We start from the raw sequence: 57671 nt of genomic DNA, 5'->3' as shown, positions 1-57671 counted from the left end.
ACTGAGGGTGATATGGTTCATGCCAGCAGGTCATGCCCCTGCGGGGATTGGAAGGGTATTGGCGCAGCAATCAAGGAAAGAATGGGGAAGGCGGTAAAGCCGCCAGGCAAGAAATTCATGGCAGGAAATTCATGGCGGGGCATGCATGGCTGGGAATGCACATTCATGATCTGTGTCAGGCGCAGCATGAAGATTGATGCAGTGTCTTGCGACGCAGTGCATCGGTGTTCAGAGTCCGGGGTATGATGCAATGCAAGAGCGAATATCGAGCACAGGAATCCACTTCATGGGGCTCGCAACAAGGAGAGAACAATGGCACTGAAGATTCTGGTCTTTCTGGGGTCGGTGCGGACCAGCACCCCCCCCGCACCTGCACGTCTTGGGGAAAGGGTCGCCAGGTGCTGCGTCGCACAGCTCGAGGAAAGTGGCCATGAGGCGGTATTGATCGATCCACTCGATTACGATCTGGCAGACCCCTTCAAGCCGCTGTTCTCCTATGCGCAGCGCAATGCCCCCCAGGACTTGCTCAACCTCGCCCAGCAGATCGAAGCGGCGGATGGGTACGTGATGGTCAGCCCCGAGTACAACCACTCCATGAGTCCGGCGCTGGCCAATCTCCTGAATCACTTCGGCAGCTCGCTTTACTCCTACAAGCCCTCGGTGATCGCGACCTATTCCGCAGGGCAGTGGGGTGGAGTGCGAGCAGCGGTCAACATGCGCACCTTCCTCTCGGAGCTGGGCTGCTTGCCGGTCTCGGCGATGATTCACGTGCCTCGAGCGCAGGAAGTGCTCAATGAAGATGGCGGCTACGCCGAGAATCAGGATACCCGGGAATGGGGCGGCTATCTCGAGCGCGCCTTCGAACAACTTGCCTGGTGGGCGAATGCCGCCAGGCGTTATCACGAGAGCGAAGACGGTGAGAAGCGCCCCGGCGCCTTCACGCGTAATCCCTCGCAGCGCAACGCGCCTTGAAGGAGTGATAGCGTCCCTTGTCTCGAAAAAATGGGTAATACAGCAAAAAGGGACTGCCTGAGCAGTCCCTTTTTGCATTGATAGTCAGTCACGTTTCGTCATGTGACTGCCGGCTCACTCGAAGTAGCCACGCACCTTGTCCATGTCATCGGTCTCCGTAAGCGCCAGCGAGAGCAGAATGCGCGCCTTCTGAGGATTGAGGGCGCCACTGCCGATGCCTTCTTCCTTGGCACTGACGATACCGTTACCGGTACGGGTGCTGCGCACGACCGGGATGCCATCCGCCATGGCCTGCTTGACCAGCGGCTTGACGGTCTCCGGAATCGAGCCATTGCCGCTGCCGGCGATCACGATGCCTTTGGCACCGTTGTCGAGGGCGGCGGTGAACAGCGCCGGGTCCATATCCTGGTGGGCGTAGATGATATCGACCTTCGGCAGGCCATCGAGGGATGTCACGTCAAAGTGAGGCTTGTCAGTCGGTGTCGCCGGTGTGTAATAGAAGTGCGGCTTGCCGCTGATGAAGGCACCGAGGTAACCCTGCTCGGTCGCCTTGAAGGTGTCCATCATGATGGCATTGGTCTTGGTGGTGTAATACGCCGAGCCGATGCGGTCATTGAGCACGATCATCGCCCCACGACCCTCCGCGCCTTCATCGGCTGCCAGGGTGACCGCCTCCAGCAGGTTGAACGGGCCATCGGCACTGATGGCAGTCGCCGGACGCATGGCGCCCACCATTACCACCGGCTTGTCACTGTCGACGGTGAGATCCAGGAAGAAGCCGGTCTCCTCCAGCGTGTCGGTGCCGTGGGTGATGACCACGCCGTGGGTGGCGTCCGTCGCGAGCTCTTCATTGATCGCCTTTGACAGCTTGAGCAGGATTTCCTGATCGATATTGCTGCTGCCGGTATTGGCGATCTGTTCACCGGTCACCTCGGCGACATCGGCCAGTTCCGGTACGGCGTCCAGCAGTGCTTGCACCCCCAGGCTGCCGGATTTGTAGTTGGTGGTGTCCGTGGAGGAGGCAGAGCTACCCGCAATCGTGCCGCCGGTGGCATAGATCTTCACCCCCGGGTGTTCCGCGGCGTTGGCCTGAATGCCATAGGCCAGGGAACAGGCGGCGATCGAGATGGCAGCTACAAGGCGGCGGGGAGTCATGAAGTCAGCTGTTGTCATTGTGGTGAGTCGCTCTGTCGTTGTTATGAGGTCAAATGAAGGTCGTGTCTCAATCTTTCATTATTCATGAATAAGGAATGTCTAAATTTAAGGGGTCAGTTCTCCTTGTCATCTTGTGTGGCGATTGATGCTCAGCATGGGGTGGAGGCGGTAGTCAGGCGAAAGGCTTCATCCCCCATCGAGTCAAGCAAGAAGCCGGCCAGTTCGTGACATGACACTGGCCGGTTTGCATCACGTCAGTGCCGCGCCACCATCACTGCGCGGGTCGTGGGCCGCCTCGACCTGCCCATCCGGGTGGCGCATCACGGCACCGGCGTGCCCCAGGGTGTCGCTGAAGGCCTCATCGAGGACTTCCACTTCATGGCCCATGGCTGCGAGTGTCTGAGCCATCTCGCCCGCGAGGCGTGATTCGAGCTTGAGGCTGGTGCTGACATCGCCCCAGGTGCGACCGAGCAGCCAGCGTGGTGCGCTGATCGCGGCCTGCAATGACATGCCGTGGCGGGCGATGCGCGTGAAGACAGCCGCCTGAGTCTGCGGCTGGCCTTCACCGCCCATGGTGCCGAAGGCCATCACACGGCCATCATCGAAGCAGGCCAGTGACGGGTTGAGGGTATGGAAGGGCTTGCGGCCCGGCGCCAGGCTGCGCAGTCTGTCCGGCGCCAGGTCGAACGCCAGCCCACGGTTCTGCCACATCACGCCACTGCTGGGCAGTACCATGCCACTGCCGAACTCCCAATAGACGCTCTGGATGAAGCTGACGGTGGTGCCGTCACTGTCCGTCGCGCCCATCCAGATGGTGTCGCCTTCGGCGGGCTCGTACGGCCAGCCAAGCGCGGACTGCATGTCGATCATCTCGGCCTGGCGGGCAAGGGCCTCCGGAGAAAGCTGTGCCTGTTGCGTGGCGATGCTGCCTTCGAGGCTATCCTCGAGCGCCCCCTCGATGCATTCCGGCGAGGTGATCAGGCTGTCGCGTACCAGGAAGGCGCGCTTGGTGGCTTCGATCAGCGCATGCAGGTGACGCGGGGTGTTGCCGTCCGCTTCGCTGATGCCATGCGTCGCGCTCAATGCATCGTAGAGCCCCAGAATCATCAGCGTCGCGAGGCCCTGGGTCGGGGCGGGCAGGTTGTATACCTCACTGTCACGCAGGTGGACCTTGAGCGGCGTGACGCGCTGGGCGCGATAGCCGTTGAGGTCTGCCAGGCGCAGCGGGCTGCCGGCGGCTTCCAGCTCCTGTGCCATGCGCGTGGCAAGCTCACCACGATAGAAGTCATCGAGTCCGGCATCTGCCAGACGCGAGAGCGTCGCGGCCAGCGCCGGCTGACGCAGTCGCGCGCCTTCTTCCAGCGCGATCGGCTCACCTGACTCGCTCTGACCCAGATAGCGCTCAGCGAAGCCGGGCTGCTGCGAGAGCACGGCCAGGTGTTTTTCGCTGAGTGCCTTCTGGCTGGCGCTGACGGCCACGCCATCATTGGCATGCCGGATGGCATGACTCAACAGTGTCGAAAGCCCCAGGGGCGAGCGCTCATCCGCCGAGGTCTCGGCAGAGAAGGCCAGCGCCTCCTGCCAGCCGCCGATGGTGCCGGCCACGGTCAATGCCGACAGCGGCCCGCGGGTCGGGATGCTGCTGCCGTTGGCCAGAGGAGTGGCCCCCTCACTGTCAGCCGCATAGCCATGGCCGTGCTCGGCATAGAACTCGCGGCTGGCAAGCCCTGCCGCCGGGCCACAGGCATCGATCGCCAGCGGCGCCAGCCCCGGGCGCTTGATCAGCCAGAAGCCGTCACCGCCGATGCCGTTCATGTGGGGGTAGACCACCGCGATGGTCGCTGCCATCGCGACCATTGCCTCGATGGCGTTGCCACCATCGCGCAGGATATCGCGGCCCGCTTGCGCCGCCAGATGATGGGGCGCGGCGCAGGCGCCGCCAAAACCACGTCGGGTATGAATCATGGCGTCTTGCTCCTGAGGATTCCGTTGTTGTTATTGAGCGTCCAGTGAGTCTCAGCTACCGGTGAACAGGTCGTAGAACATGCGCAGTGCCGTGAACATCAGGAAGATGGCGAAGACCTTCTTGAGCTTGGCGGCGTCCATCGCGTGGGCCAGCTTCGCGCCGATCGGGGCGCACAGCATGGTGGCCGGCACGATGGCGGCGAAGCCGAGCAGATTGACGTAGCCGATGGAGCCCGGCAGCAGGTTCGGTTCGCCGATGCCATTGAGCAGGAAGCTGGCGGTGCCCGGCAGGCTGATGACCAGACCCAGCGCCGCGCCCGTGCCGACGGCCAGGTGCATCGGGGTGCCCAGGGTGCTCAGGGTCGGCACGCTCAGGGTGCCGCCGCCGATGCCCATCAGCGTCGAGACGCCACCGATGAAGGTGCCCAGTGCGCCGCTACCCAGCGGGCCCGGCAGGCCAGAGCCCAGCACGGTGGACTGACGGCGGAACATGTTGAGCGCGACCAGGAAGGCCACGGTGGCAAACAGCCCCATCAGTACCGCACCGCTGAACAGGTTGGAGAGCAGGCCGCCGATGATGACGCCGATGATCACGCCCGGCAGCAGGCGCTTGAGAATCGCCGGGTCCAGATTGCCCTTGGCGTAATGCGCCCTGGCCGACATGATCGAGGTGGGAATGATGGTCGCCAGTGAAGTGCCGACGGCCTGGTGCATGCGCACCGCTTCATCGACGCCCAGCAGGCTGAAGAGGTGAAAGAGCACGGGCACGATGACGATGCCGCCGCCGACCCCCAGCAGGCCGGCCATCACGCCGGCAATCATGCCGGTGACGATCAGTGCGGCGATCAGGCCGAGAATCCAGTGCAGTGGATAGGCTGAGAACAGTTCCATGGTGTTTCCTTGTCGTCCCGTATGGCGCGGGGTGGTTCATTGCTGATGAAGGTTGCCGATGAACGCCATCGGCAGTCGATGCATGTCCCTGGAGCGCTGGCGGGTGTGCTGTCTCCAGGGGAGGCGAGCCGGTGGGCAGGCCACAAGACATTACGCGTTGCTGAATTACCTTTCCAATGGCCTTTGCGCTGAATCCCTCGTCAAGTGTCCCGAAACGCGCCGGTACATGGATTGCCGGCTTACCAACCGATCGCCTCCGGCAGCCAGGTAGCGAGCCCCGGGAAGCAGAACAGCAGCACGACTGCCGCAGCCTGCAGGCCCACGAAGGGCAGCACACCGAGATACAGATGGCGGGTGGTGACTTCGGGGGGAGCGACGCCCTTGAGGAAGAACAACGCCCAGCCAAAGGGCGGCGTCAGGAAGGACATCTGCAGATTCATCGCTACCAGCACGCCCAGCCACACCATGTCGGTGCCATAGCCGATGAAGACCGGCAGGAACATCGGCAGCGCGATATAGCTGATCTCGATCCACTCGAGGAAAAAGCCGAGCACGAACAGTATCACCATCAGGAAGATCAGCGCGCCCAGCTCGCCACCCGGCAGCAGGTTGAACAGATCATGCACCATGTTCTCGCCGCCAAGGCCGCGGAAGGCCAGCGAGAAGGGCTGCGCGCACAGCAGGATGAAATAGACCATGGCGGTGATGGTCAGGGTCGAGTGCAGACAGGCCTTGAGCATGGTGAAGTTGAGACGCCGCGCCAGCAGCGCGATCAGCATGCTGCCCAGGGCACCCATGGACGCCGCTTCGGTGGGGGCAGCCACGCCACCCAGAATCGAGCCGAGCACCGCGAACACCAGCATCAGCGGCGGAATCACGCTACGCGCCAGGTCACGCAGCAATTCCTTCAGGCCACCGGCAGCGGCGCGCTCCTCTTCCGGGATGGCCGGGACGAGGTCCGGCTTCCACCAGCCCAGCACCAGCAGATAGACGATATAGATGACGGCGATGGCCAGTCCCGGTACGAAGGCGGCGGCAAACAGGGTGCCGACGGATTCGCCGAGAATTTCCGAGAGCAGGATCAGCACCAGACTCGGCGGAATGATCTGCCCCAGGGTGCCGGAGGCGCAGATGGTGGCCGAGGCCACGCCCGGGTGATAGCCGCGCCGCAACAGGGTTGGCAGCGTCAGCATGCCGACGGTGACCACCGTCGCGCCGACGATGCCTGTGGAAGCCCCCATCAGCACGCCGACCAGGATGATCGCGATGCCCATGCCGCCATTCACGCCGCCCATGGCGCGCCCGATGGTCTCGAGCATGTCCTCGGCGACCCGCGATTTCTCGAGCATGACCCCCATGAAGACGAACAAGGGGATCGCCAGCAGGGTGTAGTTGGTGACCACGCCATAGAGACGGGCCGGCATCAGACTGAACAGCAGCGGGCCAAAGCCCGCAAGCCCCGCCACGAAACCGGCCACGGCCAGGGAAATCGCGACCGGAATGCCGATCAGCATCAGGACCAGAAAACCGCCGATCATGGCCAGCGCGATCCACTCGTTCGGGCTCATGGCGTCACCTCGCGTTCCAGGTCACCGTCGACGGGCTTGCCGGACAGCACCAGCAGCGCGCGCAGGCAGTCTGCCACGCCCTGCAGCGCAAGCGCGGCGAACCCGAGGGGAATGAAGGCCTTGAGCAGATAGCGATAGGGAAGACCGCCGGGGTCGGGCGAGCCTTCCATCAGCTGCCAGGACTGCTCGGTGTAGCTCAGGCCCAGCCAGGCGATGGCGGCGCCGATGGCGATGGTCATCAGCGCACCGATCAGATCCACCAGCGCGCGGCCCTTGAGAGAGAAACGGTCGTAGAAGACATCGACGCGAACGTCGGCGCGATGCTTGAGGGCGTAGGAGATGCCCAGCAGCGCGATGGGAGAAATCAGGTGCCACTCGAATTCCTGGAGTGGCACGGGGCTGATGCTGAAGAAGTAACGCAGCAGCACGTTGCTGGCGACCAGCAACACGAGCGCCAACAGCGAGTAACGGGCGATGACGCCCAGTCGCTCGATGATGCCCTCGATAAAATGGATGACGTACAGCATGGCATGGCCTCATGAACGCCACGACGGGACAGGTCGTGGCGTTGGACAGGGAAGCAGGAAGACGGAAAAAGGCGTTTGCGCTCGGGGCTTGTACCTTGAGTTCGCCCCCGCAGCGCAGCGCGAGTTCATCGGGCGACGGGTCTGAACGCGAGACGCGAGACGCGAGTCGACAGATGTGAGCCGCGAGCCGCGAGCCGCGAGACCCGAGACACCAGGCGTCAGAGCGCCAGGAAGGTCTTCTCGCTGACGGCGGCCCATTCCTTGTGCTGGTCGCGGAAGGCCATGAAGGACTCGTGGACGCGCGCGGTATCCGGATCAGCCGCCGCCATGTCGGTCAGCGTCTTCTCGGTGACTTCCTTGAGGCGCGCTACCACCGCGTCCGGCAGCGGCTGGGCTGTGACGCCTTCGTTGTCGACCAGATCATTGAGCGCCTCGGCATTCACCGATTCGCACCAGGCCTGGCTCTCGACATTGCACGCCTGGGCGGCGGCCTTGACGATGGCCTGCAGGTCTTCGGGCAGGCCCTCCCAGGCTGCCTTGTTGATCATCAGCTCGGTGACGTTGGTCGGCTCGTGCCAGCCGGTGGTGTAGTAGTACTTGGCGGCCTTCTGCAGCCCCAGACGGCGATCCTGATAGGGGCCGACGAACTCGGCGGCATCGATGACGCCACGTTCCAGCGCCGGGAAGATCTCTCCGCCGGGCAACAGACGCACGGCCACGCCCAGTTCGGCGTAGACCTTGCCGGCCAGCCCCGGGATACGCATCTTCAGGCCCTTCAAGTCCTCGACCGTATTGATCGGCTTGCGGAACCAGCCGGTCATCTGCACGCCGGTATTGCCCATCGGGAAGGCGATCAGCCCCTTGGGGGCGTAGAGCTCATGCCACAGCTCCAGACCGCCACCGTGATACAGCCAGGCATTCATGCCCTGGGTATTCATGCCGAAGGGCACGGTAGTGAAGTACTGGGCGGCGGGAATCTTGCCGGCCCAGAAATAGGCATTGCCGGCGTTCATCTCCACCACGCCACTGGCGACGGCATTGAAGCCCTCCAGGGCCGGAATCAGCTCACCGGCCGCGAAGTGCTGGATCTTCATGCGCCCACCCGACATGGCCTCCACCTTGCGGCAGAAGTCGGTCGGGCTGCCCGGACCCTCGACATAGAAGGGCGAGCCCGGACCATAGGCATTGGTCATCTTCCATTGATAGGTCTTGTTGGATTCCGCGCGCACGATGGCGGGCGCACCCATCACGAGTCCAGCGGTTGAGGTTGCCAGTGCGGCACCCAGGAACTTGCGACGATCGAATGTCATGGGAGGATCTCCTGCGGACGGATGACCAGTAATGCCCTTGCGACAGACTGCTTTGAATGCTCTGTGTGAAAGAGTCTTCTGTCTCAAGGGGCGCCTGTACGGCATGCCGACATCGAGGCCGGCGATCTTGTTGTGTAGGTGTTTCTGCATGTTCTTGAGTAGCGTTGCCTGTCATTTGTCAGCCAGGAGGCTGCCATTTGTCAGTGGGCTACGTGGAAGACATTGCAAGGCATGTGCCATTTGGCGCGTAGGGAGATTTATTCTGTATTTTCAATTGATTGCATGGGGGTTCTGGACGCTGTGTTCCGCTGATGGAGCGTGAGCGCGCCCCTGGCGTTGCCCAAGTGAGGCCGTGGCAGCGCTGATTGGCAGAGTTCACGGCCTGACAAATGTCAGAAGATGGTGCCTATCGCGGCATTTGTTCACCGATAGCGACGGGGAGGGTGACATCTGGCTCACGAATGTGGGGTGGGGATGATCAATTGTCATGCTTGCGACCTGATGGTGCGTGCGATCGATCATGGTGCGCCTGGATAGGGGCGCCCAGAGTCGGTCAATCAGCGTCGGTCAATCTGAGCAGGTCAATAAGAGCCGGTTCGCCCACATCGAGTCTTCATGCGAGGCGCCATAGACGACAGTCTGACGGGTCGGTGGCATCATGCGGCTTTGTCCTGATGGAGCGTTAGATGTCACCTCATGAGCCTGAAGAGCCCGCCACTCGCTCGGAGTCTTCGCCTGCCGCCGGATCCACCTGCGTGACGAAGACTGCCGGGCCTCGCCTGCCCGCCACGCCCGGGGCACCAGGAGAGGCACAGGTGCCGCGCATCCTACTGGTCGCCATCCTGGTGGTGATGGCGGTGCTTGCCTGGTGGGAAATGCCGCAGCAGTGGGCGCTGGATTTCCTCGACGCCACTCTGGGTCAGGCCTTCAGTGCCTTCGCCATCGCCAAGGGCCTGAACGCGACCATCTCGGTGCTGCAGTCCTCGACCATTGACCTGCAGGTGTTTCAGGTCTCGCCCGGGGAAGCGCTGGACCCCGCCAATGACATGATCGAGCGCTTCTCGTGGGTGATGTTCGCGGCGACCGGCTCGCTGGCGCTGCAGAAACTGCTGCTGGGCATTTCCGGCTCGCTGATCATCAAGGCCTTCGCCAGCGGTGCCTGCCTGCTGGCGGCGCTGGGGCTACTTACCGGCAATCGCCAATCGGTCGATGGCGTGCATCCCCGTCAGCGCTGGTGGCAGGTGGCCATTCTGCGCGTGGCCCTGTGGGGCATTGCACTGCGCTTCGCGGTGTTGAGTGTCGCGCTGGCCAGCGGCGCCGCGGGCCAGGCATTTCTCGATGACAGTCGCGATACCCAGATGGCGCAGCTGAGCGTGACGCAGCAGCAGCTGGCGGAAGTCGCCGACAAGCAGGTAGGCGGCGCGCACGAGGAGCGCAGCTGGTGGCAGCAGTTCAAGGGCAGCATGGAAGGCTGGGTCGGCGGGCCGATCACCAGTGTCACCCAGGGCTTTGATGCGATGACCGACAAGGTGATCGATCTCACCATGCTGTTCATCACCCAGACGGTGCTGTTCCCGCTGGGCTTTCTGTGGGTCGCGCTACGGCTGCTGCGTGGGCTGGCAAGATTGCAGTGATGCCTGCAGTGATATTCGAGGTGTCGAGTGAAATGACGGCTCCGGCTCCGGCACCGTCCGGTGCTGCGGCGTCAGAAACAGAGGCAGTGACAGAGACAGAGACGTCATAGCCGCGCACCGCCACGCCGGTGCTTCACGCGCGTCATCAGCGACTTGCAGTCGACGGAGAGAATCTCGTCGCGATTGAAGATATGCGCGCGCACGAAGGCATCGAAGGCCTCGTAGCTGTCGGTGAGGGTGTGGATGTGCAGGCTTTTCAGGTCGCTCATGATATAGAGGCTGACCACCTCGACGCAGGCGGAAAGCTCCTCGGCGATGCGTTCGATGGCGCTGGGAGCGACGGTCAGGTCCACGAAGGTGGAGATGCCCTTGCCGAGCTTGTCGGGGTTGATGACGGCGGTGAACTGTTCGATCACGCCGCTCTCGACCAGCGCCTGGACGCGGCTGCGCGCATGGGCACGCGAAATGCCGAGCTTGCGGGCGATATCGGCGTAGGACATGCGACCGTCCTTGATCAGCAGGTTGAGCAGCTCACTGTCGGTACGGTTGAGGTTCATGGGTCAGGGTCTCGACGGTCTTTGTTGTAGTGGTGCGCATGTCTTATCAAACCTGTGCGATCCGCACTTGTATAGTCCGACTTCCGCCTCTGGCGAGGATATTCCTGCTCTGGAAACGACAACGGGACGCCAAGGCGTCCCGTTGTCATGTGCATGTTTAGAGCAGAAGCCTCAAGCGTCACTGATAGACGATCTCGCCCTGGGGCGCGTACGGCGCGACGTCGATCGGGCTCTGCTCGGCAAGGTAGGCCTTGAGCACGTCGGCATCGACGAAGCCGGTATCCAGGTAACCCGGCAGGTCAGTGACCTTCGGATAGCCATCCCCGCCGGCGGCATTGAAGCTCGGGATGGTGAAGCGATACTGGGCGTCCATGGCCAATGGCTGGCCCTGAATCATCACGTCGGAGACGCTGCCTTCCTCGCGATTGACGCGCAGGCTGACGCCGGCGAACTGGGCATAGGCGCCGGAGTCCACCGGTTGGGTGGCCACCGCCTCGAGATACTTGAGCACCTCGCTGCCCGACATGGTCACGACCCCCACGGTATTGCCGAAGGGCAGCACGGTCAGCACATCCTTGTAGGTGATCTCGCCCGCGGGCAGCGAGGCGCGTACGCCACCTGCGTTCATCACGCCGAAGTCGGCCTTGCCGGCCTGCATGGCGGCGGTGGCGATCAGACGTCCCAGGTTGGTCTGGGCAAAGCGCACCACGTCGCGATCACCCTCCAGCTTGCCGTTGCTCTGTGCGACCGTGATGTTGAGCTGCGCCTGGCCCTTTTCCTGATAGGGGCGCAGGAATTCGCGCAGTTCGCTGTCCTCGGCAATTTCCTCCGCGACCAGCACCTTCCTGCGCTCGCCATTCTCCTCGACGGTCTTCTTGAGATTCACCGGAATCAGCTGATAGTTGACCATGGTCAGCTCGCCATTGCGGAACTCGTAATCGGCGCGCCCCACGTACTTGCCCCATTCATGCGCCTGCACGATGTAGGTGCCGTTCTGGCGGTCCGGCTGGCAATCATCGCCGGGCGCAAAGTCCGCCATCCGGTTGGCGCCCTCCATGCAGACCGGCTCCTGGGAGTGGCCACCGACGATCATGTCCAGTTCGCCGTAGGGCAGATAGCGCGCCAGCGAGACATCGCCCGGCGCATTGATGCCATGCTCGGCATTCTGATAGTGGCCCATGTGGGTGACGGCGAAGATCAGGTCCGGCTGCTCATGCTCGTTGAGCTCCTCGATGGCCTTGCGGGCCTCTTCCTTGGGGTCACGGAAGTCGAGATTGCCGAAGTATTCGGGATTGCCGATGCGCACGGTGTCTTCGGTGGTCAGGCCGATCACCGCGATCTGGATGCCATGCTCATCGAAGATCTTCCAGGGCGCGAACAGGCGCTCGCCGCTGGTCTTGTCGTAGATATTGGCGGCCAGCATCGGGAAGTCGGCCCAGTCGCGCTGCTTGAGCAGCACCTCCAGCGGGTTGTCGAATTCATGGTTGCCCACCGCCATGGCGTCGTAGCCGATGCGATTCATGCCCTTGAAGTCGGGCTCGGCCTGTTGGAGATCGGATTCCGGTACGCCGGTATTGATGTCGCCACCCGACAGCAGCAGCACGCTGCCGCCTGCGGATTCCACCTCGGCGCGGATGCGGTCGACCAGCGTCTTGCGCGCCGACATGCCGTATTCGCCATCACTGCTTTGCCAGAAGCGACCGTGGTGATCGTTGGTATGCAGCACCGTCAGGTGATAGGTAGTGTCGGCCTGCCATTCATGGCCCGCCTGGCTGGCACAGGCACTCAGCGTGCTGAGCAGTGCAGCCCCCAGCAGGGCCTTCAGCGCCATGCGCGAGCGGGTAGGCGCGCACAAGCCCGGCGCATTTGATGAGGTGAGTCGAGTATTCAGCATGAGCGATACGTTCCTTGTGTCTGGCTCCGGTGCGCAATGGCGCGTTCCAATCTGTTAGTGCTGATTGCAAGAGTGCTGATTGCAAGAGTGCTGATGGTAAAACTGCTTGAAGGGTGGGGACGGCATGAACAACCCCATGCAGTCTGCCTCATTGCTGTGGAGATTGGATGACCGACGCCCGAAGTGCGAGGCTGGCGCCGCTTGCGAGCGTCAGCGACTGGCATGAAGAGGGAGTCCGACATGAAAAAACCGGCCAATGATGCGCCGGTTCTTTCATGTCTCATCGCTGCGCCTGCGGGTCAGGCGTGTTCCTGGTCCGCGCTGATGCTGTCGGTGGACTCACGCTCATTCGCTCTGGGGTTGAACACCTCGGCGTCTTCCATCTTCGGCAGCAGCAGCTCGGCGATGATGGCGGTCAGGCCGCCCATGGTGATCGGCGAGCGCAGCGCATCGGCGAAGGCGCCCGGAATGGCGTTCAGCACATCCGGCACCATGCCGACGCCAAGCCCCAGCCCCAGGGCCAGCGCGATGATCATCATCTCGCGGCGCCCGATGGGCTGTGCCATCAGGATGCGGATGCCGGACACCGCGATCAGCGCGAACATCAGCGTGGTGGTGGCACCGAGCACCGGGCGCGGCATCTGGGTCAGCAGGGTGGCGATGAAGGGCGACAGGCCCAGCAGCAGCAGGAAGCCGGCCACGTAGCGGCCCACATGGCGGCTGGCGATGCCGGTCAGCTGGATCACGCCGGTGTTCTGGCTGAAGGTGGTGTTGGGGAAGGTGCCGGCCAGCGCGCCGAGCGCGGAATTCAGGCCATCGCCCAGCACGCCGCCGCGCAGACGCTTCTGGTGCCGCTCATCATCCACGGCCAGACCCGAGGCGCGTGCGCTGCCGGTGAGGTCACCGACCGTCTCGATGGCCGTGATCATGAAGATGAAAGCCACCGGCAGGAAGGCGGCCAGCGAGAAATCGAAGCCGGTATTCAGGGTCGCCGGATGCGGCAGGGCCAGCAGGGCGGCATCGGCCAGCTGCGGTGCATCATAGAGGCCACCGATGGCGGCGATGATGCAGCCGACGGCCATGCCGATGAAGATGGAGGCGATTCTCAGCCACGGATGACGCGAGACCTGACAGGCCAGCACGGTGATCAGCACACAACCGGCCAGTGCCAAGTTGGCGGGCGCACCGAAGTCCTCGGCGCCGAAGCCGCCGCCGATATCCGTCATGCCCACCTGGATCAGGCTCAGGCCGATCAGCATCACCACCACGCCGGTGACCACGGGCGTGATGACCCGCTTGAGCCACGGCAGCACCGTGCCCAGCGCCATCTCGATCAGGCTGCCGGCCAGGCAGGTGCCGAACAACACCGCCAGTACCTGTTCGTCACTGGCATTCTGCGAACGAGCGATCAATCCGGCGGTGATCAGCGCGGACACGAAGCTGAAACTGGTGCCCTGGATGCTCAACAGCCCTGAGCCGAACGGGCCGATGCGCTGGGACTGGATCCAGGTGGCGACACCGGAGACCACCAGTGCCATCGACAGCAGGCTGGCGGTGTAGGCATCGAGGCCCAGCGCGCTGGTGATGATCAATGTCGGTGCAATGATACCGGCCAGACTGGCCAGCAGATGCTGGGCGCCGGCGAGGGCCGAGATGGGGACCGACGGGCAGCTTTCGAGGCCGAGCAGTGGTTCGTCGATCCCCTTGGAATCGGAAGAGGATTGGCTCATGTGACGCTCCTTGTTCTGCTCGCGATGCAATGGCGGAAATGGTGTCGGGCACTGGAGTGTTCAGCGCGGGCAGCCAATTATAAGCAAGATGTGAACCAAGTTCAGTGCTCGTATCGATTTTTCCATCACTTGTTGCGTGTCCCGCGGCCAGGCCAGCGGATGAGCAGGCCAGGCCCGTGTGCCACAAACGCAAGATCCCCGCCGGGCGTGATGCCCGGCGGGGATCTGTCTTTGCTCTCGCGGCACCTTGTCTGAGCGAAAGTACGCCCAGCGGCTCAGCGGCTCAGCGGCTCAGCGGCTCAGGGCGTCAGCAGGCGCTGGATATTGAGGCTGATCTCGCCTTCGCCGAAGGTGCTCAAAAAGCCCTGGAAGTGCTCGGTGGCCACGTGGGCTTCGATGGCGTCTTCATCCCACCATTCTTCCAGTACCACGAAGTCGCCTTCCGGTACCGGCTCACCTTCCGCGACGTTCTTGTCGATCGCGAAGAATTCGTACTGCAGGCAGCCCTTGTCGGACTGGCTCTTCTCGACCAGTTCGGCGAGAGCATCGCGTGCCTTGTCCTGCTGGTCGGCGGGGAAGGTCAGTGTCGCGATAAGCTTGATGGACATGGCATGAATCCTGTCGTGGGCGTAAGAAGTGTACGTAACAGATGGGCGAAACGAATCAGGCACGCAAGCCGGACATCGCCGCCGAGAATGCACTGCGCTGGCCTGCCTCGAAAAGGTGGCATGTCCGCCATCGGGATGCAATGCGGCGGGCACGGGCGGCGACTTGCCCCCGTGCCCGCCGTTGGCCCGCAAGGCGGACACGTCGATGTCTTGCGGGCAGCTGCTGTGAACAGATCTTCAGAATCCGCTTGAGAGCACGGCCTTGAGAGCGAGCCTTACAGGCGAGTGAAGATCTCGTCTGCCGGCAGACGGGACTTGGGCAGCTCGGCATTGAAGTCGTCAGCGGCGCGGTAACCCAGGCTCACGGCGACCAGGGCGTTGAAGCCTTTCTCGCGCAGGCCGAATTCTGCATCCAGCGCCACCGGGTCGATGCCTTCCAGCGGCACCGCATCGATGTTCAGGCTGGAGGCCGCATACAGCAGGCTGCCGTAGTTGAGGTAAACCTGCTTGTCCATCCAGTGCTGCAGGTCCTTGAGGTCATGACGGTGCAGGTCGATGAACAGACGACGCGCGCCGTCCATCATCGCGCTGAATTCGTCATCCTTCTTGAAGCGGCCATCAGACGCTTCGGTGTCCAGCAGGTGGTTCAGGTAGTCGTCGTCCAGGGTGGAGCGAGTGCAGAACAGTACGACGTGAGACGCATTGGTGATCTTCGGCGAGTTGAAGGCGTACTTGTCATCGGTACCGGCGCGCGCGAAGCGCTGCTTGGCATCGTCGGATTCCAGCACCAGGAAGTGCCACGGCTGGGAATTGACGCTGGAGGCGCTCAGGCGCATCACGTTTTCCAGTTCCTGCCAGTCGGCGGCGCTGATCTTGCGTGCCGGATCGAAGGCCTTGGTGGAATAACGACGTTGCATGATGGCGGTGGGAGTCATGATGATGGTCCTCGTAGTGGCAGGCCAGTCGCTGAGCGTCCATGACCTTTTGGAAGAAGATGTCGCCATCATAGCGAGTGGATTCAGCGTTGAGTATCCGCGTTGCGCGCATCTTTAAGATGAAAAAATGGCACCAATCCCGAGAATTGGTGCCATATGTCAATTACTTGTCATCGCTGTGATGCTTTCATGGCATTAATGCTGCGGCAGGCTCTCTGGATGGCGTCTCAGAAGAAGCACTCAGCATCAGGCCGTGCAGCTTGCGGCACTGGCCCGCCACATGGACTTCGCGTATCACGCGGTCGTCGCCCAGCATCATCAGCGCGAACAGCACCTCCTGCAGCGACACCTGGCTGGACTGACCCCAGCGAGTGCGCCGTGCCAGCAAGGGCGTGGCGGCGGGGTCGAGCACGATGACATCGGCTTCCATGCCCGGACGCAGCTTGCCGACCTTGTCTTGCAGGCGCATGGCGCGCGCATTGCCCAGCGTCAGTTGATAGAAGCCCTGCCAGGGTGTCAGCGGTTGATTGGCGCGTGACGCGAGCCCTGCCACATCATGGGCGACCGCGCCGTGAAGCTGGCCGACCTGATAGGCGGCCTTGAGGCTCTCCAGCTGACACAGGCTGGAGCCACCGCCGACATCGGTGGCGATGCTGATGTTCATGCCCATGGCGCGGGCACTGGCGCGATCGAAGAGTCCGCTGCCGAGAAACAGGTTGGAGGTCGGGCAGAAGGCGATGCTGGCACCCTGATCCGCGATGCGCTGACGCATGCCATCGTCCAGGTGGATACCGTGGGCGAAGGTGGTGCGCTCATGGCTCAGGCCGACATCCTCATAGACCGCCAGATAATCCCGAGCGTCGGGGAACAGCTCGGCGACCCACTTCACCTCATCGAGATTCTCGGCCAGGTGGGTCTGCAGGTGCAGATCCGGCTGGCTCTTGAGCAGTTGGCCGGCAGCCTTCAGCTGCTCGGGCGTGGAGCTCGGCGCGAAGCGCGGCGTCAGCACATAGCCGAGGCGGTCACGCCCGTGCCAGTCGGCGATCAGGCGCTCGTCGTCCTTGAGCGCGGCGACCCCGGAGTCCAGTAACTCGGGCGGGGCATTGCGGTCCATCATCACGCGCCCGGCGTGTACGCGCATGTCGCGCGCCCGGGCAGCCCGGAACAGGGCATCGGCACTGCTGGCATGTGAGGTGGCGAACACCTGGGCGCTGGTCGAGCCATGACACAGCAGCGCATCGAGGAAGGCATCGGCGACCTCGGCGGCATGTGCGGGGTCGGCGAAGCGCTGCTCGGCGGGGAAGGTGTAGGTGTTCAGCCAGTCAATCAGGCAGTGGCCGTAGCTTGCGATGATATCCAGCTGCGGGAAGTGCACATGGGTATCGATGAAGCCCGGCATCATCAGGCCTTCGACGTTGCGCGGCGGACACAGGCGCATCAGCTCGCCCACGGCCTCATGCCGGGCAAGCGAGCGATGATCCCCCACGGCGACCACATGGCCTACATGCATCACCAGCAGCGCATCGGTGTAGTGTTCGACGGCGCGCGCCAGGGTCGCCGCCATGTCAGAGGCTCGTGTGCCTCCCTTGTCGCTGCCATCGCTCGAGGCCGCCTCACTCAGCATGGCGTCTGCAGGGTCGGCGACGAAATGCAGCAGTGCTCCACGCAGCAGGCTGACGCAGGAAGCGTCCTTGGCGGCCGCGCGCAGGGCTGCCGTCAGGCGCTGCTCATCCAGGTGGCAGGCCGCAGTGTGCGACGTGTCTTGGTCAGTCATCATTCGGCCTTCTGTGTCGTTTCTGTCTGGTGCATCGCGTCAGGGGCAAAATGGGCGCGCAGCTGGCGGGCACCCTGACGCGTCAGCCCATGGCTGTCCAGTGACGTACCTTGAATTGACGTGCCATGTCCGGTGACCTTGTCGGGCGAGTTCACGGCCGCTTCGTCACTGCGCCGCGCCTCGATCTGCAGCAGTTCCGCGACGACGCCAATCGCGATCTCCTCAGGGCGTTTGCCGGGAATGCCGGGCACGCCGATCGGGCAACGAACGCGGGCGATCTGATGCTCCGCGAGATCGCCGCGCAGGCGCTGGCGAAAGCGCGCCCACTTGCTGCTGGAGCCGATCAGCCCCAGCGAGGCCAGGTCATCTCGTGGTGCGAGCGCGGCGATCAGCGCCTGGTCCTCGACATGGTCATGGGTCAATACCAGCACATGGCTGCCCGCCAGCACGGGTAGTGACTCACTGGCGGGCGCGGCCTTCGCGGTCGGCAGGTCAGTCAGGATATTGAACGCCTGACACGCTACACGGCCCTCACAACCCGCGGGGGTCGTGGCGGCCGTGAGCTGCTCGGGGCGTGAGTCCCGCCAGTCGATCTGCCAGCCCAGCGGTGCCAGCAGCGTGGCGATCGCCTGCCCGACATGGCCGGCGCCGAACAGGGCCAGCCGTGGCGCAAGCGCCGGGTAAAGCTCGATCAGCACCTGCACATGGCCGCCGCAGCATTGCTGGGCATGCTGGCCGAGCGCGATCTCCTCGAGCAGGCAGCCTGACTGTCCCCGGGCCAGCCTCTCGCGGGCGCGCTCCACCACCAGCTGCTCCAGCCGACCGCCGCCGAGGCTGTCGTGCAGCGTATCGGGGGTGATCAGCATCTTGCTGCCGGCACCACGCGGAGCAGAACCCGCCACCGTCACCACGGTGGCCAGTGCATGCGCCGTCAATGCTGCCTGGGCCTCGGCGAGCGCCTGATACCAGCGGGCACTCATGACGGCACCTGCGTTGGCTCTGCGCCAGCAGTGTCGTGCTGCTCCTGCCAGTCACGCTGTTCGCGCGCCGCCAGCATCACGCGCTCCGGCGTGGCTGGGGTATCCAGGCGCACCGCGCGGCGATAGTCGGTCAGCGAGGCCAGCGCATCGCGCAGCGCCGCCCACACGCTGATGGCGAGCATGAAGGGCGGCTCGCCGACCGCCTTGGAGCGGTAGATGCTGGCGGCCGAGTTGGGATGTCCCTCCAGCAGGCGTACCTTGAGCGCGCCGGCCGGCACGTCACTGATCGCCGGAATCTTGTAGGTCGCCGGGCCATCGGTGAGCAGCCGGCCGTCCTCGTTCCACTTGAGCTCCTCCGTCGTCAGCCAGCCCATGCCCTGCACGAAGCCGCCCTCGATCTGACCGATGTCGATGGCCGGATTGAGCGAATCACCGACATCATGCAGGATCTCGGCGCTTTCCAGACGGTATTCACCACTCAGCGTATCAACGACCACTTCGCACAGCGCCGCGCCGAAGGCGTAGTAGTAGAAGGGGTGGCCGGTACCGCTGGCGCGATCGTAATGGATATCCGGGGTGGCATAGAAGCCCTTCTCGGACAGTGAGATGCGTTCCAGATATGCCGCCTGGATCAGCTCGCCCCAGGTCATCAGCACACCACTCGGGCCATGTAGCTCGCCAGCCGTGAGACTCAGGCTGACGCGTGGCTGGGCGAGATGCTCGGCGGCGAAGTCGAGCAGGCGCATCTTGAGGCGCAGGCAGGCATCACGCGTCGCCATGCCGTTGAGGTCCGCCCCGGAGCTTGCCGCCGTCGGCGAGGTGTTGGGCACCTTGTCGGTGCGGGTGGCGGTGATGCGTACCTTGTCCACGCTCAGCCCCAGTTCACGGGCCGCGACCTGGGTGATCTTGGTGTGCAGGCCCTGGCCCATCTCGGTGCCGCCGTGATTCACCTGCACGCTGCCATCGGTGTAGACATGCACCAGGGCGCCTGCCTGATTGAGGTGCTTGGCGGTGAAGGAGATGCCGAACTTGACCGGTGTCAGCGCCAGCCCCTTCCTGACCACCGGATTGGCGGCATTGAAGGCGCGTATCTCGGCGCGGCGCGCCCAGTAGCGGCCGCTGTCCTCGAGCTGATCGATCAGGGTCGCCAGCAGCGGGTGCTGATTGACGTGTTGGCCATAATGCGTGGTCTCACGGCCCTCGCAGTAGAGATTGCGCTTGCGGATCTCCAGCGGGTCACGCCCCAGACGCCGGGCGATATCCTCCATCGCGGCCTCGACCGCCAACATGCCCTGGGGGCCGCCAAAACCGCGGAAGGCGGTATTGGACGCCACATTGGTGCGTGCGCGAATGCCGCGCACGTGGGCATTGCCCAGGTAATAGGCGTTGTCGGCATGGAACATGGCGCGATCGACGATGGCATCCGACAGATCCGGCGAGTGGCCGCAGTCGCCGGTCAGCTCGATGATGGCGGACTCGATGCGCCCACTGTCATCGACGCCGAATTCATAGCGATGGTGGAAAGGGTGGCGCTTGCCGGTCAGGCGCATGTCATCTGCGCGTGCCAGTCGCAGGCGTGCCGCGCGGCCCGTACGCCGGGCGATCATCGCGGCCAGACAGGCCACCGGCGCGGCCTGGGTTTCCTTGCCGCCGAAGCCGCCCCCCATGCGGCGTGTCTCCACCGTGATGGCGTGGAAGGGCACGCCGAGCACCTCGGCAATCAGCTTCTGGACTTCGCTGGGGTGCTGGGAGGAGCTGTGCACCAGCATCTCGTCATCCTCACCCGGCAAGGCAAGCGCGGCCTGGCTCTCCAGATAGAAGTGTTCCTGGCCGCCGCTTTCCAGCTCACCGCTCAATTGCCAGGCGGCTTTGGCAAGTTTGGTGCTGATGCTGTCGAGATCGCCGGCGCGACCATTGGCAAGCCGCGCCTGGGTGTGGGTCGGACGCACCAGATCACCGCGGCTGGCCGCCTCGCGCGGGTCCAGGCACACCGGCAGAGGTGTCGTGGCGACCTTGGCCAGTCGCGCGGCCTGACGTGCCGCGCGCTCGCTGTCGGCGGCGACCACGAACAGCGCCTGACCATGATGGCTGATGATGTCACTGACCAGCAGCGGGTCGCCGGGGAAGACCGGCCCCACATCGCTGTGACCGGGGATGTCGGCGGCGCTGAGCACGCAGACCACGCCGGGGGCACGGCGTACCGCTTCGAGATCCAGCGCATCCAGAGTGGCGTGCGCGACCTCACTCATGCCGATGGCCAGATGCAGCGTGCCGGTGGGCAGTGGCAGGTCATCCACATAACGCGCCGAGCCGCTGACATGGCGCTGGGCGCTTTCATGCTGACGTGACTGGAGAACGGGGGCGGCCGGCGCGGCGCTGGCGTCGGACTCAAGACTGTGCAAGGTACGCATCGAGGCTCTCCAGTGGCGTGAGGGAGGTCGTGGGCTGGCGCTCATTCAGGATGCGCTGGGCCACGCGGGGAATCAGATGGCTGGCGGCCAGCAGGCGATACTCGCGTGAACCGCGCACGTCACTGAGCGGTGAGAAATCGGCCTGCACCGCCTGTTCGATCTGCTGGCGAGTCTGCGCCGTCAGCCTGGCGGGAGTGAGGGACTCCAGCGCTTGCAGTGTCAATAGTGCTTCAAGGTGCGGGGCGCGGGCCGGAACCCCGGCCATGCCGCCGAAGGCCACCCGCCAGTGTTGCGCGCGCCCGCTGGCATCCCGCCGCCAGGCGAAGACACCGAGCAGGGTGGAGATGTCATCGTCACGCCGCTTGGACAGCTTGTGCACCGCCAGTCGCTGGTTGGGCAGCGGGCGCGGCAGGAAGACGGAGTGGATGATCTCGTCCGGCATCAGCTGGGTACGCTTGTAGTCGAGGAAGTAGTCCTCGAGCTTCAGGATGCGCTCATTGTCCTGGCTCATCAGCTGGATATAGGCGTCCAGCGCGATCAGCAGCGGCGGCATGTCACCGATGGGCGAGGCATTGCCGATATTGCCGCCCAGGGTGCCACGATGGCGGATCTGCTCGCTGCCCAGTCGCGTGAGCAGCTCCGCGCCATCCGGGTAATGTTCCCGCAGCAGCGGCATCAGCTGGTGATAGCTGACCGCTGCCCCGATCCACCAGCCTGCCTGACCGGCGTGCTCGCCTTCCTCTATCTTGCCAAGCGCCGCGACCTGGGTGGTGTCGATCAAGGCCGGGAAGTCGCGCAGGCGCTGGGTGTGTTCCAGCATCAGGTCCGTGCCGCCGGCGATCAGCGCGGCGTCCGGGCGCTCGGCGCGCAGTGCCAGCAGGGCCTGCAAGGTGACCGGCCGATAGAAACGCCCGGTGTCTCGCTCGTCATCAGGGGCGGTGTCGTGCGCTTCCGCTGTGCTCGCGCCAGCGTCCTGCAGGCTGGCTGGCCCGAATTCGCCTTGCAGCAGGCGGTGAGCGGCCTCGCGGATCGGGCGATAGCCGGTGCAACGACACAGATTGCCGCCCAGTGCATGGTCGATCATGGTGTCGCGCTGTCTGGCATCGATCACTTCGCCCTGATCGATCTGGCGCTGATGACGGGCATGCAGCACCGCAAGGCTCATGGCGATGCCCGGGGTGCAGAAGCCACACTGGCTGGCATGGGTGCTGACCAATGCCTGCTGCACCGCCGAGAGCGAAGACGCCTGGCTGGCATCCGCCAACCCCTCGACGGTGATCAAGTCACAGCCGGCCAGCTGGTGGGCGGGCATCAGGCAGGCGTTGGCGGTGCTCACATTGTGGCCCGGCCCCTGCAAGGCAATGGTGCAGGCGCCGCAGTCGCCGGAGGCACAGCCTTCCTTGGTGCCGTCTTGCCCAAGTGAGGTGCGCAGCACTTCGAGTACGCTCGTTCCAGGTGCAGGTGAGGGCAGTCGGCACGCGCGCCCGTTCAAGGTGAAGTCGATCATGCGGGCATCCTGTCAGGTCGTATTGTCATTGTGGTGCCTTGTTGCGTACAGCGTGGTTCCAACGCTCAAGTCCTCTGTTCTACGCTGCCGGCGGGCTGGGCTGTCTTGCCAGCGGGCTGGGTCTGCCATGGCGGCGAGCGTCGGTCTGCAGGCTGTTGTCTCTATCAATGTAACAGGTCGTATTGTGATTCCTGCAAGAATCTGACCAAATGGTCAGTGCATGTTGTGGTATTTTGTTCGCCGGTGTCTCAACGGGCTGTTTTCACTGCTGTTCCAACGCCACGTGATAGTCGCTTGACCAGAGCCTCCTGCTTGCGCACATCGCCGCTGACAGGCGAGTGAGATAGACAGGGGGCTGTCGCCAAGAGACTCGAATGCTTTTTTCTGACCTGATGAGTGATGCCGATGCCCGCGGATTCTCCTTCTTCCCTTTACGCTGAAGTCCGTCGTACCCGTAGCGCGGAATTGAGCGTGCCGCCCGCCAGCTCTCCGCGTGAGCAAGCCGAGAGCCGCATTCTCGAGGCCGCCGAATGTGTATTCGCCTGTCACGGTTATCGCGGCAGCACCTTGAAGCAGATTGCGGAAGTGGCCGAGTTGCCCAAGGCCAATCTGCTCTATTACTTCGGCTCCAAGGAGAAGCTCTACGTTCATCTGCTGGAGCAGACCCTGACGCGCTGGAATGCCTCGCTCGAGGATATCTCGCCCGATGATGAGCCGCGTGAGGTGCTGGAAGCGCTGGTGCGCGTCAAGCTCAAGCTGGCACGCCAGGCACCGCAGGCCTCGCGTCTGTTCGCGGCGGAGGTGATCAGCGGGGCGCCTTTCCTGCGCGATTATCTCAGTGGCGACCTGCGCGACTGGGTGCAGGCGCGCTGCGATGTCATGAAGGCCTGGATGGCCGCGGGCAAGCTGCGTGAGGCGGAGCCGATGTGGGTGATCTACCTCATCTGGTCCACCACTCAGCATTACGCGGATTTCGCCGCCCAGATCGATCAGCTGGGAGGAGCGCCGCAGAGCGATGAAGACTGGGAGCAGCTGGCGGATTTCGTGGCCAGCACGCTATGTGATGGTCTGTGCCCGCGACAGTCATGAGCGGAATGAGCGCTTGAGCGGCATGAGTGGCGTAAGCGCTTGAGCCGGCGGGTTCAGCGCTCTGTCAGTCGCCTGTTGTTTGTTGTCTGTTCTCACAGCCTCGCCGCACAGCAAAAAGCCCGCCCCGGAATCGGGGGCGGGCTTTCTGGTTCTTGAGTCTAGAGTCGTTCTTGCGTCGCTCGTTCTTGCGTCATTCTGGAAAAGCGAAGGAAAGGGCCATCAGGGGGTCAGCTTGCCATCTCCAAGGGCATGCCAAGATCGCGATCCAGCACGGCTTCTTCCTCCTGCTTGGCCCCCGACAACTCGGCTTTCTCCAATTGAGAGAGGTCACAGTGTTGATGCATCTGCCAGCCATCGCGGGCATCGTCGGCCAGGTAGATCAGCGCGGCATCGGCACTGGCCCACAGCCGGGCGAGGTCACGTTGGTGGCGGGTGCGGTTGGCCAGCGGCAGCGCATCGGCGGTGACTACCACCACCGGCGCCTTGCGCAGCCAGCGCGGCGCATGACTCGGCCAGCTGTGATGCACGGCGTCCAGCCAGGGCGCCTGGGGATGGCCGGGCGATGACTGCCAACGCCAGCCACGCCCGACTTCGGTGATCCCGCGCGCCGTCCAGATCAGGCTGCGGCGCGGCAGCTGCGCCTCCAGGCTTTTCAGCAATGCATCGTCGCTATCCGTCAGCGGCTGGATGCCTCCTGACATCATGCTCAGGTACTCGCCAGCGTGCTGGCCGGCGGTCAGTTCCAGCTTGATGCGAGGCGCCGGGGCGAGGGCGATGCTGTTCTCCAGCGGTATGTGCATGCCGCATTCCATGCCGATGGTATAGACGCTCATGCCAGCATTCCTCGACGCGTCATGCTCTGACGCAGCAGGGTGTGGTGACGGTGCATCGCCTCCCAGTCAGCGTGAGCCTTGTGATTGATGTCAGGGTTGAAGACGGCTTTCTGCTGCGCGATGGGCGATGCTGTCGAGGTCGAAGTCGGAGTGGATGTCTCGGCTGAGGTCTGGGCCGCCACGGCCGAGGCGGCAATGTCAGCCTGGCTGCGCGTGTCATGGGCCGGTGAAGGCGTCGTGGGGGCCGCCGTTGCCTTCAGGCTCAGCGGCGGTGCCTCGTAGCCCATCGCCATCACGCCCAGCAATTGAGCGGACTGGGCATTGGCGACATCCTGAGTGGCGCTGCCAGAGCGCGGCAAGAGGGTGAATGTCTGTGTCGTGACCTTGGCTGTCATGGCTCGGCAGGTATCGAGGAGGGCAGTCATCGTTGAGGTGGCCATGAGAATGCTCCTTGCGCATCGCGAGCGCTTTATCGGGAATATTGCAGTCCGGCAAGGGTCGTTGGCGTTACTGCGCGGCGTATGACCTGTCGGCTGGCTAGTCTTGATCAAGCGGCTTGCGTGCCGATTTGATGTGATGAACAGTAAAAACAGTCGCTTGTGTCTGTGGTGCTGTGAGGATGGTTGGCGTCGTGAAGCGCTTGAGAGCGTCAGAGGCGTTCAGGATGAGGAAAAAGCGCTCATCGCGAGGGTTACGCCTTTCGTCTATGCACTGTCAGTCAGCACCTGGCCCAGGCTTTGCACTGTCTTGATGCAATCGTTGATGCAATCGTTGCTCTGCGCTCACGCAGAATCTTTTCAGGAGTGTGTCTTCATGCCACGAGCGCCCATAGATCACAGCGCGCCCCCCGAGGATGACGTGTCCGGTGAATCCCGGGCAGTGCACCCGGATGGGGAAGCGCCTGCCCCCGAAGCCGATGCCACCGTCAATCTTGCTACCAGCCCCGCTCGCCATGCCGCAAGGCAGGGCACCAGGAGCCTGAGTCTGCATCAGCGTCTGACCCGTTCGCTTGAGGAGCTCACCCCGAATGAGCAGCGCATCGCGCGCTTTCTGCTCGCGCACCAGGATGAACTGGCGCTATACAACGCCGCGGAACTGTCACGTCTGACCGACGTCTCCAAGGCGACGGTCAGCCGCCTGTTCCGCCGTCTTGGCTATCAGGACTTCCGTGAGGCGCGGGATCAGGCGCGCAGTCTGCGTCAATCCGGCGTTCCGGTAGCGGCAGCGCCGACGGCAGACCATCACCAGCGTCACTATGAGCAGGAGTGTCGCAACCTGCGTCAGGCGCTGGCGGCGCTGGACATGCTCGATATGGAGGCCTTGAGCAGCGCTCTGGCCAAGGCCGAGCGGCTGCAGATCATCGGCTTCCGCAATGCCTATCCACTGGCGCTGCACCTGCGCCAGCAGTTGCTGCAGTTGCGCGCGCAGGTGGCGGTGTTGCCGCAACCCGGCCAATCGCTCGGCGAGGAGGTCGCACACCTGGGCGCCGATGATGCCGTGGTGGTATTCGCCATGCGCCGGCGACCGCAGGGGCTGGCACGATTGCTTGAATGGCTGGGTCAGGCACCCTGCACGGTGCTGCTGGTCTGCGATGACAGCCTGAGCAGCATCCCCGCCGGTATCGAGCATGTCCTGCGCTGCCCGTTGGACAGCGTCAGCGCCTTCGACAGCTACGCCGCAGCCATGAGCCAGATCAATCTGCTGGCCACGCGCCTGTTGCATGACGACCTCGTCGGCGGGCGCAGCCAGATTCGCCGCGTGACCGATACCTTCGATGCGCTGGAGGAACTGGGCGACGGCTGATCGTCCAGCTTGAAGTGCTCCTGCCTTTCCTTCCTCTCTATCTATCTCCCTGTGGGCCGCCAGCCTTGCTTCTGATCTGTGTGGCGGCCCGATTCGACTCGCCGCGCTCTGCGCACCCGCAGGGCGCATATGCCTGCCTGACTGCACCATCTGCTGCCATATCGCTGGTGTCGGCGCCCTGATCTCGCCGCCCGGTGAGGTCGTCATCCACGATTTCGTCTCCCGCAGACGTGTATCGCTTCTTCTCGTTGCTGCTCGCTGTTTTGCTTTCGGGCGCGTGCTGAGGCGCCTTATCAAGCCCCTGCTCAGGCGTGTGAGCCGCAGGTGACTCTGCGCTGCCTGCAACTCGATCAGCTTATTGAGCTTGTAGCGAAAGCTTTGGCACACCTGTTGCAAAGATTGATAAGGGAATCACTTGTTTCATTGGTCAGGTTCTGAAGACGAATGGGGCAGGGAGTCACTGGATCTGACTCGGCGAGACACTCGGCAAGAAGCACGGCGGGACACTCAACAACAACCAACAACAATCCACTGCCGCAAGGCACCAGGCGCATGACGAGTCGTTCTCGTATCAGCGCCTGGCATTGACGGATACCGGAGTCGACCGATGAGCAAGCGTCACGAGAGCAAGGCCCAGCAGCGCGCCACACGGACAGGCAACAAGCAGCGTCTTGGCAACTGGGTCCGCAAGGGAATATTGCTGGCCCTGTGGGGCACGTTGGCGTCCACCGCCCTGAGCGCACACGCGGATGCACTGAGTGACATCAAAGATAGCGGGGTGTTGAAAGTGGCGGTGCCCCAGGACTTCCCGCCCTTCGGCTCGGTCGGCCCGGACCTCAAGCCGCGTGGCTACGATATCGACATGGCGCGCTATCTGGCAGACGAGATGGATGTGAAGCTTGAGCTGGTGCCGGTCACCTCGGCCAATCGCATCCCTTACTTACAGACCCGCAAGGTCGATCTGGTGATCTCGAGCCTGGGCAAGAATCCCGAGCGTGAGAAGGCGATCGATTTTTCCGATGCCTATGCGCCGTTCTTCCTGGGCGTGTTCGGCGAGAAGGGCAGTGAGGTGGACTCCGCGCAAGGACTGAGCAAGAAGACCATCGGCGTGACACGTGGCTCGGTGGAAGACATGGAGCTCAGCAAGGTGGCACCGGAATCGACCACCGTGAAGCGCTTCGAAGACAACAACACGACCTTGTCGGCCTTCCTGTCGGGCCAGGTCGAGATGATCGCCACCGGCAATCTCGTCACCGCCGCCATCGCCGAACGCAATCCTGCCCGCGTGCCGGTCAGCGTGCTGCCGCTCAAGAATTCTCCCTGCTATGTGGGCATGCGTCATGACACGCCGGCGCTCAAGGCGCGCGTGAATGAGCTGATCGCCCAGGGAATCGAGGATGGCACGCTCAATACGCTCTCCGAGACCTGGTTCAAGGCGCCGCTGCCGTCACTGGATGCCTGACTCGAGACGTCACACGTCTGATCCCTTTGCCCGTGAGGCTTGATCGATGAATTATCTCCCGGATTTCCCGCGCCTGTTGCCGTATCTGCCCGACCTGATGGCCGGGCTGATGACGACGGTCTGGCTGACGGCGCTGACCACCACGCTGGGGATACTCGGCGCGGTGCTGTGTGTCTGGCAGCGCCATCGTGCGCCGACCAGCCTCTTCAGCCGGCTGCTGGGCATGCTGGTGGAGCTGCTGCGCAATACGCCCTTCATCGTCCAGCTGTTCTTCATCCTCTTCGGTCTGCCGGCGCTGGGGCTGTCACTCAGTGCCGAGATGGCCGCGGTGATCGCGATGACGCTCAACCTGGCGGCCTACAGCAGTGAAATCCTGCGTGCCGGGGTCGATGCCACCGGTCGCGGCCAGTGGGAAGCCGGGCGGGCACTGGGGCTTACCCGTTGGCAGTGCTATCGCCATGTGGTGCTGATGCCGGCGCTGGAACGCATGTATCCGGCGCTGACCAGCCAGTGCGTGATCGTGATGCTGGGCTCCGCCGTGGTCTCCCAGATCAGCGTGGCGGACCTGACCTTCGCGGCCAACTTCATCCAGTCACGCACCTTCCTGAGCTTCGAGAGCTACGTGGTGACGGCAGGCATGTACCTGCTGTTGGCCATCGCGATGCGCGCCTTGCTCAACCGCATCGGGCGTCACCTGTTCGGCTTTCGCCACCTGACGCCGGCCCCGCGCAGCCGTCTGTCTTCCCATGTCCTGAAAGAGGCCCACTCATGATCGACTTCACGCTGTGGGACATTCTGCGCAACCTGTTGCTGGCGGCGCGCTGGACACTGGCGCTGTCCCTGATCGCCTTCATCGGCGGCAGTCTGGTGGGGCTTGCGCTGACCTTTCTGCGCCTGACCCGCTGGCCGGGGGCGGCGCTCTTCTGTCGTCTCTATACCGAGCTGTTCCAGGGCACGCCGCTGTTGATGCAGCTGTTCCTTGCCTTCTTCGGCGTGGCGGTCTTCGGGCTGGATGTCTCGGCCTGGACGGCGGCGGCCGTGGCGCTGACGCTGTTCAGCAGTGCCTTCCTGCACGACATCTGGCGCGGCTGTGTCGAGGCGGTGCCCAAGGGGCAGTGGGAAGGGGCGCGGGTGCTGGGGCTCGGCTACCTGAAGACCATGCGTCATATCATCCTGCCGCAGGCGCTGCGCATGGCCATCGCGCCGACCGTCGGCTTTTCGGTGCAGATCATCAAGGGCACTGCGCTTGCCTCGGTGATCGGCTTCGTCGAGCTGACCAAGGCCGGCACCATGCTCAACAACGCCACCCTGGAACCCTTCACCGTCTTCGCGCTGGTCGCGTTGCTGTATTTCGCCATGTGCTATCCGCTGTCGCGGCTGGCTCGCCATCTGGAGGCACGTCTCAATGTCACTGCTCGCTGAAGTTTCTGCGCTGGATAGCGCCTCATCCGACGCCGCTGTCTCCGAGAGCGCACCTGTCTCCGACAGCGCCCCTGTCAACGAGAGCGCCAAGGCGCCGCTGGTCAGCCTGTCGGCGCTGACCAAGTCCTTCGGTGACGTGGCGGTACTCAAGGGGATCGATCTCGAGGTGCGTCCGGGGGAGGTGGTGTCGATCATCGGTCGCAGCGGTTCCGGCAAGAGCACCTTGCTGCGCTGTATCAATCAGCTCGAACAGCATGACGGCGGCACTATTCATGTCGCCGGCAAGCTGCTGGACGGTAGCGAGATGGACGCCGCCGCCTTGGCGCAGGATGTCGGCATGGTGTTCCAGAGCTTCAATCTGTTTCCCCACAAGCGCGTCGGCGAGAACGTGATGCTGGCACCGATGCTGGTCAAGGGCGTCGCCCGCGATGTCGCCGAGCGCGAGGCCCGCGAGATGCTGGCCAAGGTCGGGCTGGGGGAGAAATTCGATGCCTGGCCGAGTCAGCTCTCCGGTGGTCAGCAGCAACGGGTGGCGATCGCGCGCGCCCTGGCGATGCACCCCAAGGTGCTGCTGTGCGATGAGATCACCTCGGCGCTGGACCCGGAGCTGGTCGGCGATGTGCTCAAGGTGCTGGAACAGCTCAAGCGTGAGGGCATGACGCTGATTCTGGTCACCCACGAGATGAATTTTGCCCGTGATGTGGGGGACCGTGTGATCTTCATGCACCAGGGGCGCGTGCATGAGTCCGGGAACCCCGCGACACTGTTTGCCAATCCGGCCACGGAAGAGCTGCGCCAGTTCCTCGGTGCGGTGCTATGAGCGCAGCGTCTTGAGCGAACAGCGGTGGACCACATCATGAGTCGAAAGGAGTCGCTTCCAGTGGACAAGCGTATCTATTTAGCGCCGGCACGTTTCTCGGGGCCGCGGGGACAGCGGCGGCAGGGACAGGGGCGGCAGGAAGAAGGCCCGCTGAATGGCCAGCGACTGGTGGTCAAGGATCTGTTCGCGATCAAGGGCGAGCGCATCGGCCAGGGCAATCCTGACCTGCTGGACAGCGCCCCCATCGAGCGGCAGACGGCGCCTGCTGTTCTCGCGCTTCAGCAGGCGGGGGCCGATTATCGAGCCCGCACCACCACCGATGAGCTGGCCTATAGCCTCAATGGCACCAATGCGCATTTCGGCACGCCGGAGAACCCACGCGCGCCGCTGAGGTTGCCGGGCGGCTCGAGCGTGGGCTCTGCGGTGGCGGTGGCACGTGGCGAGGCGGAGATCGGGCTGGGCACCGATACCGGCGGCTCCATCCGCGTGCCGTCCAGTTACTGCGGGCTTTATGGGCTGCGCCCGACGCATGGTCGTATCTGCATGACCGGGCTCAAGCCGCTGGCGCCGCGCTTTGACACCGTCGGCTGGATGACGCGGGATCTGGCGACGCTGACGCAGGTCAGTGAAGTGTTGATGCCGGCAACGACAGCCACCCGACTGCCGGCTCGTATCATCCTGCTGGTGCCGGAAGGGCTGGCCGCGGGGCCTTATCAGCGCTTGCTGGGGCCGCTGTCCCGGCGTCTTGAGTCGCTTGGCTTTCAATGTGAGCGGCGCATGCTGAGTCAGACCTTCATGGCACACGCCAGTGAAGCCTTCCGGATTCTGCAGGGCTGCGAGATTCGGCGTACTCACCAGGCGTGGTTGAGTACGCCGGAGCAGGGGCCCGAATCGCGCTGGCCGCGCCTCAACCCGGATATCGCGGCAAGACTCAAATGGTGCATGACGCTGAGTGATAGCGATGAGCAGGCAGCAGAAGCCAAGGCAGACACCGTTCGACGCTGGTATCGCCAGCAGCTGGCGGCCAGTCATGAGGGCGGCGTGAGTGCCTGCGAAGATGACAGTGAGGCTGCCCACGCCCAGGCCGAAGCCACCAGCGAGGCGGTGTTCGTGCTGCCCACCACGCCGGGTGCCTCACCGCTGCTGGGTGCAAGCCTTGAGGTGATGGAGGCCTATCGTCATCGCCTGATGGGACTCACCGCGCTGGCGGGCTTGAACGGTGCGCCGCAGCTGAGTCTGCCGTGGCTTGCCGACTCGGCGGCACGTCTGCCACAGGAAGCCGCACCCCCGCCCTGGGGCGTGTCATTGCTGGGCCTGCCGGGACGTGATGAGAGCCTGCTGGCCTTGGCCTGCATGTTGGAAGACTGACCTGCATGTTGGAAAACTGACCAGCGCTGCCTTGCATGTGCGATTGCAGACATTGTCTGGAGTTGACCAGAAACGCCGCAGCCCTTTCGGGATGCGGCGTTTCTGGTGCTGGCGCTTGAAGGGATGGTTCTTCAGCTGGCGGGGGTATAGGGATGTTCGCGCTGCCAGTGCTCGGCGATATCGATGCGCCGTGTGATCCATACCTTGTCATGCGACTGAACGTAGTCGAGGAAGCGTTTCAGAGCCGCGAAGCGTCCCGGGCGGCCGGCGATCCGACAGTGCAGCCCGACGGAGAGCATCTTGGGCACTGTCTCGCCCTCGGCATAGAGCACATCGAAGGCATCGCGCAGGTACTGGAAGAAGTCCTCGCCGCTATTGAAGCCCTGGGCGCTGGCGAAGCGCATGTCATTGGTGTCCAGGGTGTAGGGCACGACGAGATGCGGCACCTGCTCGCCATTGGCGGTAGTCACCTCCATCCACAGTGGCAGGTCATCGCCGTAGTAATCGCTGTCGTAGGTGAAGCCGCCGTGTTCCACCACCAGACGGCGGGTATTGGGGCTGTCACGTCCGGTATACCAGCCCTGCGGTGCATGGCCGACCAGCTCGCGATAGCTTTCCACCGCGCGTTCCAGGTGGGCGCGCTCATGGGCCTCATCCATGTGCTGATAATGAATCCAGCGCCAGCCATGACTGGCGATCTCGTGGCCATCCTCCAGGAAACGCGCGACCAGATCCGGATGGCGCGCCAACGCCATGCCGACCCCGAAGACCGTCAGCGGCAATTCCCGGCGCTTGAATTCATCCAGAATCCGCCACACGCCACTGCGCGAGCCATATTCGTAGATCGACTCCATGCTCATGTGCCGCGCGGGATAGGCCTCGGCACCGATGATCTCGGAGAGAAACTTCTCGCTCTCGCTGTCACCGTGCAGCAGGCAATTCTCGCCGCCTTCCTCGTAGTTGAGCACGAACTGGACCGCGATCTTCGCGCCACCCGGCCAGTTGGCATGGGGGGGATTGGCACCATAACCGATCAGATCACGCGGATAGTCGTCGCCCCACAGGGCGTTGTCGTTGTCTGGCATCGTGCGGCTTCCTTGCGGGTGGCTAACGAAATGAAGAGCGAAATGAATACCCCATCAGTCTCCATTGATGTGCAGGCTTTGTGCCATCACGGCGCATGGTGGCGACGTCACGCTTGCAGCCCGCATCAATTCGTCGGTGACCACCAGCGAGGCAGCAACCGTGCGACTTCCGGGCGCATGAAGCGGTCATCGATCAAGTGGATCACGCCCTGATCCTGCTCGCTGCGAATCACTCGGCCGGCAGCCTGCACCACTCTGGTGAGCCCCGGGTACAGATAGGTGCAGTCATCGGCATTCAAGGGCTGGATGACCGGGCGCGGTGTGCGCGTATCGTCGCGTGAGTCGTCTTCAGCCTGTTGCGGCTGGCTACGCCGCTGTGCGTCGTTGTCCAGCCACGTGGCCAGACGCTGCTTGAGTGCTTCATTCTCGGGACTGAAACCGGCCAGTCCCAGGGTGGCGATGAAGGCCCCGATCAGACGCGAGCCGGGCAGATCGATCCCTTCGCCGAAGGCGCCACCCAGTACCGCGAAGCCGATGCCTTGTCCCTCGGGCGTGAAGCGCTGAATGAAGCCGGTGCGCTCAGCCTCCGTCATCGCGCGGATCTGGCGCCATTGGGGAATCTCCGGCGCCAGCTGTTGCAGGGTGCTGGCGACCTGTTCCAGATAGGCGAAGCTCGAGAAGAACGCCAGATAGTTGCCCGGGCGTTGCCGGTATTGGCGCGCCATCAACTCGGCGATCGGCCGGCAGGAGGCGTCGCGATCCCGCAGGCGTGTCGAGAGCCGATGACGACTGACCTGCACTTGGGCCGCGCTGAACGGGGAATCGACACTCAACCAGACCGCATTGTCCGCCAGACCCAGCAGGCGATGGTGATAGGCCGGTGGATTGAGTGTGGCCGAGAACAACAGGGTGGCGTGACTGGCGCGCAGGCGAGGTGCCAGCCACGGCGCCGGGCTGACGCAGCGCAGTCGCGGCTGGATCTGACGCACGCTGCGCCCACGGGCCTTGCGTGACCGGGCTGCTGCTTCTGATCCTGCATCCGATGCTGCGCCGGAACTCGAGCTTGAATCGCTGGCAAGCGACGCCTGCCGCGCAGGGGGAGTGGCGGCGAGTTCGACCTCGAACAGCGAGTGATCGCCGAAGCCTTCGGCGAGTCGCGCCAGTGTCAGTGCCGCAAAATACGCCTCCATCATCTCGACATCGGGTTCTACACGGCGCCTGGCCGTGGAGGAGGCCGAGCCGGAGTCTGTCGTTGCAGTGCCTGTATCGGTAGCACTCGGAGCAGCAGAGGAGGTATCGCTTGCGATCAGGCCCAGCTGTTCGGGGGCTTGCGTGGCGGTGGCTCTCGCTGGCTGTTGCCTGGCCGCAGCAGGGCTTGCGGCCTTGTCAGGCTCCGCCAACCAGTCGCCCATAGCGCCGGTCCATTGGCTCAAGGCCTTGAGAAAGTCGCCGGGCAGCGCCTCCAGCGCAAGGCGCTGCGCCTTGTGGCCCTCGTCCTTGCTATCGACCTTGCTCGCCTGTGTCTCGCCGTCAGTACCCTGTTCGATCTGCTCCAGCGCTCGCCATTGGCGAGCCAGCGCGCGTGAAGCCGAGCGCAGCGGGGCCGGATGGCCCGTGCGGCTCAACTGCTTGAGCAGGAAGTGGAACTGGCGTGCGTCAAGTTCGGTACTGTACATGCCACGGGCACGCTCGATGAGGTTGTGGCTCTCATCGACCAGCACCACCGTGCGCCAGTCATTGGCCTGGGCCAGGGCGAACAGCAGCGCATGACTGTCGAAGTAGTGGTTGTGGTCGCCGATGATGACATCCGCCCAGCGCGAGAGCTCCTGGGCGAGAAAGTAGGGGCAGATGTCGTGGGCCAGGGCGTGGCGGCGTGTCGTCGCCAGATTCAGGGGCCGTCGATCGGCGAGCGCGGCGTCACGCGCCGCGGGCAGGCGATCATAGAACCCGCGCGCCAGCGGGCAGGACTCGCCATGACAGGCGAGGGACGGGTGCTCGCAGGTCTTGCTGCGCGCGCCCAGTTCCAGAATGCGCAGCGGTGTCGCCGGTGTCTTGTCCTGCCCCTCGCTGTCGTCAGTGGCTGGTGCCAAGGTGTCCAATGCGTCGAGTGCCAGCGCGCGGCCCGGGGTGCGGGCGGTGAGGTAGAAGAGCCTGTCCGTGCCGCTTGCGGGCATCGCGCGCAGTGCCGGATACAGCGTCGCCAGGGTCTTGCCGGTGCCGGTCGGTGCCTCGGCAAGCAGCTCGCGGCCGGTCATCACCGCCTTGTAGGCATGCTCGGCCAGTTGGCGTTGCCCGGGGCGCCAGCTCGGCCACGGAAAGGCCAGGCGGCTCAGCGCGCTGTCGCGGGCACTGCGATGGGCCAGCTCATTGGCGGCGAATTCGCTGAAGCGTGCCGCCAGACGTGCCAGCTCCGCCTCCAGCGCCTCACGGCTCCACCAGGCTTCCAGACGCTGCTCATCATGCTGTGCCTTGCGGCTTTTGGGGTCAGCCTGGTCAGTCTGCTCGTCTCGGTCAGCCAAGGCGCCTGCGTCCTGCTCGTTCTGTTCTTCTTTCTCGTTCTTGGTGCCCCTGGGCGCATCTGCCGCGATGTCCAGATAGACCAGCGCCAGTGTGATGCCTTCAAGGTCTCGGCTGCGACACATCAGGGCGCCGTAGACGCGTGCCTGGGCCCAGTGCAGGGCGCGATGGTGTGCGGGCTGGCGGGAGAGGTCGCCGCGATGGGTCTTGATCTCCTCGAGGCAGTTGCGCTTGGGATCATAGCCATCGGCGCGCCCACGGATGGTCAGGTTGCCGATGTCACCGCTGAGCGAGATCTCGCTTTCATAGTCCTTGCCGCGTCGGCGCACGATACGCTGATGACCCCGGATGCCCTGCTGGGCAGTAGGTGATGGCGTGAAGCGCAGGTCCAGATCTCCCTCGCGCGCGGCAAAGGCGCACAGTTCGCGCACCGCGATCCGGTAGCGTGCGGGCTCAGCGCGGGTCTCGTCCGCCTTGATCATGATGCAGGAGGTGCCTTGTGCCGGGAGCATTCGTCCGCTGAGGCCTCGGTCGCGCTCTGCCATTCGACGCGACACTCCAGCGCCGGAATCGCATGGCGCGCGAACAGGGCCAGCCATTGACGCTGGTTGTCCTGCAGACGGTCGGTGGGCGCCTTGACCTCGATCAGCCGATAACGGTCGCTGCTGTGCTCGGGGAAGAACTGGATCAGGTCCGGCAGGCCGGCGCGATGTTCGCGAGGGTTGGCCAGCAGGTGGCGGAAACAGGCTTCCAGATGCGCGGGTGGGATGCAGTCCAGTGCGTGGTTCAGCAGTTGTTCGCTCAATAGCTCCCAGTGCACGAAGGGCGCCTGAATGCCCTGTTTCTGCTGGTGGCGTTCACGAATCACCGTCTGGTAGCTTCCGTCGTTCAGGCGCGCGAAGCAGGCCTCGAAAGCGGCCTGGCGACGGCTGACGAAGTCAGGACGATAGAGGTCCGCCGGGCCGGTATGGAAGGCGTGGAAGAAGGCCCCCGGCAAGGGGGCGAACAGCACCTCCCAGCACAGCAGGGTGAAGAGCGCGGGAATCAGGCCATTCTCGACATAGAAGACCGGTGCCTCGGGCGTGGCCAGCGCATGGGCGGCCGCGCGCTCGACGCCGTGGATACCATCAGCCGCCGAGGTGGCAAGGTCGGGCACCGTGAGGGTGATCTGTGGAGTGGTCGGCGCCTTGGCGCGTCTGGGCGCGGGCAATCCGAGGCCACGGCACAGACGCGGCAGGGCGCGTTCGAGTGCCAGCTGCTCGTCCAGCGTGATCTCGGCGCGCGCCAACCGCTCGCTGGCCAGCGCGTGAGCTGCGCTGATATCGCCCGACAGCTCCAGTGCTCTCACCCGGCGCGGCATGGCACGCGGGGCATACGCGGAGTCCTGGAGACAGGCGTACTGGCGGGCGGCCGCCTGATGCCAGCCCTGGCGCTCGGCGTCGCGGGCCAGCGAGAAGCGCAGACGGTCACGCCGCTGCGCCAGCCAGGCATTGGCACGATCATCAATAGCACGCCCGTCAGTGGCATGAGCGTCAGTGAGCTGTTGAGTCGCCGACGGCTCACTGCGGAGCTCGTTTGCCGCTGCAGACGGCGTCGCATCCAGCGCCGCGACGATGCGCTGCCAGTGCCGCTCAAGCTCAGCGTTCGCCGTGCGGTCCAGCCGCTCGCTGGCTTGCTGCCAGTCCTCACGCAGTTGCTCCAGCGCCAGATAGCGATCCACCTCCCAGCGATGGGTGAAGGCGCGCGAGGCCGGTGACAGGGTGACCGTCTCGCAACGCAGCAGGCCCAGCTCGCTGAGTACGAAGTCCGACAAATTCTGGCGCAGGTTGCCGAAGAACATCAGGCTCAGGCGTCGCGACAGCTCCCCCAGCCCGACACTCAAGGTGTCGGCGGCAGGGTCGTTCAACCACGCTGGCAGTGGCCGTGGCGTGACATCGCCCAGCAGCTCGCTGATGGCATCATGCATGCGACGCTTGGGCGTGCTTCTGGGCAGCTCGGGAAAAGCAGCCCGGAGGCGCGGCAAGGTCACCAGCGCCAGCATCTCGTCCAGACTCAGATCGGCATTGTGGCGGCACAGGCCGTCAGGCGTGGCACTGTCGGCGAGCGGTGTGATCAATGGCTGGCTTGCGGCCTCGATCGCACCGATCTCGGGATAATGCAGCTGCGAGCGCTCGAAATGATCGCCCTTGCGCATCAGCAGTCGCACCAGCAAGGCCCGCGAGGCATCCGGCAGGCAAGTGATGGCGTCCACCGTGGCACGCTCCGCCTCTGTCAGCAGATCGGCGTGACACTGGCAGACCCAGTCGATCAGGGTGTCGAAGTTGGCCAGGTAGTAGCGCGGATTGTCGAGGGGAGCGGCTTGCATGGCGGCCTGTCGAAGTGGCGGGCAGTGCGGCGGTTTGCTCGAAAGCATGGTGTTATATACAGTATATGGCCATCTGTCGCGCTGCAATCTCTTGCAAAGCCTGTCACGAGTCACCACCTGACTGTCATCCAGTGGTAAAATCGTTTCATCTGCATGTCTTGAAAGCTTCATGACACGACAGGTGGGCAGGCGTGACAGCGCGTCGACCGCGATTCCTCCCCTCGGAGGCATTTCCGCGATGGTTCAGGACGGGCCATCGATCATCATTCAAGCAGGGCAGGAAGGCAGTCCATGTTTCTTGATCAGTTTCACCGGGTCGAAGATGGCCGCGTGCGGATCACCGCCGAGCAGGCAAGTCGTTTCGCCAAGCAGATGGCGGGGGATTACAACCCCATTCATGACCCGGACGCGCGACGCTTCTGTGTGCCCGGCGACCTGCTGTTCTCCCTGTTGCTGGCGAAATTCGGTCTGTCGCAGTGCATGACTATCCGTTTCTGCGGCATGGTCGGCAACGATGTGCCCTTGATCTTCGAAGCGCTGGACGCCCCCGACGAGAATGGCGTGTCCCTGCTGGTGCGCGATGAAGCCGGCAAGGTCTACCTGACGGTCGAGCGCAGCGGCGATACCACCCATGACGAGGAAGTGGTCGCCAATTTCACCCGCCAGTACATCGCCTTCTCCGGGCGCAACTTCCCGCACTTCCTGCAGCCGTTGATGCTGGAGAAGGGCGTGATGTTCAACCCGGCACGCCCGCTGGTGATCTACGACAGCATGGGCTTCTGTTTCGAGCGCCTGGATATCGCCGACCTGCACCTCGATTTCGTGGGGTCCTCGCTTGAGGTCAACGGCAAGCGTGGTGATACCCTGCTCGAGTTCAGCATCCATGATGGCGAGCAGTGCATCGGCAGTGGCTCCAAGAAGCTGGTCGTCAGTGGGCTGCGGGATTATTGCGCCGAGACCATGGATGCGTTCGTGGAGTCCTTCGAGGCGCTCAAGCGCGAAGCCGAAGCCTGAGATAGCCGGTCAGTCTGACGCTTGTCGCCAGGCGCCCCGCGCATGAGTCGGCAGTCATGAAGACGCCCGCCAGAGAGTTCTCTGGCGGGCGTCTTGGCATCTGAATGTCACAACGCTTAATGTCACAACGCTTGTGAAGCATCGCTGGGTGTCGCCGGTTGTCAGTAACCGCCGGCTGGCTGGCTCACCGTCTAACCGCGCTCAGTGCTTGATGCTGATCGGCGCCAGTGCATCGCCCTGGGGCGTGATGCGCCCGATGATGGCGCTGGCGTGATAGCCGGCGGCCTTGAGCGCGGCCAGACAGGCCTCGGCTTCCCCGGGCGGCACACTGGCCAGCAGGCCACCGGCGGTCTGCGGATCGAACAGCAGCGGATAGCGCGGATGATCGATGACGCCGGCCTGATCCTTCAGGGCACGCTTGAGGCGCAGATTGGCCGGTTGCAGCGAGCTGACCACGCCGCGGGCGACACAGTCCTCGGCGCCGTCGAGCACCGGCAGGGCAGCGATCTCGAGCTCGGCATCCACGCCGCTGGCGCGGGTCATCTCGACCAGATGGCCGAGCAGACCGAAGCCGGTGACATCGGTGGAGGCGCTCGCCTGATGCGCGCGCAGAATATCCGCCGCGCGCTGACTGGATTGCTGCATGCTGTCCAGCGCGGCGTCGATCCAGCGGCCGCGGGCTTCCAGGCGTGCGTGCGCCGCCAACAGCGTACCGGTGCCGATGGCCTTTGTGAGCAGCAGCACATCGCCCGGTTGCATGCCGCCCTTGCAGGTGACGCCGGCCAGGCTTTCCTCCACCAGACCATTGAGCGCGAAGCCCAGCGCCAGCTCCTGACCTTCACCGGTGTGGCCGCCGACCAGACAGCAACCTGCCTCGTTGAGTACCTCGGTCGCGCCTTGCATCAGCTCGCGCACCAGCGGTTCGACCTTGCGCTCGACCCCCTGTGGCACCGTGGCCACCGCCGTCGCCGTATGCGGCGTCGCGCCCATGGCGTAGAGATCGCCCAACGCGTGATTGGCCGCGATGCGCCCGAACAGGTAGGGGTCATCGATGAAGGCGCGGAAGAAGTCGACGCTGTGCACCAGCGCCTGTCCTTCGGGTACGCGCACGATGGCGGCATCATCCGGGGCATGCAGCCCGACCAGCACGTCCGGGTTCTCGCGCGGGGCCAGGCTCTGCAGCGCTCGCGACAGCACGCTGGCGCCGACCTTGGCCCCGCAGCCGCCGCAGCGCATCGCCAGTGCGGACAGGGCCTGATGCGCCTCCTGCTCATCCAGCTCGGCGGTCAGGCGCGGATGCAGCTTGCTATCGCTGCCCTTGAGCGCCTGCCAGGCAGCGCTGATACGCTGATGCAGCCCGGCAAGGCCGCCGGCATTCGCGGCGTCCTGCATGCTGGGCAGTGCATTGAAGCGAGCCATGAACTGGCGATCGATATGGTCCTTCCAGCGCCACAGCCACGGGCGCAGACGCGGGGCGACCAGCCCCAGCTTGCCGCGTGAGGCGATGGCGTCGCGATCCCCGGTGCTGATCAGCGCCAGCCAGCGCGACTGCGGGATATGCGCCTTGAGTGGCTCGCCGCGCACGGCCCGGCGCAGATTATCGGCCAGCGGCCGCGCCTGGCGCACGGCAAACACGCCGGCCTTCTCGCGGGGATGGTTGAGCTGATGTGCGATATCGCCCGCGGCGAAGATGGCGTCATCCTCAAGCGTCTGCAGGCTATCGCGAACCTTGAGGAAGCCATCCTCGTCCAGGCTCAGTCCGGTCTTCTCCAGCCAGCGCGCGCCACCGGCCCGTGTCACCCAGATGGCCTCATCGGCCTGATGGCAGGCACCGCTGGCACTGATCAGCTGGCGCTGGGCGGTCGAGGATGCGCGTTCGACGGCCGTGATCTCCTCACCGAAATGCACCTGGATGCCGCGCTCGTGCAGGGTAGTGGCAAGCGCCTCACTGACCGTGTGCGCATGGGTGGGCAACAGACGCTGACCGCGGGTGATCAGCGTCAGGTTCGGCGCGAGCGCATCGGGCAACTCGGTGGCAAGGCGCTGCTGGATGGCCAGCAGCAGTTCGACACCGCCGGCACCGCCGCCGACCAGCACGATATCGAGCGGACGCTCGGCGCTCCTGGCGCGCTCGAGCAGACTCAGCCAGCGCTGCTGGAAGGTGCTGATCGGCTTGACCGCCACCACGGGGGCGTCTGCGGCTTCAGGGTCACCGATACCATCGATGTGGGACAGGCGAGGCGTGGAGCCGATGTTGATCGACAGCAGGTCGTAGTCCACCGCCGGGCGCTCGGCGCAGATCACGCGGCGCTCGCGGCGGTCGATATCGATCACCTGATCGCGATAGAAGCGGGCACCGGCGAACTGACACAGCCGGCGCAGGTCGATATGCACATCGTCGAACGTATAATGACCGGCGACGTAGCCCGGCAACATGCCGGAATAGGGCGTGTCGGTGTCGCGACAGATGACGGTCAGGCGGACACCGGGCTCTGGCTGCATGGCAAAGCGCATCAGCACGCCGACGTGGCTGTGCCCACCGCCGATCAGGACGATATCACGCACGATAGGCGCTTTGACTGGCATGGAGGCGGACGGCATCGTGAATCTCGATAGTCAGTAGAGTAGGGAAACAGGAGCAGGGGTATGCATTGCCAGGGCGCGCCAGATGAGACCGGCGACAGGATTCGCAAAAGCAGGAGTCTAGCAATTTGAACTTTCTCGGTCATGCACGCCTGAGTCTGGCGGGCAGCGATAACTTCCTGTTTGGCAACCTGATTGCCGATGGCGTGCGCGGCAGTGACCTGAGCGGCTGGTCGCCGGAGGTTGAGGCGGGCATCCGCTTTCACCGCCGCTGTGACGCGGTGATCGACGCTCATCCCGAGACACGCTGGTTGTTGACCCAGGTGCCGCCTTCGTCGCGACGTGTCGCCGGCATCGCCTTCGACATGATGTGGGATCACCTGCTGGCCGCCGAGATGCATGATGACGATATCGAGCGCCTCTATCGCCTGCTGGCGCGAGAGGAGGTGCCGTCACGCCTGTCGAGCCTCATCGAATGGATTCAGGTGCGCGATGCACTCAGGCGTTATCAAGAGCTGGAGTTCACGCTCGCGACCATTGCCAGCATCGGCGAGCGCATGACGGCCAGACGCCGCTTACGCCAGACAAGTGATACTCGCAATGAAAGGCTTACGCACAAGGTGGGGAATCTGGATGCAGGCGCCAATCCGCTGGCGGACATGACGCCGTGGCTGGCGGATAACCGCGCGATGCTCGAGGGCAGCTTCGCGCGGTTGTGGCCGGACATGCTGGCATTGCGCCAGCCGCCCGCTATCTGACGATCAGGCTTGCGCTCAGCGCAGCTCCAGACGCGTGAATGGCCTCAGCAGGTAGGAGAGCACGCTGCGCTCGCCGGTCTCGATGTCGACCGTGGCGACCATGCCCGGCTTGATAGGCAGCGTCTCGCCATTATGCTCAAGTGCCGCGGTCTCGCTGCTGACAAGCACCCGATAGTAGCTTTCCTCACCGCGTGGCGTTTCCTCCTCCAGGGTGTCAGAGCTGATGCGCACGACCTTGCCTTCCAGTGTGCCGTAGACCGCATAGTCGTAGGCGCTGATGCGGATCGTCGCCGGCATGCCCGGGGCGATGAAGGCGACATCCTGCGGGCGAATGCGCGTCTCGAATACCAGGGTGTCCTCCAGCGGCGTGATCTGCATGATCTCCTCGCCGGGCGGAATCACCCCACCGCGCGTGGTGATGGCGATGTTGTTGACCACCCCGCGCACCGGCGAGAGCAGCCGGGTACGGTCCAGCTGGTCGCGGCGCTGCACGCTGGTTTCCTCGAGGGCGGCCAGCTCGGACTTCTTGTCGGCAAGCTCGGCGTAGGCGTCCTGCAGATAGGTGTTGCGGATCTCGGCCTGACGACCGTTGAGCTCGGCGATCTCGCGATCCAGCTTGAGCATTTCCATCTCGCCCACGGCACGCCGCTTGACCAGCGGACGAATCACCGCGAGCTGACGCTGGGCCGCACTGATTTCCTTGCTGACCGCATTCAGGGCGCTGTCACGCTTCTTGCGCCGGGCCGTGAACAGCTCGCGCTCGGTGGCGGTCAGTGCCTCGTTGTCACGCATCTCCTCGGGGAACTCGATGCTCGACTTGTCCAGCACCTCAGCCTCCAGACGAGCGATGGTGGCACGCAGCGCCTGCGCCTGACTCAATGACTCCATGTAGGCCGAGCGGAAGCGGGTCTCGTCGATGGCGGCCAGCAGTTGACCGGCCTCGACGATCTCGCCCTCGCTGACCATCATCTCGTCGAGGATACCGCCCTCGAGGCTCTGGATGGTCTGCTGGCGGGAGGAGGGAATGACCTTGGCTTCGCCACGCGCCACCTCATTGACCTCGGCCCAGCTGGCCCAGGCGATGAACAGCGCGATGACCAGGAAGCTGGCCCAAAGCAGCGGACGCGACCAGTGGCTTTCCAGCTTCTGGTCCGGCGCGCCCAGCTCGCGTTTGATGAGTTCGGGATCGAAACGCTGGCTCATGAGGCCTCCTGGCGCTGACGGGATGCGGAGGTGGCCGGTGTCTTGCCGGCCGTTTGTCTGGCCATGATCTGATCCAGCGGGCCGTCCATGACGCGCTTGCCGTGGCGCAGCACCAGGGCGCGTTCGACCCAGCCGAGCAGTGACTTGCGGTGTGTGGCCAGCACCAGAGTGCGGCCGGCAAGCCAGGGGCCGAGGGTCTTGATGACGTGTTGCTCGGTGGCCTGATCCAGCGAGGCGGTGGGCTCATCCAGCAGCACCACGACCGGGTCCTGCAGGACCAGGCGGGCAAGGCCGAGGCTCTGACGCTGGCCACCGGACAGGCTGTGGCGGTCATGCAGCATCATGTCCAGCCCCAGCGGGTGGCGGCGCACGAAGTCGCCCAGTCCGGTCATCTCGATGACCTCCAGCAGGCGCATGTCGCTGACATCTCGCCCGTCGATGCACAGGTTGTCGCGCAGCGTACCGCTGAACAGGCTGATGTCCTGCGGCAGATAGCCGATGGCGCGCTGGCGGTCGGCAGGGTCGATCTGACTCAGGGCGAGGTTGTCGAGGGTCAGCTCGCCACTGGTGGGCGTGAAGTAGCCGGCCAGCAGACGCAGCAGAGTACTCTTGCCGGCGCCGTTGCCTCCCAGCAGGGCGAGGTGCTCACCGGGTGCGATGCTCAGTCGGTCCAGTGCCAGGGCTTCCGGGGCTTCCTCGTCGTAGCGCCAGTGCAGATTCTCGGCCTGGTAGTGACCGCGAGCCTGGGCGAGGCGCGCGAAGCGACGATCGCTGGGACGCTCGATATCGGTCTCCATCAGCGCATCCAGCCCTTCCTTGGCAACCTTGACATGCTGCCAGCGACTCAGCAGCGCACTGATCTGCAGGGTCGGGCCGATGGCGCGCGACGAGAGAATCGAGCAGGCGATCAGGGCACCGACACTCAACTCGCCGGCCATGATCAGGTAGACCCCGGCGATGATGACGCCGACGTAGGCCAGCTGCTGCATGCCGGTGCCCCAGCTGGTCAGCCAGGCGACTGCGTGGCGGAAGGTGACGCCGCGGTGCGTCTGCTCGGAGGTCAGGCGCTGCCACTGACGGCTGGCATGGCCCTCGGCGCGACAGGCCTTGAGGTTCTCGAGGTTGTCGAGGGTCTCGAGCAGCACGCCATTCTTGACCGCCGATTCGCGCATGCCTTCACGCGACAGGCGTGACAGCCATGGTTGCGCCAGCAGCACGGGAATCAGCATCAACACGATGGCCGCCACCGGTACCCAGACTACCGGGCCGCCCAGCAGGGCGATCAGGCCCAGGAACAGCAGCGCGAAGGGCAGATCCCCACAGGCGCCGAGGGTCGAGGCGGTGAAGAACTCGCGAATGGCGTCGAAGTCACGAATCTGGCTGGCCATCGCCCCGGTCGAGCGCGGCTTGGCGGCCAGGCGCATCTGCACGGCGTGACGGAAGATGTGATCGTTGAGTTCGAGGTCGATCTTCTTGCCCGAGTTCTCGATCAGCTGCGCCCGCAATGCGCGCAACAAGGCTTCCAGCCCGATGGCGAGCATCACGCCGATGCCCAGCGCCCACAGCGTATCGACGGCGCCGGTCGGCACCACCCGGTCATAGACCTGCATCGCGAACAGGGCCGTGGCCACGGCCAGCAGGGCGGCAAGCGAGGAGGACAGCGCGACCTCGGCGAAGACGCGCCAATGCGACTTGAGCCGTGAGGTCAGCCAATGCCCCCTCTGGGTCTGGCTGTAGCCTTCCGCGCGCTCCAGCGAGATCTCGCCATGCGCAAAAAGCGCAATGCCGGCGTAGGTAGCAGCCAGCGCGTCCTGTGGCAGCCAGTAGGCGCCACCGGACAGGGGATCGAGCAGCTTGTAGCCGGGGCCGTCGGGGGGGGGGGCCAAGTCATCGTCTGCCTGGGTGTTGCTCGTGTCGCTGCTCGACTCGGCAGACCACTGATGCGAGGCCTCATGGGACAGCAGCACGCGACTGCTGCCGTCTTCCAGCAGCACGACACAGGGCATCAGGCTTTCGGGAATCTCGTTGAGCGGCGCCTGGCTCAGACGCGCGGCGATGCCCTGGCGCGACAGGGCCTGCTCCAGATCCTGCGGCGCCAGTTTACCCTTGGTGAGTGGCGTGCCGTGTCGTAGGCGTTCGAGATCGATGCCGTGGCCCTGCAGGCGCAGCAACTGGCGAACGCTCTCCAGCAATGGGTCGGGTTGCGATGTCGCCGTGGCCGAGGAGGCGGTGGTCTGTGGGGCGCTCATGGGCTAACTCCCTGGCTGGCATGGTGATGAGAGTGGGGCAGCGAGGTGTGCGCCGTCTCTGGCGGGGTGGCAGCGGCTTCGGCCCGATAGGGCGAGGAGACAAGCGGCAGCGCACCCAGCTGGGTCGCCAGGTCATATTGATCGGTGAGCAGCTGGGTATTGAGCTCGATCATCTGGCGCCGTGCGGCGAAGATCTCGCTCTCGATGGTCAGCAGGTCCTCGATATTGCGCGAGCCGGTGATGAACTGGTCGCGATAGCTGCTGCGCAGGCGTTCGCCACTGCGCGCCTGCTGATCCAGCGCCTTGATACGTGCCTCGACCGCCGGCTGACTCGCTGACAGACGCTTTATCTGGCGGCGCAGCTCGCGGGCGGTGGAGGCGGTCTCGAACTGGGCGGCGGTCAGGCGTGCACGGTCCGCTTCGGGCTGGCGCAACGGTGTCAGACCCTGGAACACCGGGGCCTCGATGCGCAGACCGATGCTGGAGTCGCTGACCATGTCGTCGTTCGACTCATAGCGTGAGCTGGTCGCCTCCAGACGCAACTCCGGCCAGCGCTCGGCCTCGCTCAGGCTCAGGGCGTGGCGCGCGGCATTCTGCTGACTGACATGACTGCGATAGGCCGGCGCGTTGGTGATGGCGGCATCGGTGGTGGCGGGGTCGCGGGCCAGATCCGCCACGATCGGCAGGGGCGGCGGGGCGCTCAGGGCGACATCCCTGAAGGAGCGGCCGCTGAGTATCTCGAGCTCCTGACGGGCGGTGTCGGCATCGCCCTGCAGGCGTGCCAGCCACTCGCGGGCACTGGCCAGATCAACGGCGGCCCGGTCCAGCTCGACCCGATCCCCATAGCCCGAGAAGGTGCGGTCATTGGCCAGGCGCTCGAGGCTTTCGAGCTTCTCGATGTAGTCGCGCACGCGGCGCATCATGGCGCGATTGGCGCCCAGATCGATATAGGCAGTGATCGCCTCCTGGGCGATTTCCATGCGGGTCTGATCCAGGGTGTCACGCTCGACGTTCTGCTCCGCCTTGCGCTGCTCGACCTCGGCCTCTACCTGGCCCCAGTCGTACAGCATCTGGCTCAGGGTGAGACGGTAGCCGCCCTCGGTGAAGTTGTCCTCGGTGCCGACACTGCTCTCCAAGCGCGGCCAATAGCCATCCTCGGCGATCTCGATTTCCGTCCCTGCGGCACGCACATTGGCCCGGGCGGCCTCGATGCGAGGGTCATGGGCAAGCACATCGCTCAGCACGGCGGCAAGATCACGACTCGTCTGGGCAGTGGCCGGGAGTGATGCTGAAAGCCCGGCGGAGATGACACAGATGGCGACGCAACGCTTCGTCGCTGGCATGCGCGGAAGTGTTGCCTGTCTGTGGGCAGACGGGCAACGAAATAGGGTGGGCATCATGTGACTCCTTGTCTTCAGAGTATCCTCTGAAGTGCTGCGTCATCCTGACGCTCTAGTGTTTCTGAATCATGCTGATCATCAAGGGAGGTGCCCCTTGCGGGGCACCTCGATCAGGCTTATCCGTTGCTGGTATTCACGGTCACGTCTTGATCGATATACAGCGTTGCCTCACCAAGCTGATAAGTATCATACGTCGTGCCGTTGAACTCGGTCGTTGTCGCGGAGGATGTTGCCCCAGCCGCTTCCACGCTATCGCCTTCATCGCCATCGATATACAGCTCGTTATCGCCATCGGTGAGGTTCAATACCGTATCGGCATCGATTTTCAGACTGGTGCCGGTCTCGCTGCTGGCCGAGATATCGAGCACTTCGATGTTGGTCATGACACTGGGCTCAGCCTGGGCGGACAAGGCGACGAGATCGATGCCTTTTCCTGTGCCATCGAAGCTGACGGTATCGATGTCAGCGCCACCCTCGATGGTGAAGTCCAGGCTGGAAGTGACGATCAGGTCATCACCCGCGCCACCATCGAAGGTGTTGCTGCCCGAATCGCCAATCAGCAGATCATTTCCCGCATTGCCGACCAGGGAGTCATCCCCTTCACCACCTCGAATGACATCGTCAAAGCTACTGCCGATGAGAGAGTCATTGCCGGAAAGCCCGAAGATCGCGCTGCCTTCGAGGTTGGCTGAAATATCGATTTCATCATCGGTCAGCAGGCTACCAATAAAGGTGTTGCTCTCGTCAATACCGGAGAACAGGGGTTCATTGGAATCAAGCAGCTCCACACCTGCCAAAGAGGAGATGGCATCCGTGGTGCTGGCATCGTAGGCATCGGTCGCCGTGATGCTGTAGGCATCAAGTAGGTCGATGTTCGCCAAGTTGAATTCGGCAGCACCGCCATCATCGAATCCGATGGTCGCCAGGAATTGAGTGAGCGCCAGGTTGTCGATGTCTCCACCGTCAGCCGCGGTAATGGTCAGCTCCGCGGAAGTGGCGAGTGTCCCGATGATCCCGCCATTGCTACTTGTAACTGATAGGCTAAGCGAAGTCGCCAGGTCGTTGTCCCAAGTGAATTGAGGATCAGTGAGCAAACCGCTCAGTGCACTGACATCCACGACTGCAGCGTAATTGATCACGACTTCGCGCAGGTTGTTGTCAGGGTCTGCGACGAAGACCTGGTTGTTGGAAAGGTCAATCAGGTCGATTGCCTCGAGACCGACCAGGCCCAACAGCTCAGAATCCTGCAGGGTGACGATAGGGGCGGTATTGGTGACCGCGTCCAGGCTTTCTTCACCGACGAAGGTGATTTCACCCGTCGCCGTATCGCCATCACCATCCACGACCGTGACACTGACATCAGACTCATTGACCTCCGTGCCCACCAACAACTGCTCGCCGCTGATGAGGGAGTCGATGACCTCACTGCTCGTCAAGGTGCCACCTTCGGTCAGATCGAGTCCGTCGATATTGATGACCTGGTTGGCGGACGCGGCAGGATCAGCGGTCAATCCACCCTCTGTGTTGATATAGAGGACGGTCGCACCGGCTGCCGAGACATATTCGGCACTGATATAGCTCGCAAGATTGTTGGTGGCGCTATCGACATAATAGGCCCCGTTGAGCATATCGCGCAGATCAAGAATGTCTCCTGATCCGGCGCCACCATTATTGAAGTTGAGCACGGTGTCTGTTGCCGCAGCAGCGACAGTGCCCTCATCACCGGACTCCCAACGAAGGATGTCGACTCCGTCACCACCGTTCAGGGTGTCGTCGTCTGCACCGCCGATCAGCAGGTCAGTCGCACCACCTCCGTTCAGTTCGTCATTGCCGCTACCGCCGCGCAGGATGTCATTACCATTACCACCAGTTAGCTGATCATTTCCAGCGTAACCGTATAGCCCTTCTCCATCGGAATTTGCATTTAGTGAATTAGATGTATCATCACCTTCCTTTACTGCTGGCTGATAATCTGTGCTCAACAGATTCAAATTGATTAGAGTGGCATCTGCAGCGGGAGTAGATGTCGCATTCAATGCATCAGTGGCAGTTATTACTGTGCTGCTCACTATATCGAGTAGTAGAGTGTCAAGATCAAGTAGATCTAAAGCAGCATTAAGTACAGCACCCAGGCCTGTAGGTGATTCAAGTGTTAATTCAACTGTGCTCAATATTTCGTTGACTTTAAGGTTTGATATAGAGCCTTCAGAGGCTGATATATCCAGGACGACTTCACCAGCAGTGTTTGTGTTCTGCTCAACATTCAATCCTAGTTCAGTAGCTAGCTGTTCGCTCCAAGACCAGGATACAGCGCCAACCAATGCTGATACTAATCCTCCTAAAAGAGTGACACTTTGTACAAGGCTAACTAAGCCATTCGTGCTGATGGTTGCAGAAGTCAGGTTTTCATCAACATCATAGGCATTGAATAACTGATCATTATTGAGATCGATAACATCCAATGCATTGAGGCCGACAACACCCAATACGTCACTGGTCTCATTGGCTAATACCACAGGGCGTGTATTGGCTGCCTCTGTTGCGCTGAACTGGCCCTGGTGGCTGTAGCTATAGTCCCCTGAGTCGATATTCAGGCTAAAGGTTTCACCCGACAGCGTTTCGACCGCCAGAATGCCATCGACGATGCTGACAGTATCACCAGCTTCCAGACCAATCTCGGCAGAGGTGCCGGTCACGTCCGCATAGGTGCCATCATCAGAGACAGTGAATGTCAGGCCCTTGAACGTGAAGGACTGCACCTGCCCATTTGCCGCATCAGCCCCAAACCCGAAGTCATCCTCACCATCGAAGATGGAGCCGGTGTAATCCGTATTCGAGCTCAGAGTCTCCACGACGGTACTTGCCGCAATCGTCGGTACATCATCAGCGATATCGATGTTCAAGGTACTACTGGTGCTCGATGTCCCATCGCTCAGAATGACAAGTACATCCACCGTGGATGACTCGGCATTCGCCTGATCAATGTTGCCGAGCAGTTCTGCGCTATAGACAACTTCCGAGCCATCCTCGGTCACCGAAACGACCATGACGGCCGTCGCTGCAGCGTTGTCGACATCACTTGCCAGTGTGAGTGTGCGTCCTTCATCCGTGACGACCCAATCAAGCGCCTGGCCGTTGCTGGTGAGCGACTCGGTAGAGCTGAGTGAGAGTGTTGCCTCACCGCTGGTATCGGCGAATGTTTGAGTGCTGGCGACGGCGCCCGCCGCAGAGGCGATCAGCGCTTCCGAGATCGTGAGACGGTTGGCATTGCCCAGATCGAGGAAATCGTCGCTCAGCTTGGTCGCCGTATCGGTCACGGCGGCCACATTCTCATTTCCTGCATCGTCCGTCACGGTCATGGTCACGGTCAGCAGTCCCTCTGCCAGACCGGTGAGGTCGACGCCTGACACAGTCACTTCGCCCGCCGCCGAAACAGTGATGTTCTCGGTTGGGACGGTGACGGAGCCATTATCGGTATCAGTGATCACGATCGTGAGGTTGCTGCTGGTCAAGCCGGCTTCAACAGTGCCTTCGAATGTCACATCTGTCGCTTCTGCAGCGTTGATGTCCCCATCAGCATCCGTGAAGTTGATGAGACTCCCTGTCGGAGCGGTCGTATCAATGACGACGTCTTGACTCTCGATGGTGCCATCGTTGCCGGCGGCGTCCTGCACCTTGAGCTGCACGGTGGCAGAGGCGGTGAGGTCGGCATCGGCATAGCTGACAGTAGTACCGGACACGCTGTCGGTGATGTCGACCCAGGTGGTGCCATCAGTGCTGTAGAGCAGAGCTTCCCCAGTGGCGAGCTCGGCACTCAGCGTGGCGGTGACCGTCAGGCCATCATCGTCATTGGTGATGAAGTCATCGGCTGCGAGGCCAGTATCGTCACTGATGGAATCGATGGTGACAGTCGTTGTGGGGGCAGTGGTATCTATGGTCACTGTGCCCAGATTGACTTCATTGCTGACATTGCCTGCGGCGTCAGTAATGACAGCTGAGGCGTTGTAGCTACTGCCATCGGTCAACGTGTCAGCCGGGATGGTCACAGTCACAGTGCCTGCGTCGATATCCGTTTCTACCAGCGCCACATCAGCAGTAATCACATTATCCGCATCATCTGTGTCAACCAAGGTGACAGTGGCCGTATCCCCTGCAACGGTATCCGCACTGAGCGCGACCTCGGCTTGTAGCCCATCTGTCAGCTCCTCGATATTCACGCCATTGAGGGCTTCATCGATGACCAACGTCGGCGGCGCGCCCGGGGCCGTATTATCTACAGTCACGGCGCCCAGGTTGACGGCGTCGCTGACATTGCCGGCGACATCGGTCTGACGGATCTGCACAACGCCATCGGCGTAGCTGCCTTCGGCGAGGGTGAAGGAGGTGCCGGTGCCATCGATCCAGTTGCTGCCGCCGTCGAGGGAGTACTCCCAGCTGGCGTCGGCTTCCAGACCGCTGACGGTGACTTCACCATTGCTGGTGATGCCGTCGTCGGTGACGTTGGTGTCGGTGGTGAGCGCAAGGCTCGGGACTTCAGGTGCCGTGAGGTCACTGGTGGTGATGTCGTCGGTCTCGAACGTATTGCCCGCCACATCGGTCACGGTCATCGAGACGGTGAGGGCGCCTTCAGTGAGCCCGGAAGTTGCGGTGCTCAGGTCCAGACCGGTGACGGACAGATTGCCGGCACCGTCGACCGCAATGTCAGTCGTGGCGACGGTAATCTCGTTGGCCGGATCGGCGCTGTCAGTGATGGTGATCACGACATTGCTGCTGTCGAGACCGGCCTCGATGCTGCCAGTCAGATCGACGGCGCTGATGTCTGCCAGATTGAGCAGGCCATCGTCACCATCGACGAAGGCGATGCTGCCCGTCGGGGCGGTCGCATCGACCGTCACGGCGCCCAGGTTCACGGCGTCACTGACATTGCCGGCCACATCGGTCTGACGGATCTGCACAACGCCATCGGCGTAGACATCTTCGTCCAGCGTGAAGGTGGTGCCGGTGCCATCGATCCAGTTGCTGCCGCCGTCGGTGGTGTACTCCCAAGTCGCGCCGGCCTCGAGGTCACTGACGGTGACTTCACCATTGCTGGTGATGCCATCGTCGGTGATGTTGGTGTCGGTGGTGAGCGCAATGCTCGGTGTGGCGATGGTCGCATCGACCGTCACGTCGCCCAGGTTCACGGCGTCGCTGACATTGCCGGCCACATCGGTCTGACGGATCTGCACGTCACCATTGGCGTAGACACCTTCGCCCAGCGTGAAGGTGGTGCCGGTGCCATCGATCCAGTTGCTGCCGCCGTCGAGGGAGTACTCCCAAGTGGCGTCGGCTTCCAGACCACTGACGGTGACTTCGCCATTGCTGGTGATGCCGTCGTCCGAAATATTGGTGTCGGTGGTGAGCGCAAGGCTCGGAGCGTCGATGGTCGCATCGACCGTCACAGCGCCCAGGTTCACGGCGTCGCTGACATTGCCGGCGACATCGGTCTGACGGATCTGCACGCTACCGTCGGCATAGCTGCCTTCGGCAAGGGTGAAGGTAGTGCCAGTGCCCGCAATCCAGGTCGTGCCACCGTTGGTGGTGTACTCCCAGGCCGCGTCGGCTTCCAGATCGCTGACGGTGACTTCACCATTGCTGGTGATGCCGTCGTCGGTGACGTTGGTGTCGGTGGTGAGCGCAAGGCTCGGTGCGGCGATGGTGGCATCGACCGTCACGTCGCCCAGGTTCACGGCGTCGCTGACATTGCCGGCTACGTCGGTCTGACGGATCTGCACAACGCCATCGGCGTAGACACCTTCGGCCAGCGTGAAGGAGGTGCCGGTGCCATCGGTCCAGTTGCTGCCGCCGTCGAGGGAATACTCCCATCTGGCGTCGGCTTCCAGATCGCTGACGGTGACGTCGCCATTGCTGGTGATGCCGTCGTCGGTGATGTTGGTGTCGGCGGTGAGCGCAAGGCTCGGCGCGTCAGGCACCGTGAGGTCACTGGTGGTGGTGCCGTCGGTCTCGAACGTATTGCCCGCCACATCGGTCACAGTCATCGAGACGGTGAGGGCGCCTTCGGTGAGCCCGGAAGTTGCAGTGCTCAGGTCCAGTCCGGTGACGGACAGATTTCCGGCACCGTCGACCGTAATGTCAGTCGTGGCAACGGCGATCTCGTTGGCCGGATCGGCGCTGTCAGTGATGGTGATCACGACATTGCTGCTGTCGAGACCGGCCTCGATGCTGCCAGTCAGATCGACGGCGCTGATGTCTGCCAGGTTGAGGAGACCATCGCCACCATCGACGAAGGCGATGCTACCCGTCGGGGCGGTCGCATCGACCGTCACGTCGCCCAGGTTCACGGTGTCGCTGACATTGCCGGCGACATCGGTCTGACGGATCTGCACGCTACCGTCGGCATAGCTGCCTTCGGCAAGGGTGAAGGTAGTGCCGGTGCCATCGATCCAGTTGCTGCCGCCGTCGAGGGAGTACTCCCAAGTGGCGTCAGCTTCCAGACCACTGACGGTGACTTCGCCATTGCTGGTGATGCCGTCGTCGGTAATGTTGGTGTCTTCACTCAGCGCAAGGCTCGGAGCGTCAGGTGCCGTGAGGTCACTGGTGGTGGTGTCGTCGGTCTCGAACGTATTGCCCGCCACATCGGTCACGGTCATCGAGACGGTAAGGGCGCCTTCGGTGAGCCCGGAAGTTGCGGTGCTCAGGTCCAGACCGGTTACGGACAGATTGCCGGCACCGTCGACCGTAATGTCAGTCGTGGCGACGATGATCTCGTTGGCCTGATCGGCGCTGTCAGTGATGGTGATCACGACATTGCTGCTGTCGAGGCCGGCCTCGATGCTGCCAGTCAGATCGACGGCGCTGATGTCTGCCAGATTGAGCAGGCCATCGTCACCATCGACGAAGGCGATGCTGCCCGTCGGGGCGGTCGCATCGACCGTCACGTCGCCCAGGTTCACGGCGTCGCTGACATTGCCGGCTACGTCGGTCTGACGGATCTGCACAACGCCATCGGCGTAGACACCTTCGGCCAGCGTGAAGGAGGTGCCGGTGCCATCGATCCAGTTGCTGCCGCCGTCGAGGGAATACTCCCAGCTGGCGTCGGCTTCCAGATCGCTGACGGTGACCTCGCCATTGCTGGTGATGCCATCGTCGGTGATGTTGGTGTCGGTGGTGAGCGCAAGGCTCGGAGCGGCGATGGTCGCATCGACCGTCACGTCACCCAGGTTCACGGCGTCGCTGACATTGCCGGCGACATCGGTCTGACGGATCTGCACGACGCCATCGGCGTAGACACCTTCGTCCAGCGTGAAGGTGGTGCCAGTGCCAACGATCCAGTTGCTGCCGCCGTCGGTGGTGTACTCCCAGCTGGCGTCGGCTTCCAGACCGCTGACGGTGACTTCACCATTGCTGGTGATGCCGTCGTCGGTGACGTTGGTGTCGGTGGTGAGCGCAAGGCTCGGGACTTCAGGTGCCGTGAGGTCACTGGTGGTGGTGTCGTCGGTCTCGAACGTATTGCCCGCCACATCGGTCACGGTCATCGAGACGGTGAGGGCGCCTTCAGTGAGCCCGGAAGTTGCGGTGCTCAGGTCCAGACCGGTGACGGACAGATTGCCGGCACCGTCGACCGCAATGTCAGTCGTGGCGACGGTGATCTCGTTGGCCGGATCGGCGCTGTCAGTGATGGTGATCACGACATTGCTGCTGTCGAGACCGGCCTCGATGCTGCCAGTCAGGTCGACGGCGCTGATGTCTGCCAGATTGAGCAGGCCATCGTCACCATCGACGAAGCCGATGCTGCCCGTCGGAGCGGTCGCATCGACCGTCACAGCGCCCAGGTTCACGGCGTCGCTGACGTTGCCGGCCACATCGGTCTGACGGATCTGCACAACGCCATCGGCGTAGACACCTTCGCCCAGCGTGAAGGTGGTGCCGGTGCCATCGATCCAGTTGCTGCCGCCGTCGAGGGAATACTCCCAGCTGGCGTCGGCTTCCAGACCACTGACGGTGACTTCGCCATTGCTGGTTATGCCGTCGTCATCCGTTCCGGTATCGCTAGACAATGCCAAGGCCGGACTGGTGGGCACAGTAGTATCGACAGTAAGCGTGAACTCGCCAGACGGCGCGCTTTCGTTGCCGGCAGTATCTGTCGCGGTGACGCTGAAGACATGCTCGCCATCGGTGAGATCAGTGCTCGGGGTATAGCGCCAGGCGCCATTGGCATCCGCCGTCACGCTATCAACGACTTCGCCGTTGTGGGTGATGGTGACGGTGCTGCCGGCCTCGGCGCTGCCGGTGAGGGTCGGCGTCGGGTCATTGGTGCTGTCGCCGGAGGCGAGGGCACCGGTATCGGCTGCCACGTCGTCGGTCGCAGAGGCGATGGTCGGCGTGTTCGGTGCGGTAACGTCAGCATCTTCCGGCACATCAAGTGCCGCGGACGCTGCGCTTTCATTGCCGGCCGCATCGGTTGCCGTGGCTGTCAGTGTGCTGCCAGCTTCCTGCTCCGGTGAAAGCTCAACCGAGAAGTTGCCTTCTGCATCGACGACCGCTGTTCCCAGCACATCATCGTTGGCATTGGTGATCTCGACCGTGGTGCCCGCTTCACCGGTCCCGGCGACGGTGGTGCCATCGGTCTCGGACAGGATCGGTGCGTCCGGCGCGGTGGTGTCGACGGTGAGGGTGAACTCGCCAGACGGCGCGCTTTCGTTGCCGGCAGTATCTGTCGCGGTGACGCTGAAGACATGCTCGCCATCGGTGAGATCAGTGCTCGGGGTGTAGCGCCAGGCACCATTGGCATCGGCGGTGGCTGCCGCGATTTCCTCACCGTTGTGGGTGATGGTGACGGTGCTATTGGCCTCAGCGCTGCCGGTCAGCGTCGGCGTCGCGTCATTGGTGCTGTCGCCGGAGGCGAGGGCACCGGTATCGGCTGCCACGTCGTCGGTCGCAGAGGCGATGGTCGGCGTGTTCGGCGCGGTAACGTCAGCATCTTCTGGCACATCAAGTGCCGCGGACGCTGCGCTTTCATTGCCGGCCGCATCGGTTGCCGTGGCTGTCAGTGTGCTGCCAGCTTCCTGCTCCGGTGAAAGCTCAACCGAGAAGTTGCCTTCTGCATCGACGACCGCTGTTCCCAGCACATCATCGTTGGCATTGGTGATCTCGACCGTGGTGCCCGCTTCACCGGTCCCGGCGACGGTGGTGCCATCGGTCTCGCTCAGGACTGGGGCATCCGGCGCTGTGGTGTCGACGGTGAGTGTGAACTCGCCAGAGGATGCACTTTCGTTACCGGCGGCATCGGTCGCGGTGACGCTGAAGACATGCTCGCCATCGGTGAGATCAGTGCTCGGGGTATAGCTCCAGGCGCCATTGGCATCGGCGGCGACTGTCGCGATTTCTTCACCGTTGTGGGTGATGTTGACGGTGCTGCCGGCTTCGGCGCTGCCGGTCAGGGTCGGAGTCGCATCGTTGGTGCTGTCGCCGGAGGCGAGGGCACCGGTATCGGCTGCTACGTCGTCGGTCGCGGAGGTGATGGTCGGCGTGTTCGGCGCGGTAACGTCAGCATCTTCCGGCACATCGAGTGCCGCGGACGCTGCGCTTTCATTGCCGGCCGCATCGGTTGCCGTGGCTGTCAGTGTGCTGCCAGCTTCCTGCTCCGGCGAGAGCTCAACGGAGAAGTTGCCTCCTGCATCGACGACCGCTGTTCCCAGCACATCATCGTTGGCATTGGTGATCTCGACCGTGGTGCCCGCTTCACCGGTCCCGGCGACGGTGGTGCCATCGGTCTCGCTCAGAACCGGCGCATCCGGCGCGGTAGTGTCGACGGTAAGCGTGAACTCGCCAGAGGTCGTACTCTCGTTGCCGGCGGCATCGGTCGCGGTGACGCTGAAGACGTGATCGCCATCGGTGAGATCAGTGCTCGGGGTATAGCGCCAGGCACCATTGGCATCCGCCGTCACGCTATCAACGACTTCGCCGTTGTGGGTGATGGTGACGGTGCTGCCGGCTTCGGCGCTGCCGGTCAGCGTCGGAGTCGCGTCATTGGTGCTGTCGCCGGAGGCGAGGGCACCGGTATCGGCAGCCACATCGTCGGTCGCGGAGGTGATGGTCGGCGTGTTCGGCGCGGTAACGTCAGCGTCTTCCGGCACCACCAGGGTGTCGGAGACTGGGCTTTCGTTACCTGCGGCGTCGGTGACGGTGGCGGTTAGCTCAGCGCTGGCTTCCTGCTCCGGGGAGAGCTCAACCGAGAAGTTGCCTTCTGCATCGACGGCCGCGGTGCCCACAACATCATCGTTGGCATTGGTGATCTCGACCGTGGTGCCCGCTTCACCGGTCCCAGCGACGGTGGTGCCATCCGTCTCGGACAGGATCGGTGCATCCGGCGCGTTGGTGTCGACCGTGAGCGTGAACTCGCCAGACGCTGGGCTTTCATTGCCGGCTTCGTCAGTCGCGGTGACGCTGAAGGCGTGGTCGCCATCGGTGAGATCAGTAGTCGGTGTGTAGCTCCATGTGCCATTGGTATCCGCCGTCACGCTATCAACGACTTCGCCGTTGTGGGTGATGGTGACGGTGCTACCGGCTTCGGCGCTGCCGGTCACCGTCGGCGTCGCATCGTTGGTGCTGTCGCCGGAGGCGAGGGCACCGGTATCGGCTGGTACATCGTCGGTCGCCGAGGTGATGGTCGGCGTGTTCGGCGCGGTAACGTCAGCGTCTTCCGGCACCACCAAGGCGTCGGAGACTGGGCTTTCGTTACCCGCGGCGTCGGTGACGGTGGCGGCCAGCTCAGCGCCAGCTTCCTGCTTCGGAGACAGGGTGATGCTGAAGGTACCGTCATCGGCAACAGTACCGCTGCCCAGCAAGTCGCCATCACCATTGGTGATTTCGACGGTGCCGCCGGCCTCGGCGCTGCCATTGACGGTGCTGCCATTGGCCGTCTCGCCATCGGTCTCGGACAGGATCGGGGCATCCGGCGCGACGGTGTCGACCGTGAGCGTGAACTCGCCAGACGGCGCGCTTGCGTTGCCAGCAGCATCGGTCGCGGTGACGCTGAAGACATGATCGCCATCGGTGAGATCAGTGCTCGGGGTGTAGCGCCAGGCGCCATTGGCATCGGCGGTGACTGTCGCGATTTCCTCACCGTTATGGATGATGGTGACGGTGCTACCGGCTTCGGCGCTGCCGATCAGGGTCGGCGTCGAGTCATTGGTGCTGTCGCCGGAGGCGAGGGCACCGGTATCGGCTGCCACATCGTCGGTCGCGGAAGTGATGGTCGGCGTGTTCGGCGCGGTAACGTC

The 57671-nt window shown here is 63.6% G+C and carries 36 protein-coding genes; 11 read left to right on the top strand and 25 right to left on the bottom strand.

All coding sequences use genetic code 11. The annotated features are described in order from the left end of the window. Positions 1-312: 312 nt before the first annotated feature. On the top strand, positions 313-972 hold the full coding sequence (locus MSG32_RS05860; protein WP_248378542.1) for an NAD(P)H-dependent oxidoreductase: 660 nt from the start codon (positions 313-315) through the stop codon (positions 970-972). A 114-nt stretch (positions 973-1086) separates the two neighbouring features. On the opposite strand, the gene MSG32_RS05855 is transcribed toward MSG32_RS05860, so the two are convergent. The 6 genes from MSG32_RS05855 to dctP form a co-directional block, all read right to left on the bottom strand. Beyond that, complete coding sequence (locus MSG32_RS05855; RefSeq protein ID WP_225348046.1) at positions 1087-2127, bottom strand: type II asparaginase; 1041 nt, start codon at positions 2125-2127, stop codon at positions 1087-1089. A 249-nt stretch (positions 2128-2376) separates the two neighbouring features. After that, a complete protein-coding gene (locus tag MSG32_RS05850; RefSeq protein WP_248378540.1) occupies positions 2377-4092 on the bottom strand; it encodes a gamma-glutamyltransferase family protein in 1716 nt (571 codons plus the stop codon). Between the two features lie 51 nt (positions 4093-4143). Further along, positions 4144-4983 (bottom strand): sulfite exporter TauE/SafE family protein, encoded by an 840-nt coding sequence (locus MSG32_RS05845; RefSeq protein WP_043332700.1) that lies wholly within the window; start codon positions 4981-4983, stop codon positions 4144-4146. 239 nt (positions 4984-5222) lie between these two features. Beyond that, positions 5223-6551, bottom strand: coding sequence for a TRAP transporter large permease subunit (locus MSG32_RS05840; protein ID WP_248378538.1), 1329 nt, complete (start codon positions 6549-6551; stop codon positions 5223-5225). After that, positions 6548-7078 (bottom strand): TRAP transporter small permease subunit, encoded by a 531-nt coding sequence (locus tag MSG32_RS05835; RefSeq protein WP_248378536.1) that lies wholly within the window; start codon positions 7076-7078, stop codon positions 6548-6550. The genes MSG32_RS05840 and MSG32_RS05835 overlap by 4 nt, the downstream gene beginning before the upstream one ends. Before the next feature lie 218 nt (positions 7079-7296). Further along, entirely contained in the window at positions 7297-8388 is a 1092-nt protein-coding gene (dctP, locus tag MSG32_RS05830) for a TRAP transporter substrate-binding protein DctP (RefSeq protein ID WP_043332696.1), read from the bottom strand. 815 nt (positions 8389-9203) lie between these two features. On the opposite strand from dctP, the gene MSG32_RS05825 reads away from it, so the two are divergent. Further along, on the top strand, positions 9204-10022 hold the full coding sequence (locus tag MSG32_RS05825) for a hypothetical protein (protein WP_248378534.1): 819 nt from the start codon (positions 9204-9206) through the stop codon (positions 10020-10022). 104 nt (positions 10023-10126) lie between these two features. On the opposite strand, the gene MSG32_RS05820 is transcribed toward MSG32_RS05825, so the two are convergent. From MSG32_RS05820 to MSG32_RS05780, 9 genes are all read right to left on the bottom strand, one after another. After that, entirely contained in the window at positions 10127-10579 is a 453-nt protein-coding gene (locus tag MSG32_RS05820; protein WP_043332694.1) for an Lrp/AsnC family transcriptional regulator, read from the bottom strand. 178 nt (positions 10580-10757) lie between these two features. Continuing rightward, positions 10758-12473 carry a bifunctional UDP-sugar hydrolase/5'-nucleotidase UshA gene (gene ushA / locus MSG32_RS05815; RefSeq protein ID WP_282460304.1) on the bottom strand — a complete coding sequence of 572 codons (1716 nt, stop codon included), beginning with the start codon at positions 12471-12473 and terminating at the stop codon, positions 10758-10760. Between the two features lie 299 nt (positions 12474-12772). Then, positions 12773-14203: a solute carrier family 23 protein gene (locus MSG32_RS05810; protein WP_248378532.1), complete on the bottom strand. Its 1431-nt coding sequence runs from the start codon at positions 14201-14203 to the stop codon at positions 12773-12775. Positions 14204-14502: 299 nt separating this feature from the next. Next, positions 14503-14811 carry a putative quinol monooxygenase gene (locus MSG32_RS05805; protein ID WP_052384416.1) on the bottom strand — a complete coding sequence of 103 codons (309 nt, stop codon included), beginning with the start codon at positions 14809-14811 and terminating at the stop codon, positions 14503-14505. 275 nt (positions 14812-15086) lie between these two features. Then, a complete protein-coding gene (locus tag MSG32_RS05800) occupies positions 15087-15746 on the bottom strand; it encodes an oxygen-insensitive NAD(P)H-dependent nitroreductase NfsB (protein WP_043333519.1) in 660 nt (219 codons plus the stop codon). 187 nt (positions 15747-15933) lie between these two features. After that, positions 15934-17520 (bottom strand): guanine deaminase, encoded by a 1587-nt coding sequence (gene guaD / locus MSG32_RS05795; RefSeq protein ID WP_248378530.1) that lies wholly within the window; start codon positions 17518-17520, stop codon positions 15934-15936. Beyond that, entirely contained in the window at positions 17520-18500 is a 981-nt protein-coding gene (gene xdhC / locus MSG32_RS05790) for a xanthine dehydrogenase accessory protein XdhC (protein WP_248378528.1), read from the bottom strand. Before xdhC ends, guaD begins: the two co-directional genes overlap by 1 nt. After that, positions 18497-20911: a xanthine dehydrogenase molybdopterin binding subunit gene (gene xdhB / locus MSG32_RS05785; protein WP_248378526.1), complete on the bottom strand. Its 2415-nt coding sequence runs from the start codon at positions 20909-20911 to the stop codon at positions 18497-18499. Before xdhB ends, xdhC begins: the two co-directional genes overlap by 4 nt. Continuing rightward, complete coding sequence (locus tag MSG32_RS05780) at positions 20889-22418, bottom strand: FAD binding domain-containing protein (protein WP_282460303.1); 1530 nt, start codon at positions 22416-22418, stop codon at positions 20889-20891. Before MSG32_RS05780 ends, xdhB begins: the two co-directional genes overlap by 23 nt. 405 nt (positions 22419-22823) lie before the next feature. Here MSG32_RS05780 and MSG32_RS05775 point away from each other — a divergent pair, with 405 nt between their 5' ends. Beyond that, positions 22824-23507 carry a TetR family transcriptional regulator C-terminal domain-containing protein gene (locus tag MSG32_RS05775; RefSeq protein WP_054556074.1) on the top strand — a complete coding sequence of 228 codons (684 nt, stop codon included), beginning with the start codon at positions 22824-22826 and terminating at the stop codon, positions 23505-23507. A 227-nt stretch (positions 23508-23734) separates the two neighbouring features. On the opposite strand, the gene MSG32_RS05770 is transcribed toward MSG32_RS05775, so the two are convergent. Further along, the gene (locus tag MSG32_RS05770; protein WP_248378522.1) at positions 23735-24340 is read right to left on the bottom strand and encodes a hypothetical protein; all 606 of its coding nucleotides are present in this window, start codon (positions 24338-24340) and stop codon (positions 23735-23737) included. After that, a complete protein-coding gene (locus MSG32_RS05765) occupies positions 24337-24780 on the bottom strand; it encodes a hypothetical protein (protein WP_248378520.1) in 444 nt (147 codons plus the stop codon). Before MSG32_RS05765 ends, MSG32_RS05770 begins: the two co-directional genes overlap by 4 nt. Before the next feature lie 373 nt (positions 24781-25153). Here MSG32_RS05765 and MSG32_RS05760 point away from each other — a divergent pair, with 373 nt between their 5' ends. The 6 genes from MSG32_RS05760 to MSG32_RS05735 all read left to right on the top strand — a co-directional run bounded on the left by MSG32_RS05760 (position 25154) and on the right by MSG32_RS05735 (position 31215). After that, complete coding sequence (locus MSG32_RS05760; protein WP_248378518.1) at positions 25154-26143, top strand: MurR/RpiR family transcriptional regulator; 990 nt, start codon at positions 25154-25156, stop codon at positions 26141-26143. A gap of 607 nt (positions 26144-26750) precedes the next feature. Next, entirely contained in the window at positions 26751-27605 is an 855-nt protein-coding gene (locus tag MSG32_RS05755) for a transporter substrate-binding domain-containing protein (RefSeq protein ID WP_248378516.1), read from the top strand. Between the two features lie 46 nt (positions 27606-27651). After that, positions 27652-28377 (top strand): amino acid ABC transporter permease, encoded by a 726-nt coding sequence (locus tag MSG32_RS05750; protein ID WP_248378514.1) that lies wholly within the window; start codon positions 27652-27654, stop codon positions 28375-28377. Further along, complete coding sequence (locus tag MSG32_RS05745; protein WP_077376658.1) at positions 28374-29027, top strand: amino acid ABC transporter permease; 654 nt, start codon at positions 28374-28376, stop codon at positions 29025-29027. Before MSG32_RS05750 ends, MSG32_RS05745 begins: the two co-directional genes overlap by 4 nt. Next, on the top strand, positions 29011-29847 hold the full coding sequence (locus MSG32_RS05740) for an amino acid ABC transporter ATP-binding protein (RefSeq protein WP_282460302.1): 837 nt from the start codon (positions 29011-29013) through the stop codon (positions 29845-29847). Before MSG32_RS05745 ends, MSG32_RS05740 begins: the two co-directional genes overlap by 17 nt. A gap of 60 nt (positions 29848-29907) precedes the next feature. Continuing rightward, positions 29908-31215: an amidase family protein gene (locus MSG32_RS05735; RefSeq protein ID WP_248378512.1), complete on the top strand. Its 1308-nt coding sequence runs from the start codon at positions 29908-29910 to the stop codon at positions 31213-31215. Between the two features lie 131 nt (positions 31216-31346). Here the strand turns inward: MSG32_RS05735 and puuE are convergent, their stop codons facing one another. The 3 genes from puuE to MSG32_RS05720 form a co-directional block, all read right to left on the bottom strand. Next, on the bottom strand, positions 31347-32300 hold the full coding sequence (puuE, locus tag MSG32_RS05730) for an allantoinase PuuE (RefSeq protein WP_248378510.1): 954 nt from the start codon (positions 32298-32300) through the stop codon (positions 31347-31349). Positions 32301-32425: 125 nt separating this feature from the next. After that, positions 32426-35299: a helicase C-terminal domain-containing protein gene (locus MSG32_RS05725; protein WP_248378490.1), complete on the bottom strand. Its 2874-nt coding sequence runs from the start codon at positions 35297-35299 to the stop codon at positions 32426-32428. Continuing rightward, positions 35296-37182, bottom strand: a complete 1887-nt coding sequence (locus MSG32_RS05720) for a VRR-NUC domain-containing protein (RefSeq protein ID WP_248378488.1) — start codon at positions 37180-37182, stop codon at positions 35296-35298. Before MSG32_RS05720 ends, MSG32_RS05725 begins: the two co-directional genes overlap by 4 nt. A gap of 291 nt (positions 37183-37473) precedes the next feature. Between MSG32_RS05720 and MSG32_RS05715 the strand changes: the two genes are divergently transcribed. Next, positions 37474-38196, top strand: coding sequence for a DUF3581 family protein (locus MSG32_RS05715; protein ID WP_054556084.1), 723 nt, complete (start codon positions 37474-37476; stop codon positions 38194-38196). Between the two features lie 201 nt (positions 38197-38397). On the opposite strand, the gene selD is transcribed toward MSG32_RS05715, so the two are convergent. Next, positions 38398-40761, bottom strand: coding sequence for a selenide, water dikinase SelD (gene selD, locus MSG32_RS05710; RefSeq protein ID WP_248378486.1), 2364 nt, complete (start codon positions 40759-40761; stop codon positions 38398-38400). Positions 40762-40907: 146 nt separating this feature from the next. Here selD and MSG32_RS05705 point away from each other — a divergent pair, with 146 nt between their 5' ends. Further along, positions 40908-41537, top strand: a complete 630-nt coding sequence (locus MSG32_RS05705) for an ACP phosphodiesterase (protein ID WP_248378477.1) — start codon at positions 40908-40910, stop codon at positions 41535-41537. 15 nt (positions 41538-41552) lie between these two features. Here MSG32_RS05705 and MSG32_RS05700 read toward each other — a convergent pair whose 3' ends face one another. The 4 genes from MSG32_RS05700 to MSG32_RS05685 form a co-directional block, all read right to left on the bottom strand. Beyond that, on the bottom strand, positions 41553-42740 hold the full coding sequence (locus MSG32_RS05700; RefSeq protein ID WP_248378475.1) for an HlyD family efflux transporter periplasmic adaptor subunit: 1188 nt from the start codon (positions 42738-42740) through the stop codon (positions 41553-41555). Then, positions 42737-44989, bottom strand: a complete 2253-nt coding sequence (locus tag MSG32_RS05695) for a type I secretion system permease/ATPase (protein ID WP_248378473.1) — start codon at positions 44987-44989, stop codon at positions 42737-42739. The genes MSG32_RS05700 and MSG32_RS05695 overlap by 4 nt, the downstream gene beginning before the upstream one ends. After that, on the bottom strand, positions 44986-46332 hold the full coding sequence (locus MSG32_RS05690; protein ID WP_248378471.1) for a TolC family protein: 1347 nt from the start codon (positions 46330-46332) through the stop codon (positions 44986-44988). Before MSG32_RS05690 ends, MSG32_RS05695 begins: the two co-directional genes overlap by 4 nt. A 173-nt stretch (positions 46333-46505) precedes the next feature. Beyond that, complete coding sequence (locus MSG32_RS05685; protein ID WP_348983976.1) at positions 46506-57644, bottom strand: Ig-like domain-containing protein; 11139 nt, start codon at positions 57642-57644, stop codon at positions 46506-46508. Between the last annotated feature and the right edge of the window lie 27 nt (positions 57645-57671).

Source organism: Cobetia sp. 1CM21F, assembly GCF_023161745.1.
Lineage (GTDB): Bacteria > Pseudomonadota > Gammaproteobacteria > Pseudomonadales > Halomonadaceae > Cobetia > Cobetia amphilecti.
Note: the sequence above shows the minus strand (reverse complement) of the source record. Positions and strands in the feature narration are given on the sequence as shown.

What these genes read in the sequence shown, in the direction of transcription:
- MSG32_RS05770 (WP_248378522.1), bottom strand. Translation starts at nt 24,340, where the DNA reads ATGAGCGTCTATACCATCGGCATGGAATGCGGCATGCACATACCGCTG.
- MSG32_RS05720 (WP_248378488.1), bottom strand. Translation starts at nt 37,182, where the DNA reads ATGCAAGCCGCTCCCCTCGACAATCCGCGCTACTACCTGGCCAACTTC.
- MSG32_RS05740 (WP_282460302.1), top strand. Translation starts at nt 29,011, where the DNA reads ATGTCACTGCTCGCTGAAGTTTCTGCGCTGGATAGCGCCTCATCCGAC.
- MSG32_RS05765 (WP_248378520.1), bottom strand. Translation starts at nt 24,780, where the DNA reads ATGGCCACCTCAACGATGACTGCCCTCCTCGATACCTGCCGAGCCATG.
- xdhB (WP_248378526.1), bottom strand. Translation starts at nt 20,911, where the DNA reads ATGCGTACCTTGCACAGTCTTGAGTCCGACGCCAGCGCCGCGCCGGCC.
- MSG32_RS05760 (WP_248378518.1), top strand. Translation starts at nt 25,154, where the DNA reads ATGCCACGAGCGCCCATAGATCACAGCGCGCCCCCCGAGGATGACGTG.
- MSG32_RS05695 (WP_248378473.1), bottom strand. Translation starts at nt 44,989, where the DNA reads ATGAGCGCCCCACAGACCACCGCCTCCTCGGCCACGGCGACATCGCAA.
- MSG32_RS05840 (WP_248378538.1), bottom strand. Translation starts at nt 6,551, where the DNA reads ATGAGCCCGAACGAGTGGATCGCGCTGGCCATGATCGGCGGTTTTCTG.
- MSG32_RS05855 (WP_225348046.1), bottom strand. Translation starts at nt 2,127, where the DNA reads ATGACTCCCCGCCGCCTTGTAGCTGCCATCTCGATCGCCGCCTGTTCC.
- MSG32_RS05780 (WP_282460303.1), bottom strand. Translation starts at nt 22,418, where the DNA reads ATGATCGACTTCACCTTGAACGGGCGCGCGTGCCGACTGCCCTCACCT.
- MSG32_RS05850 (WP_248378540.1), bottom strand. Translation starts at nt 4,092, where the DNA reads ATGATTCATACCCGACGTGGTTTTGGCGGCGCCTGCGCCGCGCCCCAT.
- MSG32_RS05775 (WP_054556074.1), top strand. Translation starts at nt 22,824, where the DNA reads ATGCCCGCGGATTCTCCTTCTTCCCTTTACGCTGAAGTCCGTCGTACC.
- MSG32_RS05690 (WP_248378471.1), bottom strand. Translation starts at nt 46,332, where the DNA reads ATGCCAGCGACGAAGCGTTGCGTCGCCATCTGTGTCATCTCCGCCGGG.
- dctP (WP_043332696.1), bottom strand. Translation starts at nt 8,388, where the DNA reads ATGACATTCGATCGTCGCAAGTTCCTGGGTGCCGCACTGGCAACCTCA.
- MSG32_RS05725 (WP_248378490.1), bottom strand. Translation starts at nt 35,299, where the DNA reads ATGATCAAGGCGGACGAGACCCGCGCTGAGCCCGCACGCTACCGGATC.
- MSG32_RS05810 (WP_248378532.1), bottom strand. Translation starts at nt 14,203, where the DNA reads ATGAGCCAATCCTCTTCCGATTCCAAGGGGATCGACGAACCACTGCTC.
- MSG32_RS05835 (WP_248378536.1), bottom strand. Translation starts at nt 7,078, where the DNA reads ATGCTGTACGTCATCCATTTTATCGAGGGCATCATCGAGCGACTGGGC.
- MSG32_RS05820 (WP_043332694.1), bottom strand. Translation starts at nt 10,579, where the DNA reads ATGAACCTCAACCGTACCGACAGTGAGCTGCTCAACCTGCTGATCAAG.
- xdhC (WP_248378528.1), bottom strand. Translation starts at nt 18,500, where the DNA reads ATGAGTGCCCGCTGGTATCAGGCGCTCGCCGAGGCCCAGGCAGCATTG.
- MSG32_RS05715 (WP_054556084.1), top strand. Translation starts at nt 37,474, where the DNA reads ATGTTTCTTGATCAGTTTCACCGGGTCGAAGATGGCCGCGTGCGGATC.
- MSG32_RS05845 (WP_043332700.1), bottom strand. Translation starts at nt 4,983, where the DNA reads ATGGAACTGTTCTCAGCCTATCCACTGCACTGGATTCTCGGCCTGATC.
- guaD (WP_248378530.1), bottom strand. Translation starts at nt 17,520, where the DNA reads ATGACTGACCAAGACACGTCGCACACTGCGGCCTGCCACCTGGATGAG.
- ushA (WP_282460304.1), bottom strand. Translation starts at nt 12,473, where the DNA reads ATGCTGAATACTCGACTCACCTCATCAAATGCGCCGGGCTTGTGCGCG.
- puuE (WP_248378510.1), bottom strand. Translation starts at nt 32,300, where the DNA reads ATGCCAGACAACGACAACGCCCTGTGGGGCGACGACTATCCGCGTGAT.
- MSG32_RS05750 (WP_248378514.1), top strand. Translation starts at nt 27,652, where the DNA reads ATGAATTATCTCCCGGATTTCCCGCGCCTGTTGCCGTATCTGCCCGAC.
- MSG32_RS05700 (WP_248378475.1), bottom strand. Translation starts at nt 42,740, where the DNA reads ATGAGCCAGCGTTTCGATCCCGAACTCATCAAACGCGAGCTGGGCGCG.
- MSG32_RS05745 (WP_077376658.1), top strand. Translation starts at nt 28,374, where the DNA reads ATGATCGACTTCACGCTGTGGGACATTCTGCGCAACCTGTTGCTGGCG.
- MSG32_RS05755 (WP_248378516.1), top strand. Translation starts at nt 26,751, where the DNA reads ATGAGCAAGCGTCACGAGAGCAAGGCCCAGCAGCGCGCCACACGGACA.
- MSG32_RS05805 (WP_052384416.1), bottom strand. Translation starts at nt 14,811, where the DNA reads ATGTCCATCAAGCTTATCGCGACACTGACCTTCCCCGCCGACCAGCAG.
- MSG32_RS05860 (WP_248378542.1), top strand. Translation starts at nt 313, where the DNA reads ATGGCACTGAAGATTCTGGTCTTTCTGGGGTCGGTGCGGACCAGCACC.
- MSG32_RS05800 (WP_043333519.1), bottom strand. Translation starts at nt 15,746, where the DNA reads ATGACTCCCACCGCCATCATGCAACGTCGTTATTCCACCAAGGCCTTC.